Raw genomic sequence first — 57,671 nt, forward strand, 5'->3', positions numbered from 1 at the left:
TTCAACGGCTGGATGCTGGTCAGGACCGGCCTGCCCAGCTTCCTCGTCACCCTCGGCACGTTCCTGATCCTGCAGGGTGTGAACCTGGCGGTGACCAAGCTGGTCACCGGCAACGTCGCCACCGACGACATCAGCGACATGGACGGCTTCGACCAGGCCAAGGCCGTCTTCGCCTCGACGTTCGAGATCGGCGGCGTCAACGTGAAGATCACCGTCGTGTGGTGGCTGGTCTTCGCGGCGCTGGCCACCTGGGTGCTGCTGCGCACCAAGTACGGCAACTGGATCTTCGCCGTCGGCGGCAACAAGGAGTCCGCGCGGGCCGTCGGCGTCCCGGTCACCTTCACCAAGATCTCCCTGTTCATGCTGGTCGGCTTCGGCGCCTGGTTCGTCGGCATGCACCAGCTGTTCTCCTTCAACACCGTGCAGTCCGGCGAGGGCGTCGGGCAGGAGCTGATCTACATCGCCGCGGCCGTCATCGGCGGCTGCCTGCTCACCGGCGGCTACGGCTCCGCCATCGGCCCGGTCTTCGGCGCCTTCATGTTCGGCATGGTCCAGCAGGGCATCGTCTACGCCGGCTGGAACCCCGACTGGTTCAAGGCCTTCCTCGGCGTGATGCTCCTCGGCGCCGTCCTCATCAATCTGTGGGTCCAGCGCACGGCGACCCGGAGGTGACCACCCCCATGACGACCGACAACACCGGCACCCACGGCGCCATCCTCGCGGACACGCCCCCCGCGGACGGCGACCGCCCGCTCGTCGAACTGCGCAACGCGGGCAAGTCCTACGGCAACATCCGCGCTCTGCACGGCGTGAGCCTCGAAGTCCACCCCGGCAAGGTCACCTGCGTCCTCGGCGACAACGGCGCCGGCAAGTCCACCCTCATCAAAATCATCTCGGGCCTGCACCAGCACACCGAGGGCGAGTTCCGCGTCGACGGCGAACCGGTGCGCTTCTCCACCCCGCGTGAAGCCCTGGACCGCGGTATCGCCACCGTCTACCAGGACCTGGCGACCGTCCCCCTGATGCCGGTGTGGCGCAACTTCTTCCTCGGCTCCGAGATCACCAAGGGACCCTGGCCCGTCCGCCGTCTCGACATCGACACGATGAAGAAGACCGCCGACGAGGAACTGCGCAACATGGGCATCGTCCTCGACGACCTCGAGCAGCCCATCGGCACCCTCTCCGGCGGCCAGCGCCAGTGCGTCGCCATCGCCCGCGCCGTCCACTTCGGCGCCCGCGTCCTCATCCTCGACGAGCCCACCGCCGCCCTCGGCGTCAAACAGTCCGGCGTGGTCCTGAAGTACATCGCCGCCGCCCGCGACCGCGGCCTCGGCGTCATCTTCATCACCCACAACCCCCACCACGCCTACATGGTCGGCGACCACTTCAGCGTCCTGCGCCTGGGCACCATGGAACTCTCCGCCGACCGCAGCCAGGTCAGCCTCGAAGAACTCACCAACCACATGGCCGGCGGCACCGAACTCGCAGCCCTCAAACACGAACTGGCCCAGGTACGCGGCGTCGACACCGAAGAGCTCCCCGAAGAGCGGGACCTCACCGCCCCCGTCGCGACCACCGCCCCGGAAGGCACCCCGTGAGAACCGCGAGGTGCCGCGCGCGGCGGCGGTGAAGCTCGGAGGTGGCGCGGTCGGAGCCCGTGGAAGGGCGTACGGAACGAGTTCTTCCGTCCGGCGGAATTCGTATGGAGCGCCCTTTTCCGATCCCGTCGAATTCTCCCCGGCCCACCTGAACCGGCCGTCACAAAGGAGTGATCATGTCCACTGGTTCGACACCGCTGATCTTCGTTCACGGCTACTGGCACGGGTCCTGGTGCTGGAGCGAGGTCATGGCCCACGTGGCGGCCGTGGGCCGTCCGGCCGTGGCGGTGGACATGGCGGGGCACGGCCTCCGGGCCGGCAGACCGCAGTGTCTCACCAGACGCCCGCTCACCCCTGAGGCCCTGGCCACCGAGGTGTCACCGGTGGCGGGGGTGGACCTCGACCAGGCGGGCGACCTGCTCGTCTCCCAGATCGAGCAGGTCGGCCAGGGCGGCCCGGTGACGGTGGTGGCCCACAGCATGGGCGGCACCGTCCTGACGCGTGCGGCCCAGCTGGTGCCCGAGCTGGTGGCGCACGCGGTGTATCTGACCGCGTTCATGCCGGCCTCGGACGTCCCGGCCATCGCGTGTGTGCAGATGCCGGAGAACGCGGGCGAACTCGTCGCGCCGTCCGTCCGGGCCGATCCCGCCGCCGTCGGCGCCCTGCGGCTCGACCTCGCCTCCGACGACCCCGAGTACCGCCGGCAACTGCGGGACGCGTTCTTCGGCGACGTCGATCCGGCCGTCGCCGACGCCGCCCTGGGACTGCTGACCCCCGACGCTCCGGCCGGCATCGCACTCGGCGCCACGACACTGACCCGCGACGGCTGGGGCTCGGTCCCCCGCACCTACGTCACCTGCGCCCGGGACATGGCGGTCCGCCCGGCCCTCCAGCAGAAGTTCATCCGCGACGCGGACGCCGCCTTCCCGGACAACCCGACCTCCGTGGTGGCGCTCGACTCCTCGCATTCGCCGTTCCTGTCGATGCCCGGGCAGGTGGCGGACATCGTCGCGAAACTGGGCTGACCGAGCACGGCCCAGGGCTCCATCGCCGTCATCGCCCGGGTGTGGTGCACTGGGAGGAGAACGCCAACGGCACCGAGCCGGTGCGGAGGTTCGCGTGAGGCGACCTCGGGGTGACCGTTCCCAGCCGCACCATAGGAGAGGCGATGAAACCGCCTCCATTCACGTACTGCGATCCCGGATCCGTCGACGAGGCCGTCGGGCTCAAGAGCGAGTACGGCGCCGGCTCCCGCGTCCTCGCGGGAGGACAGAGCCTTCTCCCCCTGCTCAACATGCGGCTCGTCAGGCCGGAGGCACTGATCGACATCAACGGGATCGGTGAGCTGCAGAGGATCGAGCGCCGGGCCGGCGTCCTGGAGGTCGGCGCCGGGGCTCGCCAGTACGAGCTGGAGGACCAGCCGCTGGTCCGCGAACTCGTCCCGCTGCTGCCGGACGCCGCCGGCCACATCGGCCATGTCGAGACCCGCCACCGCGGCACGGTCGGCGGCAGCCTGGCGTACGCCGATCCCGCCGCCGAGCTGCCGTGCACGGCGGTGACGCTCGACGCGACGGTGGTGGTGCGAGGGCCGTCGGGCACCCGCGCCATCGACGCCCGGGACTTCTTCCGGGGCCGGCTGACCACGGCTCTGCAGCCCGACGAGGTCCTCGTCGCCGTCCGCTACCCGGTGACGCCGTGGACCGCCGGGCACGGCTTCGTGGAGGTGGCCCGGCGCGTGGGCGACCTCGCGCTCGCGGGCGCCGCCGCGGTGGTGGACCTCGACGGGGAGGGCCGCTTCACCTCCGTCTCCGTCGGCGTCCTGGGCGTCTCCGACACGCCGGTGCGCGCCCTGGCGGTGGAGAGCGCGCTGATCGGTGAGGCCGCGACCCCGGAGAACGTCGCCGGGGCCGCCGAGGCGATCGTGCCCTCGGTGACCTCGGGGGACGACCCGCACACCCCACGCGACTACCGGCGGCACCTCGCCCGCGTCGTGGTGCGGCGCGCGGTCACCGCGGCCGTGGCACGCGCCCACGAGAGGAGCGACGGGACGTGACGACCCTCAGCGCCGCCCAGCACGACACCACACGCCGGACCGTGACCGTGCGGGTCAACGGGCGGGAGGTGACCCGCGAGGTGTCGACGCGCATCACGCTCGCCGACTTCCTGCGTGACGAACTCGACCTGGTCAGCGTGCATCTCGGCTGCGAGCACGGCGAGTGCGGATGCTGCACGGTCCTCTTCGACGGCCGCTCGGTGCGCTCCTGTCTGATGCTGGCCGTGCAGGCCGACGGGCACGCGGTCGAAACCGTCGAGAGCCTGTCGGCCGACCCGGCGGAGCTGCACCCCGTCCAGGAGGCCTTCGCCGAGGAGCAGGGGCTGCAGTGCGGTTTCTGCACGCCCGCGATGGTGCTGCGCGCCAAGGAGATCATCGAAACCGGTCGTGAGCTGACCGATGCCGAGGTGCGTCATGAGATCTCGGGGATCCTGTGCCGCTGCACCGGCTACCAGAACATCGTCCGCGCGGTGCAGTCCGCCGGCGCCAAGGTGCGGGGAGGAGGTCGTGACCGATGACCTACACGTACATCGGCAAGGACCGCCGGCGCGTCGAGGATCCCCGGCTGCTGGTCGGCCGCGGCGGGTACATCGCCGACCTCCGGCTGCCGGGCATGCTGCACGCCGCGATCCTGCGCAGCCCCCTGCCGCACGCGTGGATCAGGTCGATCGACGCCGGTGAGGCGCTGAGGCTGCCGGGAGTCGTCGCCGTGCTCACCGGTGAGGACTGCAAGGCGACGATGAACCCCTGTATGAGCTTCGGCCCGGCCACCATCACGCAGTACCCGCTGGCCGTGGACAAGGTCCGCCACGTCGGCGAGGCCGTGGCGGCCGTCGTCGCGGAGAGCAGATACGTCGCCGAGGACGGCGTGGACCTGCTGAGGGTCGACTACGAGGAGCTTCCGCCGGTCACCGATCCCCTGGCGGCCATGGAGCCCGGGTCCGCGCTGCTGCACGAGGAGCACGGCAGCAACATCGGCTACGAGCGGACCTTCGAGTTCGGCGACGTGAACGCCGCGTTCGCCGCGGCCGACCTGGTCGTCGAGGACACGCTGTACTGGGGCCGCTCCGCGGGCATGCCGATGGAGACCACGGGCGCGGTGGCCCAGCCCGGCTTCAACGGCGTGCTGGAGATCTACTGCAACTCGCTCAACTTCAGCTACTTCGTCTTCCTGATCGCGGCCACACTGCGCATTCCGTCGAACAAGCTGACGATGAGGCCGGTCCCGGCGGGCGGCAGCTTCGGCAGCAAGCTCGCCGCGCACAAGGTGCCCACCCTCGCCGGCTTCCTGGCCCTGCGGGTGGGGCGCCCGGTGTCGTACATCGAGGACCGTCTCGACCACCTGACCAACTCGGACCACCACGGATGCGACCGCGTCTACGAGGCCCGCATGGGCTTTCGCGCCGACGGCACGATCGTCGGTCTCGACATCGACGTCGTCGACGACTACGGCGCCTACATGCAGTTCGGCGTCGGCCACCACGGCAACGCCTTCTCCCAGGTCGTCGGCCCGTACCGGTTCCGGGACGTGCGGTACCGGCTGCGGGCCGTGGTCACCGACAAGTGCCAGCAGGGCGCCTACCGGGGCTTCGGCTCGGAGGTGCACAACTGGGTGCTGGAGCGGCTGGTCGACCAGGGCGCGGTCCGGCTCGGGCTCGCCCCGGAGGAGATCCGCCGCCGCAACTTCATCCAGCCCGGCCAGTTCCCGTACAAGATCCCCGGCGGCAACCTGTACGACAGCGGTGACTACCCCGCCGTGCTGGACAAGGCACTGTCGATGATCGACCTGGACAGGTGGCGCGCCGAACAGAGACGGCTGCGGGAGGAGGAGGGCCGTCACATCGGCATCGGCCTGGCCACGACCCAGGAGCGCAGCGTCTTCAGCGCCACCGAGTTCTGGTTCCTGCTGGAGAAGCCCACCTTCCCTCTCACCTCCAGCCCCGAGAGCGCGACGGTGACGATCGACCCCACCGGGCAGTTCCAGCTCCTGCTGCACTGCCAGTCGATGTGGGGCAACAGCCCCGAGACGGTGGGCGCGACCGTGCTCGCCGAGGAGTTCGGGATCCCGCCGGAGAGCGTCAACGTCCGGTACGCCGACTCCGCCCACGCGCTTCCCGGGACCGGTCCGGGCGGCAGCCGCTACACCGCGATGGTGGCCGGCGCGATCCGGGGCGCGTCGCGCAAACTGCGGGAGAAACTCGTCCGCATCGCCGCGCACACCCTGGAAGTGGCCGCGGAGGACCTCGAACTGGTCGACGCGCGCGTACAGGTCCGGGGAGCTCCGGAAACGGGTCTGACCATCGCCGAGCTGGCGGGCACCGCCTACTTCTTCGCGCTCGGCCTGCCCGAGGGCATGACCAGCGGACTGGAGGAGTCCTACACCTACGACCACCCGTACACGACGCTTCCGGCCCCCGACGGCTCGGACCTCGGCGTCTTCTACCCGATCATGGGGCACGCCTGTCACATCGCGGTCGTGGAAGTCGACCCCGAGACCGGGCTCGTCTCCTTCCTCGACTACGTGGCCGTGCACGACGCCGGGACGATCGTGAACCCGAGGAGCCTGGGCGGCCATGTCACCGGCGGCGCCACACAGGGCATCGGGACCACGCTCTACGAGGAGCTGGCCTACGACGAGGACGGGCGGTTCAGGTCCTCGACGTTCCGGGACTATCTGATCCCCACCGCGGGCGAGGCACCGGCGTTCCGCATCGGGCACGTCCAGACGCCGTCGCCGTTCACCGAGTACGGCATCAAGGGCGGTGGCGAGGGCGGCCGCATGGTGGCTCCGGCGGCCGTGTCGGCGGCCGTCGACGACGCTCTGCGGGAGTACGGGATGCGGGTTCGCCGGCTCCCGGTCAAGCCCTGGACGATCGTGGCGACGGTGCGGGCGGGGCGCGCCGCGCAGGGGCCGGGCTGATGGATCAGTGGGCCGGCGGCAGGTCCTGCTCGGTCCAGATGCATTTGCCCTCGTCGAGATGGCGGGTGCCCCAGCGCTGGGAGAGCGCCGCCACGAGGTGCAGGCCCCGGCCGCCCTCGTCGGTGTACCCGGCGCGCCGGATACGCGGGCTGGTGAGGCTGCCGTCGTAGACCTCGCAGATCAGCGACCGGCTGCGCAGCAGGCGCAGACGTATCGGGCCGCTGGCGTGCCGGATCACGTTGCCGACCAGCTCGCTCACCAGGAGCTCGGTGGTCATGGCGAGATCGTCCAGGCCCCAGACGTCCAGCTGGCTGCGCACGTACTCCCTGGCCTGGCCCGCTGCCCGCGGATCGTCCGGGAGGCTGCACGAGGCGACGTCGTCCGCGGGTGTGCCCCAGGTGTGGGCCACGAGCAGGACCGCGTCGTCGTTGGTCTGCCCACGGTCGGGCAGCAGAGCCGAGACGATGACGTCGCACAGGTCGTCGAGGCGCCTGGTGTCACCGTGCCGGGTGTCGCTCGCGAAGTACGAGGTCTGCGCCACGGCCCGGCCCAGCGTCTGCCTGAGCTGAGCCAGTCCCTGATCGATGTCCCGGGTGGCGGACTCCACGAGGCCGTCCGTGCAGAACACGAGCAGGCTCTCCTCCGGCAGGTGCAGCTCGTGCCTCTCGAAGGGAGGTCCGGCGGCGCCCAGCGGCGGGTCGCCGGTCAGGTCGGGGCAGTGGACCGTCCCGTCGGGATGGACGATGGCGGGCGGGAGATGACCGGCCAGGGAGAGCGAGCAGGTACGGGTGACGGGGTCGAACACGGCGTACGCGCAGGTGGCGAACTGATCGTCGCCGAGGGCGGAGACGAGTTCGCTGAGGTGGCTGAGGAGTTCGTCGGGACCGAGTTCGAGGTCGGTGAGGGCGCGGACCGCCGTGCGCAGCTGCCCCATGATGGCGGCTTCGGCGATGCCGTGCCCCATGACGTCACCGATCACGATGGCGACCCGGTCGCCGGAGAGCGGGATCAGGTCGTACCAGTCGCCGCCCACCTCCTCGCCCCTGCCCGCGGGCATGTAGCGAGCGGCGGCGCGGGCGGCCGGCAGGGAGGGCAGTGTCCTGGGCAGCAGGCCGCGCTGGAGTTCCTGGGCGCGGGTGTGCTCCACGTCGTACAGCCGGGCCCGCTCCAGTGCCTGTGCGATCAGGCCGCTCAGGGCGATCAGCAGGGTGCGTTCCTCCTCGCTGAAGGAGCGCTGCTGGGAGAAGGAGACGACACAGCAGCCGATCGTGTACCCGGAGGCGATGAGAGGGAGGAAGACCCATGCCTTCTTGGCCGACGCGGCCACGAAGTTCCCGAACTTCGGGAAGCGCCGGACGTATTCGGCGGGCGACTCGATGAATCCGGGAGTGCGGGTGCGGAACGTCTCGGCGATCGCCATGTGGGAGGTGACCGAGATCCCGTCGATCTGGCGCAGGAACTCCTCCGTGTATCCGACCGCGCCGACCACGTGCAGCCAGCCGCCCTCGAGCGCGTTGACCACCAGCCCGTCGGCGCCGAACGGCGGCAGGACGTGCGCCGCGACGGCCTTGACCACGTCGCTCGACGTGACGGCTTCGGACAGCGCCGCGGTCAGCTCGCTCATCCGGGCGGTCCGCTCGGGTCCCCCTGGCTGCTCCTCGGTGACGTCGGCGAAGTAGATCGTCAGTCCGCCGCCCGGCAGGGGGACCAGCCGGACATGGTGGACGCGCCGATCGCCGGGCCGGCGGAGAACGAAACCGATCGGCTTGCGCTCGGCGGACGCGCGTCGGCACTGGGCTTCGAGTCCGGGGGCGCGTCCCGCGGGAATGTCCCAGAGCCTGCTGCCCAGCAGCGTCCGGCCGGGGCCCAGGAGACGCTCGGCCTCCTTGTTGACGAAGGTGATCCGCCAGTCGTCGGAGACCGCCAGGAATCCGTCGCCCATGTCGCGCAGGGCGGCGACGAGCGGATCGTACGCGGCCTGGGGGTGAGCCGGGCTCCACAGGGTGCCGACCATACGGGCGGGGGTGCCGTTCTCACCCGGCACGATGTGGCCGCGCGCCCGCACCCACTCCGATGTGCCGTCGCTGTGGCGCACGCGGTACTCGGCGTCGTACGCCCTCCCGTTGTCCAACGCCGTACGGACGTCGGCCGTGAAGGCCGGCAGATCCACGATGCCCGAGAGGTACCAGCCGAGGTCCGCGTTCTCGCCGGACGCCCGAGGCGACTCACCGGACATGTCGACGACCGGTTGGGTGAGCGTCAGGGAACCGGTCACGGCGTCGTATTCCCAGTGCCTGATCTCCACCACGCAGGGCACCTCCTCACCGGGCAGGTCGAGCCTGGGTGACCCGTCGGGCGCCGAGACGGGGCCCGACGGCGTGTGGGGACGTTGTTCCAGGTGTCCGGCCGTCCACGCGGCCACCGCGCCCAGAAGGGAGCGCTGGGCGGGATCCGGCGCGCCGGGCCCCGCCGTGAGCACGGACAGCGCTCCGACGCGCCCGCCGGTACCGGGCAGCGGCACCGCCGCGGTGCCGGAGGCCCCGATCCCCATGCTGTCCCCGGCCACCCAGACGAAGGCGGCGCTGCGCAGGGCGCGTGCCGGGGCCACGTCCGCGTCCTGGTGGAGATCCGCCCAGGCGTCGGCGATCTGCGGCGCGAGCCCGCTCGCCGCCACCAGACGCAACCGACCGGAACCAGGGTCGCGCCAGTGGACGAAGCCGCCGAGGCCCCGCAGGTCGGCGATCGCCTGCCGAAGGGCGGTGGTCAGGGTCTCGGCGACCGTCAGCCCGGGGCCGGCCGCAGGAAGGCCTCGCCGCATCGCCTCCACCTGCTCGATGCGGCGCCTGGACCTCGTGTTCCCGGCCGCCACCTCATCTCCTCGAAGGTCGCGCGTCACGCCCCGGTCGTGCGATGACCCGTCATCGGACATCCGCGCGGCGCTGCCGTCGTACGCATGGGAGATTCTGTTGTAGGCAGTACTGACACTGTATCCCTGACGTGCCCGGAGACGACGGTCGTCAGGCGTTGAAGCGGTACGACCCCGCCCGTGCCCGGTAGACCTCGTAGGCGGCGCCGCCGGAGGTGTCGTCGCGGAGGAAGGCGGCACCCGGGGGTGCGGTGACGGGCTTGTTCCGGGTGGGGACCCAGATCTCCGCCTCCGTGTTGCAGGGGACGGTGACCGTGAGGTCGATCCCGCCGTCGGGGCGGCGTCGCCATTCCGAGGCGACCGTGCCGCGCACGGTGTCGATCGAGGCGCTGACGTGGTCGAGGGTCGTGGGCGCCAGATCGAGGTCCTGGGTGTCCTTCGGGACGCGGCTGTTGACCGCGGCCGCCGGGATGTACGGGCGGACGCGCAGCGTCTCGTAGGCGGCGGAGGTCGGCTTGATCCCGGCCAGGCTCTGGTAGAACCAGGTGGCCACGTTGGAGCGGTAGTGGTGGTTGACCGATAGCCGGTCGGTCCACTGTTCCCACAGCGAGGTGGCGCCCTTGGCGATCTGGTGGACGTAGCCGGGCAGGCCGGTCCGGGTGACGGCCTCGAGGGCGATGTCCGTGTAGCCGTACTCGCTGAGGATGTTGAACTCGTAGCGGGAGCCGTACATGTCGTTCTGGATGTGCTGGTCCGCGGCCACGATGCGATCGGCGAGCAGCTTCGCGAGGGCCTTCTTGTTCTCGGCGAGCGGCTTCGTGCCGGCCAGGTGGCGCGGGTCGTCGGGGTCCAGGTCGGAGCCGGGCACCAGGTCGAAGGCGATGGCCAGGGCGTTCTCGCTGGAGATGCTGCCCTGGGTGAAGTACCCCAGGGAGGCGTCCCAGTAGTTGGCGATGAACGCCTTGCGCAGGGTGCGCGCCAGTCTCGCGTAGTGGGCGGCGCGTCCGGTGCGGCCGAGCCGGCGTCCCACCTCGTCCATGTAGTCGCAGAAGTGGATGTAGAAGGCGAGGCTGATGACGGCGTTGCTGCCGGGGCTCTCGGCGCCGGAGTAGGCGCCGAGGGAGGCTTCGAACCTGTAGTCGTTCTCGGCGGTGAACAGCGTCCCGTAGTACTTCAGGAGCGTGTCCTGGTGGTCGTACAGCTCGGCGAACAGGCTGCTGTTGCCGTAGTACGTGTACAGCTCCCTCGGCATCACGAAGTACGCCGAGTCCCAGGCCGGTACCGCCTTCCACGCGGCGTTCCAGCCGGGGGTGTGGTCGTAGCCGTATCCGCCCTTGGCGACGGGCACGAACATGGGCAGCTGGCCGGTGGAGATCTGGGCGTCGGGGAAGTGGCGCAGGTAGTTGGTGAAGACGGCGTTGACGTCCCAGGTGAGGGACTGGGACTCGGAGCTGGCCATGGCGTCGCCGGTCCAGCCGTTCTTCTCCCGGGACGGGGTGTCGGTGGGCTTCTGGACGAGGTTGTTCTGCTCGGCCCACTCCAGGTTGCGCTGGAGGCGGTTGAGCAGGGCGTTGTCCGTGGTGAAGGTGCCGGTGCGGGCGAAGCCGGTGCGGGCGACGCCGACCGTCAGCAGGTCCGTGTCCCGCTCGAGGTCGGGGGCACGCCCGAGGACGGCTTCGAGGTTCATGACTTCCAGGTAGCGGAAGCCGAAGTGGCTGAACTGCTGCTCCCAGGTCTGCGTCGATCGTCTGCCGACGGTGTAGTAGTGCGTCTGCAGGTTGGCGTCGTGCTGGAAGTTCTCCTCCTCGACGGAGAGCGGGGAGGCGGCCGTGCCGTCGCCGGCGGTGATCCGGTTGCCGCCGCGGATCCGCAGGGTGAGGCCTTCCTTGTCGGGTCGTACGCCGGTGAGCCGGAGGCGGACGAGGCCTGTGAGGATCTGGCCGTAGTCCAGGACCCAGACGCCCGAGCCGGGGGCGGTCTCGGTGAGTGAGAGCGGGCGCAGCGTCCGGTTGACCAGCACCGGTTCCGCCTCGTGGGCCCGCACGACGGCCGGCTCGAAGCCTTCGGGGATCGTCGTGGCGGGCAGCGCGCCGTGGTGCTTCGGTGCGGGGCCGGCGCAGCTGCCCGGTGGGATCAGCACGGTCGCCGGACGCCAGTCGCGGCCGGTGCGGTAGCCGGGCGAGCGCCACTCCCCCAGCTCGTCGGCGCGCCGGGCGTCGTACTTCTCGCCCGAGTAGACGGAGTCGAAGGTCGTGGGTCCGTCCGTGGCGAGCCAGTCCCCGTCGGTGACCAGGGTGGTGGCCGATCCGTCGGTGTGGGTCACGACGAGCTTGGCGCGCAGGCGGGGCTGGCCGGCGTAGGGCGCGAGCTGCCAGTACCACTCCTGCGGCGTGGTCACGCCGTACCAGCCGCGGCCGAGTTCGGCGGCCACGACGTTCTCCCGGCCGGCCCGCAGCAGCGCGGTGACGTCGAAGGTGTCGTAGAGGACCGTACGGTCGTAGGTGCTCTGGTCGGTGAGCAGGCGGGGCACGTTGGTGCGGTCCCCGGTGGCCCGCTTGCCGTCGACGGTGATCGGGTCGCCGTTGACGGTGAAGGTGACGTTGCCGGCGGCGCTCAGGTGCAGACGTGCCTGGGCGATACGGCGACCGCGCGGCAGCGTGAACGCGCGGCGCAGCACCGGTGCCGGGTTGGCGATGGGCAGCACGCTGTTCTTGGACGGGATGAAGGGGTTCTTCGGCGGGAAGGTCAGGCCGGCGAGGGTTCCGATGCCGTTCTCGAACGGGTTGGCACCGGTGGTGAGGTCGGCGGAGAAGTCGCGGGCGCCGGTGCCGGTCACCTTGACGCTGCGGACGGTGGCCGAGGTGCCGCCGGCGAAGCCGAAGCTTCCGTGGCGGCGGATCTGGTCGCCGGTGAGCGTGCGGCTGTCGACCTCGACGCCGTTGACGGTGGTGGTCACGGTGAGCCCTCGGGCCGTGACCTGCACGGTGTGGTCGCGGGTGCCCCAGGTGTCCTTGGTCAGGCCGGTCGAGGCGGGGAGGGTGACCGTGCCGACGGGGACGCCGCGGGTGCCGGCGGTGGTGGGGTTGGTCTCGCTCTGCGGGTCGTAGTGGTCGACGCCCCAGTCGGGTTCGGAGGTGCCGTCGTCCACCCAGGTGTTCCCGGCGTAGTGGCTGGTCCTCATGACCAGCTGCATGTCGTCGCCGTTCTGCCGGACGGTCCAGTTGAGGCCCTCGCCCCAGGTCTTGCCGACGGGTTCGGCGCGCAGCAGCAGGGACAGGCCGCTCGCGGGGTCGGCGCCGCCGCGGAAGACGACCGTTGCGGACAGGTCCTTCCAGTCGTGGTCCTGCGCGTCCCGGCCGCCGATCCACCGGGCGTCCGACCAGTCCTTCTCGCCCTTCAGCAGGCCGGTCTCCCACCTGGCGGGCTCGCTCCAGGGACCGGGCTTCCCGTGCTCGTCCCAGGTGCGCACCCGCCAGTGGTAGGCCCGCTCGGAGCGCAGCGCGCCGCCCTCGTAGGCCACCTCGGTGCTGTGGGAACCCGCGGGGCCCGCCACCTTGCCGCTGTGCCAGACGTCCGCCTTGCCGGGTCCGGTGCCGACCTGGATCTCGTACGCCGTCTGCCGGGCCACCGGGGGCACCCAGCTGAACGTCGGCGCGGTCTGCGTGCCCAGGGGCTCGAACCGGGAGTTGACCTGGAGGTCCGCGGGTGCGGAGCCATGTCCGCGGGAGGCCGCCACGGCGTTCGGTGCGGCGGCGAGTGGGAGGGAGGCGCCCGCTGCCGCCGCCGTCATGATGCCGAGCACGTCTCGGCGGCTCAACGCACTTCTGGGACTTCTGGGTTCCTCGGCCACGGCTCACATCCCTTGAAACGTTTCAATACCTTACAAGCGGTAAGCTTATGAACAACGCCGGCCGGAACACAATGCTCTTGCGCTCTTTCAGGCGGCCGCTGCCGCAGCGGGCATCGGAGTGCCACGAATACCGACCACTGGTAAGTTTTGCGTCCAGATGCTGTGCGGAGACCGTCCGGACCGGTTTCGCCGGGGAGAGTGAGCACACCGTGGGTCAGGCAGGAGCGCGCGGGCCGTACGCCAGGACACCGGCCCGCAGAGCGGAGATCGTGCGGGCGGCACGCGACAGTTTCGCCGAGAACGGCTACGCCAAGGCCTCCCTGCGCGACATCGCGGAGCGGGCCGGCATCACCCACGCCGGGCTCCTCCACCACTTCCGCAACAAGGACGAACTCCTCTCCGAGGTGCTCGCCCAGCGGGACGCCGAGGAGTGGCGGCAGGGTCTGGCGCAGGTCGAGAGCCTGGAGCAGCTCGCGCCCTACCTGGGCGAGCTGATCCGCCACCACCAGAAGGCCCCCGAGCTGATGCGCCTGTGGATCGAGCTCGCCGCCGCGGCCTCACGCGCGGACCACCCCGCCCACACCTACTTCGTCGAGCGTTACGAACGCGGACGGGCCCTGTTCGCCGACGGACTCCGGGAGGAGACGGCGCGCGGCAAGCTGCGCGAGGACGTCAGCCCCGAGAGCGCCGCGCTCCTCTTCCATGCCGTGCTCAACGGGCTCCAGTTGCAGTGGGTGCTCGACCAGGACCTCGACATCGTCGGACCGGTCAACGATTTCGTGCGCATGCTCCTCGACCGCGACGACCGCTGAGCCACTCGATCCGGACCAGCTCCAGGCCGGCCGCGGCTCCCCGGCGATCCTGCCGCTCGACGACTGGACGTCCGTCCGGCGCCGGCCCGGAAACCCGGAGCGGCACCTTCCGGCGTGACGGCCTCGAAGACCGCTGGGCACCACTGCCGCAGCCTCGCTCGATCGCCTCACCGGCGACACCGGTGCCCGCCGCGGCCGCGGAACACCGCGGCCCCTGGCACCACCGGGGTGCAGGGGCGGCGGCCACACGTCCGGGTCGGCCGGCTCAGGCCCAGGCGGTCACCGGCACGAACGAGCTGTCCTGCCGGAACAGGTCGCTGCCGTCCGTCTGTTCCACCCGCAACTGGTAGTTGTAGTGGCGCAGGTAGTAGCCGGGGTAGTTGTACGACTCGAAGCGGACCGAGCCGCTCGCGGTGCCCGTGCGGGCGATGAACGTGGCGTCCTTGGCGAAGGTCGGCGTGCCGTCGTTCGGGTCGAAGCGGCCGCGGAAGGAGTAGTGGCGCAGGTAGTTGCCGGCCGCGTCGCGGAAGGAGTAGCCGTTCGCGTCGGCGAGGCCCGGTACGACGGTGAAGGTGGAGGCCTGCTTCTCGGCGGTGGTGCTGGAGCCGGTCACCACGGGGAGGTTGAGCAGCGAGGACTGCTCCTGCCAGTAGCGGGTGGTGTAGTTGGCCGACCGGAAGGAGCGGGTGACGTTCTTCGCGAGGCCGACCCCGCCGGACACCGTCTCCTTGATGACGGTGAAGTGGCGTGCCGTGCCGGAGACGGCCGGGAGGGCCTTGGGCGTGCTCCAGGTGACGAAGGTGTCGTAGCTGTCGCTGTAGTAGTAGTTGCCGTCGCCGTAGCCGTCGAAGAAGATCCGCCAGGCGCCGTTGTCGAGCTGCACGAGGGCGGGGCCCTCGCGGTAGCTGCCCCAGCCGGCCCAGTTGCCGGTGCGGGAGATCGTGTACGGGCCGTTGAGGTTCGAGGCGGTGGCGTACTCGATGTACTTGGTCGTCTCGTTCTTGGTGAAGGCGTGGTAGGTCGAGCCGAGCTTCACGATGAAGGTGTCGATGTGGTTCGCGCCGATGCCGGACAGGGCGACCGGTGAACTCCAGGCGGTGAGCGCGGAGTTGGTGGCCCTCAGCCGGTACGGGGTGAAGATCCACTCGTCGTCGGTGGTGGAGCAGGACACGATGACGTTGACGCTGCCGTCGCTGTCGACGAACCACTCCGGCGCCCAGGCGCGCGAGAGGTTCGCGATCGGGACCGTGTAGTCGTACAGGAACGTCCAGTTGAGCCGGTCGGCGCTGCGGGCGAAGCCGATGGTGGTGCTGACGTCCTGCCAGGTGTGCGTGGTGTAGGTGATGTAGTAGTAGCCGTCGGTGTGCTTGAAGATGCTCGCGTCGCGGATGCGGTTGCTCGGCGGGGTGTAGGCCGAGGACTTCGCGAGCCGGAAGTCGGTGGCGTCGTCCGACTGGTAGACGTTGACGGTGCCGTCGTTGCTGTTGAGGAACGGCACGATGGTGTAGCGGGTGGCCGAGCCGCTGGGCGGGGCGGCGGCGAGCGCCGTGCCGAGCAGGCCGGGCACCTCACCGAGCACGAGCGCCGAGGCGGGCAGGGCGGCCATCGCGCGCAGCAGGGTGCGGCGGGACGGGGTGCGGGGACGGGTGGTCATGGGCGGCTCTCCCTACGGCTCAGGGTTCGAAATTCCGAACACGGTTCGGAAAGTCGATCAGAAGGTAGGGGTGAGGTCCCGGACCGTCAATGCTTTACGCAGAAACCGAAGTGCCTCGTGGGAAAGCTGTGGTGACCATGAGGGCCCGCCACGGGCCGGGGAACGTTCCGCCGACCGCCCGCCAGACGTTACCGTTCGGTAGACAACGTGCTCCCGGAGGTGTCCCGCAATGACGCTCGACCGTTCCGCAGGCCTGACGGACACCGCCCGTGCGCTGGCCGACGGGGAGGTGTCGTCCCGCACGCTGGTCGAGCAGGCCCTGGCCCGGATCGAGGCGACCCAGGGCACCCTCAACGCCTTCCGGATCGTCCGCACCGAGGCGGCGCTCGCCGAAGCCGAGGCGGCGGACCGGGAGTTGGCCACCGGGGTCCGCAGACCCCTGCTCGGCGTCCCGGTCGCCGTCAAGGACGACATGGACGTGGCGGGCGAACCGACCGCCTTCGGCTGCCAGGGCGCCCACCCGCCGGTCGCCGAGGACGGAGAGGCGGTACGGCGGCTGCGCGCGGCCGGCGCCGTGATCGTCGGCAAGACCAACACCTGCGAACTGGGGCAGTGGCCGTTCACCGAGGGCCCCGCCTTCGGCGCGACCCGCAATCCATGGAGCACCGAGCACACCCCGGGCGGCTCCTCCGGCGGCTCGGCGGCCGCGGTCGCGGCGGGTCTGGTGCCGGCCGCACTGGGCTCCGACGGGGCCGGTTCGGTCCGTATCCCCGCCTCCTGGACCCACCTCGTGGGCGTCAAGCCGCAGCGCGGCCGCATCTCGACCTGGCCGCGCGGCGAGTCCTTCCAGGGCATCACGGTCAACGGCACGCTGGCCCGGACCGTCGCCGACGCGGCCCTCCTGCTCGACGCGGCGAGCGGCAACCACGAGCACGACCCGCACCGGCCGCCCGCCGTCGACGCCTCGGCCGCCGTCGGCCGCGACCCGGGCCGGCTGCGCATCGCGCTCGCGCTGAAGCCGCCGTTCACCGCCGTGCCCGCCCGGCTGCACCCCGAGGTGCGGGCCCGGGTCGTCGAACTCGCCGAGGAACTCGCCCGGTTGGGGCACACCGTCGAGGAGGCCGACCCGCCGTACGGGCAGATCGGGCTCACCTTCGTGCCCCGGGCGACCGCGGGCATCGCCGAGTGGGTCGCCGAGGCCCCCTTCCCCGCGCTCCTCGACCGGCGCACCCACGGCGCCGCCCGGCTGGGCCGCCTCCTCGGCGGCGCCCCGCTGCGGGCGGCCCGGCGCGCGGAGGCGGTCCTGCACCGCCGTATCGGCCGGTTCTTCGCGTCGTACGACGTGGTCCTGGCGCCGACGACGGCCGCGCCCCCGCCCCGGATCGGGGCCATGCTGCACCTGAAGGGGTTCGCCACCGACCGCGCCATCATCGCCGCGTGTCCGTACGCCTGGCCCTGGAACGTCCTCGGGTGGCCCGGCGTCAACGTGCCGGCGGGCTTCACCGCGGACGGACTGCCGGTCGGGGCCCAGCTCCTCGGCCCCGCGCACAGCGAGCCGCTGCTGCTGTCGCTCGCCGCGCAGGTGGAGGCGGAGCGGCGCTGGCACGAGGTGTGGCCGCGGGAGGCGGTCACGGATTCACCGGCTCTGTAGCGGCCGTTCCGCCCGTACCCTGAGCCCATGGACGATGCGTCGATGGTCGGGCTGATGGGGCGGGTCACCGGCACGGTCGGGCCGGGGCTGGTCGGCGAGGTGATCGTCCGGGTGCGCGGCGGCGCCGAGCACTTCCTGGCGCATCCGGCGAACGGCACGGGCCGGATCGCCCCCGGGACGGTGGTGATGATCGTGGAGTACCTGCCGCCGAGAACCGTCTACGTCAGTGAGGCGTACGACAGTTGAGCCGGTCGCGGCCCAGGTGAGAGCAGTTCGGCAAGGCAGTCGTCAAAGTTGCGACAAGGATCCGCCAGCGACTTCACCCGCGGCTCGCACAGGCGCACACTCCCTTCGTTCGGTGCCGAAAGGGCACCATCCAAAGGGGGCGTATGCCGATGGTTGTCGGCGTCGTTGCGGGGGCGGCGGTTGTCGCCGTTCTCGTTCTGATCGGTCTGTTCAAGATGATGTGGCGGGTCGCGGAACCCAACGAGGCACTCGTCATCTCCGGCTCCACCCACCGTACGGAGGGGCTGGAGGAGGGCATGGGATTCCGCATCGTCACGGGGCGCGGCACGCTGGTGCTGCCCGGTGTGCAGGTGGTCCGCAAGCTCTCGCTCGACCTGAACGAGACGGAACTGCACGTGGACTGCGTGACCCACCAGGGCATTCCGCTCAAGGTGCGGGGCGTGGTCATCTTCAAGGTGGGCGACGACTTCGTGTCGATCGCCAACGCGGCACGGCGTTTCCTGGACCAGCAGAAGCTGATGTCGGAGCGGGTGCACAACGTCTTCGCCGGTCATCTGCGCTCCATCGTGGGCGGGTTGACGGTCGAGGACATGATCCGCGACCGGGAGAAGCTCACCGGGCAGACCCGGGCCGCGTGCGGTACGGAGATGGAGAAGCTGGGGCTGATCGTGGACTCGCTGCAGATCCACGAGATCGAGGACCCGACCGGGTACATCCAGAACCTGGCGATGCCGCACGCGGCGGCCGTGCAGCGGGACGCGCGCATCGCGCAGGCGGAGTCGAACCGGCTCGCCACGGAGGCGGAGCAGCAGTCGTTCGCCCGGATGGCGGAGGCCACCCGGGACAGCGAGATCCTCCAGGCCGGCTACCAGGCTGAGCGGGACAAGGCGGCCGCCAAGGCGCGCCAGGCCGGCCCGCTGGCCGAAGCGGGTGCCCGGCAGGAGGTCGTCGTCCAGGAGACGCGGGTCGCCGAGCTGGAGGCGCACCGGCGTGAGCAGCAGCTCCAGGCGGACGTCCGCAAGCCGGCGGACGCCCGGGCGTACGAGACGCGCACGCTGGCCGAGGCCGAGCGGGACGCGCGGATCTCGGCGGCCGAGGCCAGGGCGAAGGAGACGGAGCTGGCGGCCGCGGCCGAGGCGACCCGGGTCAAGACGGCCGCGGGCGCGGAGGCGGAGGCGACGAAGACCCGGGGTGCGGCCACGGCCGCGGCGACCCGGGCCACCGGTGAGGCCGAGGCGGCCGCCGCCCAGGCCAGGGGTCTCGCGGAGGCCGAGGCGACCAAGGCACAGGGCCTCGCGGAGGCGGAGGCCATCAAGGCCCGCGCCGCCGCCCTCGCCGAGAACCAGGAGGCCGTCGTCGCCCAGCAGCTCGCCGAGAACTGGCCGGAGATCGTCCGGGCCGGCGCGTCCGCCTTCGGCAACGTCGACAACATGGTGCTGCTCAACGGGGCGGACGGCATGGCCGAGTTGTTCGCGAAGGCGCTCACCATGGGCGGGACCGGACTGGGACTGGCCCGGCAGCTGCTGGCGTCCATGAACCAGAACGGCCAGAGCCCGCAGGGCCCGTCCCTCAACGGACTCGTGACGCCCCCGCCGACGGCGCAGAAGGTACCCGTCGAGGAGAAGTGAGGCTCCGCGGTCACGGGGACGGGCCTGTCGCTCGCGGCAGGCCCGTCCGCGCGCGACGGCGGGCCCCGGTCCCGGGGCGTCCGGTGCGTGTTCTCGGCGTGCCGGGTGCGCGCCGTCGTACCGGACCTATTCGGGCTTGTGCCCGGTGCGGCGCGTGGGGCCCCCTCGCCTTGGGGCGGCGGAGGCGCGGGCCGGATGCCGGCGGGGCGGGCGGGACTTCGGCAGCAGGCTCTAAGGTGCCCCCGTGACCGCGTTTACCGAAGAGAACGTTCCCGGCCGCTTCGGCCCCTGTGCCACCACCGAGGCCGACCCCCACGAGGTCGGCCGGGTGCGCACCGAGTACTCCCCCGCGCACGACGGCGACCCCGACCCCGGTGAGATCGTCTGGACCTGGGTGCCGTTCGAGGAGAACGACGGGCGGGGCAAGGACCGCCCGGTGCTCGTCGTCGCCCGTGAGGCGGCCGGGACCTTCCTGGCCGTGCAGCTGTCGAGCAAGCGGCACGACGGCGACCGGGACTGGGTGCCGATCGGGCATGGGCCCTGGGATCGTACCGGGCGGGACTCGTGGGTGGACGTGGACCGCGTGCTGCGGCTGCACGAGCAGGGCATGCGCCGGGAGGCGTGCGCGCTGGACCGGATGCGGTTCAACCTGGTGGTGCACCGGCTGCGGGAGCGGTACGGCTGGCGCTGAGGCCCTTTGCCGCGACCTGTCACGACCGGGTGTCGAACACCTTCTCGAAGGCTCCCCGGACCACGTGCCCCGGCGTCCGGTCGAGCACCCCGAACACCACGTGCGCGAAGGCCCGCTCGAACCGTCCGCCGGTCCCCAGCAGCGCGTGGAACGCCCCCGCGACCTGCGCGGGGTCGTTGCGGAACACGCCACAGCCCCATGCGCCCAGGACCAGTCGCCGGTAGCCGTGCGCCGCGGCCGTCTCCAGGACGCGCTCCGCGCGCTCGGCGAGGGCGCGCGGCAGCTCGGGCGCGCGCTCCGGCGCCGTACGCAGCACCACCCCCGCGTTCGGCGCGGCGGCCGTCAGGAATCCGGCGGTGAAGGGCTCGTCCAGAAGGCGGCCCCGGTCGTCCCGGAAGACGGGCACCGCCGGTGAGTGGATGACGCGGTGCGTGTAGAACGGGTCGCGGTGGGCCCGGTGGTGGTCGTAGAACTCCCGGGCCTCCAGCAGGCACGCGTACAGCGCTGAGGCGCGGCACAGGGCTTCCTCCTGGGCCTGGGCGCCGTTGAGGTAGCCGCCGCCGGGGATGGGGGTCCCCCCGGCTCGAGCGAAGCCGAGAGTTGGGGGAGGGCGGAGGCGAAGTTGAGGACGGCCACCGGCGCGTCCGCGAGGCGGCGGGCCGCTTCCAGGCTGCTCTCGCCGGTGACCTCGACCCGCGTGTCGGCCGGCGCGATCTCCGGCACCTCCACCGGGTCGGGTCCCAGCATCCGCGTCCCGGCGCGGGCGGCCTCGACGGCCGCCGTGAGCGGCACCTCGCGCCCGTCGGACGCGCGGTAGCCGCCCGCGGCGACGATCTCCTCCGTCTCGCGCGCGATGCCGCGCAGCCGCGCGCTCATGGCGCCACCCCCGTGGGCGTCATGACCACGTGCCGCGCGGTCTCCCGCGCCCCGTCCGTCTCCCCCGTCGTGCTCACGACCGCATCCTCAGCGATCCTGGTGGAGCGGTGCAACCGAGTTTCCCGGGTACGGGAACACCTCGGGGACGGACCGAAAACACACCGGAAACAGCATGGAATCGGAGGTTCCCGGCCCTGAAAGTACCGTTGTGCACCCTTGTGCGGATGCGGCTGAGGGTCTTGGGTGGGACGAGTGATGCCGGTCCGGCTCCACCGCTGCCGGACCGATGGCATGGTGGAATCTCAGGAGGATCCCGACATGTCCGACATATCCAGCTCCCCTTCGGTGGGTGACTGTACGAGGCCTCGTACCGCCCTCACCGAAGCCGAAGTGGAGGCCCTGGTCAGGGGCATCTGTTTCAAGACCGGCCCGCCCCGCACCCTCGGGGTGGAAGTGGAATGGCTCGTCCACGAGCTGCGCACACCGCGGCTCCCCGTGACACCCGAACGGCTCGAAGCGGCCTACGCCGCCCTGCGGAACGTGCCCCTGAGGTCGGCGCTCACCGTCGAACCCGGCGGCCAGCTGGAGCTCAGCTCGCCGCCCGCCGCCTCCCTGATGGAGTGCGTCGGCACCGTCTCCGCCGACCTGGACGCCGTCCGCGCGGTCCTGCGCGAGGCAGGACTCGCCCTCTCCGGCATCGGCACCGACCCCTGGCACCCACCCCGCAGATTCCTGCGCGAACCCCGCTACGACGCCATGGAGGCGTACCTCGACCGCACCGGCCCGGCCGGGCGGGCCATGATGTGCACCTCGGCCTCCGTGCAGGTCTGCCTGGACGCCGGGTACGAGGAGCCCGGCCCGCTGGGACACGGACGGCGCTGGTGGCTGGCGCACACACTCGGCGCGGTCCTCGTCGCCGCCTTCGCCAACTCCCCGCTGCTCCGCGGCAGGCCCACCGGCTGGCGCTCCACCCGGCAGCTGCTGTGGACGGAGATCGGCGCGGGCCGCGCGGGCGCGCCCTCGCTGGAGACGGAGCCGCGCGCCGCCTGGGCCCGGCACGTCCTGGACGCCCCGGTGATGTGCGTACGGCGCGAGAACGGGCCGTGGGACGTGCCCGACGGGCTGACGTTCCGGGAGTGGACCCGGACGGGGGCGCCCACCCGGGCGGACCTCGACTACCACCTCTCCACGCTGTTCCCGCCCGTCCGGCCGCGCGGCCACCTGGAGCTGCGCATGATCGACGCGCAGCCGGGCGACGACGGCTGGATCGTGCCGGTCGCCGTGACGACGGCGCTGTTCGACGACCCGGAGGCCGGCGAGAGCGCCTACCGCGCGGTGAAGCCGCTGGCCGAACGGTCCCTGTCCCTGCCCGCCCCGCACAACCCCCTGTGGACGGACGCGGCCCGCGCCGGGCTGACCGACCCCGAACTGCACGAGGTCGCCGTCGCCTGCTTCGCGGCGGCCCTGGAGGCCCTGCCCCGGCTCGGCGCCACGGCCGAGGTCATGGACGCCGTCACCGCCTACCGGGACCGCTACGTCCTGCCGGGCCGCTGCCCCGCCGACGACCAGCTCGACCGCCTGCGCGGCACAGACGGTCGCGCCCACGGGAAGGACATCCACCCATGACCGACCCCACCCCCGAGTCCCTCGACGCCGAAGCACTGCGGAAGCGGGCGCTGACCACCCTCACCACCGCCCGCGAACGCACCACGCTCCTGACCACCTGCGTCGAGGACCCCGACCTCACCGCCCAGCACTCCCCGCTGATGTCCCCGCTGGTCTGGGACCTCGCGCACATCGGCAACCAGGAGGAGCTGTGGCTGCTGCGCGCGGTCGCCGGCCGTGAGGCGATGCGCCCCGAGATCGACGGCCTGTACGACGCCTTCGAGCACCCGCGCTCCGAACGCCCCTCGCTGCCGCTGCTGCCGCCCGCCGAGGCCCGCCGGTACGCGGCGGAGGTGCGCGGCCGGGTGCTGGACGTGCTGGAGTCGGCCGACTTCCACGGCACACGGCTGACGGAGGCGGGCTTCGCCTTCGGGATGATCGCGCAGCACGAGCAGCAGCACGACGAGACCATGCTGATCACCCATCAGCTCCGCACGGGCCCGCAGGCCCTCACCGCCCCCGACCCGGACCCGGCCCCCGTGTTCAGCGGCCCGTCCGAAGTCCTCGTCCCCGGCGGCCCCTTCACGATGGGCACGTCCGGCGAGCCCTGGGCGCTGGACAACGAACGGCCCGCGCACCAGCGCGAGGTGGCGCCCTTCTTCATCGACACCACGCCGGTGACCAACGCCGCCTACCAGGCGTTCATCGAGGACGGCGGCTACGACGAGGAACGCTGGTGGACGAGGGAGGGCTGGGCCCACGTCCGCCGGCACTCCCTCCACGCACCGCTGTTCTGGCGGCGCGACGGAAAGCAGTGGCTGCGGCGCCGCTTCGGTGTCACCGAGGTCGTCCCGCCCGACGAGCCGGTGCTGCACGTGTGCTGGTACGAGGCCGACGCCTACGCCCGCTGGGCCGGACGCCGGCTGCCCACCGAGGCGGAGTGGGAGAAGGCGGCCCGCTTCGACCCGGCGACCGGCGGCTCGATGCGCTACCCGTGGGGCGACGCGGACCCCGCGCCCGAACACGCCAACCTGGGCCAGCGGCATCTGCGCCCCGCCCCGGCGGGAAGCTACCCGGCCGGTGCGTCCCCGCTCGGCGTACGCCAGTTGATCGGTGACGTGTGGGAGTGGACGGCGAGCGACTTCCTGCCGTACCCGGGCTTCCAGGCGTTCCCGTACAAGGAGTACTCGGAGGTGTTCTTCGGGCCCGAGTACAAGGTGCTGCGGGGCGGTTCGTTCGCGGTGGACCCGGTGGCCTGCCGGGGCACGTTCCGCAACTGGGACCATCCCATCCGGCGGCAGATCTTCTCCGGTTTCCGCACGGCCCGCTCGGGGGCTGTCTGATGTGCCGTCATGTGGCCTGCGTCGGGCCCGCGGAGCTGCTCGGCCGGATTCTCGTGGAGCCCCCGCACGCCCTGTACCGCCAGTCGTGGGCTCCCCGGCGGCAGCGCTACGGCACGGTCAACGCCGATGGTTTCGGGGTGGGTTGGTACGCCGAGGGCGACCCGGTGCCGGCGCGGTACCGCCGGGCCGGGCCCATCTGGGCGGACCTGTCCTTCGCCGACCTGGCCCGGGTCGTACGGACCCGGGCGCTGCTGGCCGCCGTACGGGACGCGACGCTGGCCGGGGCGGACGCGGAGGCGGCCGCGGCGCCGTTCGCGGCCGGGCCCTGGCTGTTCAGTCACAACGGGGCGGTCAGGGGGTGGCCCGGCTCCCTGGAGTCCCTGACCCTGACCCTGCCGGCGGCCGAGCTGCTGTCGATGGAGGCGCGCAACGACTCGGCGTTCGTGTGGGCGCTGGTCCTCGCCCGGCTGCGGGCCGGGGACGCCGAGGGGCAGGCGCTGGCCGACAGCGTGCAGGAGGTCGCCGCGGCGGCCCCCGGCTCCCGCCTCAACCTGCTGCTCACCAACGGCGACACGATCACCGCGACGGCCTGGGGCGACACCCTCTGGTACCTGACGGAGCCCGGCCGCACGGTCGTCGCCTCCGAGCCCTACGACGACGATCCGCAGTGGCGGGAGGTCCCCGACCGCACCCTGCTCGCGGCCACCCGCACCGAGGTCCTGCTCACCCCGCTCAAGGACCCGGGCACGGACACGCCGCCCTTCCCCTCTCGCGGCTCCGCTCGACCGGGGGGACCCCCATCATCCGAGGAGACCGGCACGTGAGCCCGTTCCCGTTCACCCGCAGTCCGCAGTCGACCGAAGCGAGGCACCCGTGACCGGCATCCGCACCTACGACTACACCAACACCCTGGACGCCGAGCACTACGCCAGGGCACTGCGCGCCGACATCCGCGACGGCCTGATGCGCAGTCCCAAGTCCACGGCGCCCACCTGGTTCTACGACGCCCGGGGCAGCGAGCTCTTCGAGCAGATCACCCAGCTGAAGGAATACCCCTTGTGGCGTGCGGAGCTGGGGTTGTTCCTGCTCCACGCCCGTGACATCGCCGACCGGACCAAGGCCCGCAGCCTGGTGGAACTCGGCTCGGGCAGCAGCACCAAGACCAAGTTGATCCTGGAGGCGCTCGGCCCGGCCGGCCTCCACTACGTCCCCGTCGACGTCAGCGAGGACGCCCTGCTCCAGGCCGGCGCCCAGCTCGTCCAGGAGTACCCGCAGCTCGTCCTCCACGCCCTGCGCGCCGACTTCACGGCCCCTCTGCGGCTGCCGCCCGAACTGCCGGAGGGCGAACCGAGGTTGATCGCCTTCATCGGCAGCACGCTGGGGAACTTCCGCAGGTCCGCCCGCGTCCCCTTCCTGCGCGAGCTCCGCGGCGTCATGCGCCCCGAGGACTTCCTTCTGCTCGGCGCCGACCTGGTCAAGGACACACAGGAGATGATCGCCGCCTACGACGACAGCGAAGGCGTCACGGCCGCCTTCAACAAGAACCTCCTGCACGTCCTCAACCGGGAGCTGGACGCCGACTTCGAGCCGGACGCCTTCGAGCACCGGGCCGTGTGGTGCGGCGACGAACAGCACATCGAGATGAGGCTGCGCAGTCTCACCGATCAGAGCGTGACGATCCGGCGGCTCGGTCTCACGGTGCGCTTCGACCGCGGCGAGGAATGGATCACGGAACGCAGCGCGAAGTTCACCACGGACGGACTGCGGGCGGAGCTCGCGGCCGCGGGCCTGGACACCGACCAGGTCTGGGCCGATCCCGACGCGGGCTTCGCGGTCCTCCTCGCGACTGCTCACTAGGCTCGTCCGCTGCCACGGCCCGGCACGGGATCACATGTGACCCGGCCGGGCCTCGTCAGTCCCGCCGTACCGTGACCGCAGCGGTCATGGTGCGGGCGGTTCACGAAAGCTCTTTGTGGCGCCGGAGAGGGGCCACCCCTCACGGTGCGGCGACGGCGCGGGGCGCCGCCGTTGAGGTGCGGAGCACCAGGTGCGTCGCCAGCTCGATCCGTGAGGAGGCGGGCGGCCGGCCCTCGGCCATGTGCAGCAGCATCCGGGTGGCCTCGTGGCCCAGCTCCTCGAAGGGCTGGCGTACAGCGCTGAGCGGCGGGCAGGCCATGGCCGCCACGAGCGTGTCGTCGAAGGACATGACCGCCAGGTCCTCCGGGACGCCGAGCCCGAGCTGACGGGCCGCCTCCAGGACACCGAGCGCCTGTGCGTCGCTGGCCGCGAAGACGGCCGTGGGGGGATCGTCGGCGCCCAGGATCTGCAGACTGGCGAGCAACCCCTCCTCGAAGTCGAAGTCGGTCGAGCGCACGAGCGCCGGATCGTAGGCGATCCCCGCCTCCTCGAGCGCGGCCCGGTAGCCGTGCAGCCGGGCCGCACCGGCCAGCGAGTGCGAACGGCCCGCGACCATGCCGATCCGTACGTGCCCGAGCGACAACAGGTGATGCACCGCGTCCTTGGCGCCGCTCCAGTTCGTCACCCCGATGCTCGGGATGTCCTGGCTGGGCGCGCTGAGCGGATCGACCAGCACCACCGGCAGCCGCCGCTCGACGATCCTGCGCTGGTCGTCCTCGGCCAGCATCGAGATCACGATGATCAGCCCGGCCGCATCCAGCGCGACGCACTCCTCCAGCCACTGTGCGATCGACCGATGGCCGGTCGTTCCGGTCACCACGTCGATGTCGAGCTCGTCCGCCGCGGCCACGATCCCCCGGACGACCTCCAGCGTGTACGGACCGGACAGGTCCCGGAACACCGCGACGATCTGACGCGGTGTTCCCGGGTCGCGCTCCCCCGGCCGGACGTACCCGTGCCGTGCCAGCAGTTCCTCGATCCGGGCCCGCGTGGCCGCGCCGACGTCCCGACGCCGGTGCACCACCTTGGACACGGTGCTCAGCGACACACCCGCCTCACCGGCGATGCTGCTCAGCAGACCGTACTGCGCGTCCCGGTGTGTCCCGCCCCGACCTGTCACCCGTGCGCCTCGCCTTGAACTTCCACCGACACCCACCACACTCGCCGGCCCGGACGTGTTGATCCTCGCCAAGTCCCTCACCTGGGAACTCCGCCGCAAGCTAACGGGACGGAACGCCTCGGGGCAACCCCCGAAAACCACCGGCCGTTCGACCGCGGTCCGGGCAGGATGTCCTGCTGTGAACCACATACTGTGCGGTCTCGCCGCCAACGCGGCTCTTCCCACCGAGCTGGTCGACCGGCTGATCGCGGTCGCGGACGAGGACATCGCCGTCGACCTCGCCAGTCGTGAGGACCTCAGTCATGAGCAGGCGGTCGCCCTGGCTTCACGCATCGGGGAGAGCGCTGTGCCGCTCGCGTACGGGGGCCTGCTGACCGCTGCCGACGTCGATCCGGTCGCGCAGCCGCTTGCCGCGCTCGCCCTGCTCGACGAGCGTTCCGGTGACCCGGGGTGGGCTCGGCTCTTCGCGTCGGATCCGGCTGTCGAGCGCCGGGAGAAGCTGGCAGCCTGCCCGGGCCTTCCGCCCGACGTGGTGGAGACGCTCGCCGCCGACCGCGACGTACGGGTCGTCGCCGAGCTCGCGTGGTGGGCGACGGCGGACATGGCCGCCCGGCTCGCGCGGCATCCGCACGCCGAGGTCCGCCGCGCGGTGGCCGCCAACGAGGCGACGCCCCCGGACGTGCTGGCGATGCTGGTCACCGGCGAAGGGCTGCCTCCGGCAGAGCGGTGCCTGGTCTGCGACCGCGAGGAGATGCCCTTCGTGCACGATCCGCAGTGTCCGCGGCTCGACTGCGAGCTGCGGTCCGGCGCCTCCTGCGCGGGCTCCCACGAGTCCACCGTCCTCGAGACGGCGGACCTGGCGCTGCAGAACCCCCGCACGCCGGTCGAAGCCGTCGTCCGATTCGTCGACCACCCCTCGCCGCAGCTGCGTTGCCGGCTGGCCGCCCGTGCGGACCTGCCGCCGGAGTTGTGGGGGCGGCTCGCCGCCGACCCGGTGCCCGGCGTCCGGGCCGACCTCGCCGCGAACCCGTCGATCGACGAGGCCCTGATCCGCACGCTGGCCACCGACCGTGGCCACGACGTGCGGCGCACGCTCGCGCACCACCCCCGCGTACCGCTCGACGTGCTCTCCCACCTGGCCGGCGCTGTCAAGGTCGGGCCGACCCTGCTGCCGCGGATCGCCGCCGCTTCTCCCAGCGAGGTCGAGGAGCTGGCCGTCTCGTCGCATGCGGCCCTGCGGATGCTCCTGGCCGAGCGACGCGATCTGCCGGCGGGGATCCGTGACGCGCTCGCCCAGGACCCGGACGCGAAGGTGGTCAAGTCCATCGCGCCGCACCCGGGTCTCTCGGAGGCTCAGCTGCGCACCATGGTCGAACGGCACGGAGTCCGGGTCGCCGCCAGGGTGGCGGCCAACCCGGACGCACCGCCGGCGCTGCTGGAGGACCTGAGCGGACAGGTACCGCCGGTGCACAAGGCGCTCCGCGAGATCGCCCGGCACCCCCGTGCGACGGGACCGGCGCTGCTCGCCTGCCTGGCGGACAGGCGGGCACGGCCCGCGGCCGCCGGGCACCCGGCCCTGCCGCCGGCGGTCATCGTCGAACTGCTCACCGACGACGACTGGCGAGTGGTGGAGGCGGCTGCGGCCAACCCGTCGTTCCCGTCGGCCGTGATGTGGGAGCTGGTGCCCGAGCCGAGCGGGGTTCAGGGGCGGCGTACCCGGTCCTGAGCCCCTCGGACGCGTCGGTCGGCGAACCGCGCGGCCTCTCACCGTTCTAGTTCCGGCTCCACCTCTGCGTGGCGTTGCCGAGAGCCGTCCACAGTTGCACCTTCGATCCGTTGGCGGTCGCCCAGCCGGTGACATCGACGGCGAGGCCGTTGGAGCGGTTGATGACGGATCCGTCCAGGCGGAACCACCACTTCTGGCTGGGCTTGCCGTTGCAGGTCCACAGGATCAGCTTGGTGCCCGCGGTGGTGCCGTCGCCGTCCGCGGCGAGGCACTTGCCCGTGACGCGGAGTTCGCCCGCGGTGGTCTGCGTGATCGTCTGGTTCGCGTTGCCGGAGCAGTCGTAGATCTGGACCTGCACGCCCGTCTGGCCGTTCGGCACGTCGAGGCACCGGCCCGAGTTGGCGCCCTTCAGCGTGAAGGTGCCGTCCGTCGGCAGGGGGTCCTGGACCAGTTGCCAGTCCTGGGAGCCGTCGCCGGTCGCGGTCGCGAGGGTGACGGAGCCGCTCGTGGTCGCGCCGGTCAGGTACAGGCTGGTGTTGCGGACCGAGCGGAGCTTGTAGGAGCCGTCGGTGGAGGCGACGAGGGTCCACTGCTTGTCGGTGGCGCCGTCGTCGACCCACTGGGCCAGCCTCTGTCCGGCTGTCGCGGTGCCGGTCCAGATGGCGACCGAGCGGCCGCCGGCCTTGTTGAGCAGGGTCACGTTGTCGCCCTTGGCCGTCAGATGCCAGCGCTGTGTGTCGTCCGAGGAGTTCCGGTCGGCGAGGACGAGGTCGGGGACGTCTCCTGTGAGGTTCGCGTCCTGGGTCCTGCCGCCGTCGGGGGCGAGAGCCTGGCCGGTCAGGCGGTTGACGAGGGTGTAGTACGCGCTGTCGGAGCGGCCGAGGTCCACCTCGGCGTACTTCACGGGCCCGACGCTGCCGCCGCTCCATGAGGCCTGCAGGATCAGGACGCGTCCGGTGCCTTCGACGTACTGGAGATCACGGCTGTACCCGGCGGCGATCGGCGTCTGGTACTGCTTCCAGGTTCCGGTGCTCTTGCCGGACTCGTTCACCCAGACGCTGCTGCTGCCGGACGCGTTGTAGACGATCCGTCCGTCGGGCATCGGCAGGAGCACGGGGCTGCCGCCCGTGGAGAGCGTGTTGCCGCCGGAGGGCACGGGCAGCGAGGTGATCGCGGCGTCGGTGACTCCGGATGCGTAGAACTTCAGCGGGTCGTCCGCGAGCCGGTAGCGGACGTTGCTTCCGCCGCCCCAGTACTCGTAGGTGAGCAGCCATTTGCCGTCGGTGGTCGGGGCGATCGTGGTCATGCCCGGTCTGCCGTCGCCGATCTCGGTCCTGCCGTTGTTCGTCACGGTGCCGCCCGGCACGTCGACGACCGGCCGGCTCCAGGACGAGGTGGTGGTGCCGTCCCAGGTCCGGTGCACGAGGATCTGGCCCTGCGAGTCCGTCGCCGTGTCGTTGTCCGGGGCGAGGGTGGGGGCTCCGGTGCCGGTGTCGTAGCCGGTGTAGTCGTTCTCGTCGGAGTAGTACGCGACGAGCTTGCCGCCCCGGGCGACCAGGTGCGGCTCCCACACCGGGTCCTGCTGGGCGTTGGTGTTGGCCGTCGAGATGTGCGTCCCGCCCCCGCCCTGCCATCCGCCGGCGGCGACGATGTTCTGGAAGCTCCAGGTGGCGCCGTCGTCCGTGCTGGAGTAGAGGGCGATCGCCACGTCCTTGCGGTCGCCGTCGCCGGACGGCGTCCAGCTGGAGTTGGCGGCCTTCTGCTCCCGGTAGTAGGGGTCGTCGCCCGACACCACGCTCGCGAGGAGCAGCGTGCCCGCGCTCAGGGCTCCGACGTCCTGCGGGAGCACGTAGAGGTACGGGTTCGTCCAGTTGCTGGTGTACTTGGCGTACTGGGCGTCACCGGACAGGTACGCGGGAGCTTTGACATCGGCCAGCTTCTGCCACGTCGTGCCGTCGTCGTCGCTCTTGTAGACGGGCAGCGTCTGCCCCACCGGATCGCCCTGACTGTTCTCGAACGACGCCACGATCCGGCCGCCGGGAAGCTGCGCCGACTTCGGGTAGAGAACGCAGGGTTTCTTGTTGCACGTGGACGGACTGTCCGCCACGTACACGTTCGACGGGCTCGGCTGATAGGCCCACGCACCCGCCGCGGAGGCCACGGTGAATGCCGCGCCCAAGCCTGTGGCTGTCGCCGCGACAAAAGCCTTCTGTATCAGTCTTCGTATCATTACCTTTCCTCTGAGCTCGTTATCGGCGGCCATGAGACCTGGGAAAGCCCGTTCCACCGGTCATGGTTCATTTGATGGAGTGTGAGGCCGGCGGTGCCGATTTCCTGCTCAAGGACGCACATTGCGGCTCAGTGGCACCCGATCCGGCTGGAGACAGTATTGGGACGCGCCGCCCCCGTGTCACCGGTGTGTTTCCGAAAGTGTTTCGTACGTTCACCGCCGCCGGCTGTTGACGGGACGACCGGCGGTTCCCCGCACGGGAGTGCCTGTCCGAGCCCGGCGCGCCGACGGCGGCGCCGTTCACTGCGGGCTCGGGCTGGGCATGACCGTCGGGTCGACGGGCGGCGGAGCCTCGGGCGGTAGCGGGCCGGTGGGTGATTCCTGGCCGGCGGGCGGGGCGGGCGGGGCGGGCGCCGGTGCGTCCGCGGCGTCGGCTCCGTCCAGGCAGTCGACGAAGCGGATGAAGTCGGGCCGGTCGGTGCCCTCCACGACCGCGAACTCGCTCGCCGGCCGACTGCGCAGCACGCACATGTCGTAGCGGGCGACGGTCGGGAGGTCGTCCTGCCCGCCGGTCGTCCGGTACTCGTGGCGGCCCACCAGCTGGCAGGAGTCGTAACGGATCAGCGGCCCGCGCGGACCGACCGTGTAGCGGTGCGCACGGACGTCGGCGGAGAAGTCCTTGAAGGCGATTCCGGTGTCGTCGCAGTCGCTGAAGTGGACCGTTCCGCTGTTCCAGACGCAGTCGATGATCCTGGCGTCAGGATTGCGCACCTCGAAACGGATGTCCTGGGCGTGGAACCGCTGCACCGAGTCGTGGTGCTGGGCAACGGGGAAACGGAAGAACGTACTGGTGGTGCCGTACTCCTCGGTGGGCTGCGGGCGTGTCTCGGTGATGATGTAGGAGCCGCCCCGGCAGGTGATCGAGCCGCCGTAGGGGAATTCGAGGAAATTACCCCACTCGTATTCGACCTTCATGTCGGTGAACCAGTAGTTGAGGAACTGGTCCTGGTCGTTGGGATCCCCCGGCACGCGCCGGGAGACACCCGAATACAGGAACGCCCGGCGATAACTCCCGCCGACCCGGCATGCCTCCCACCGCATCTCCGAGTTGGTGTCCGTGCCGTCCAGTGCGAGCCCGAACTCCCACTCCCCCATCCACTCGCACTCCGAGAACCGGTAGTCCTGCGCCTTCCCGTTGGAGTACGAACTGAAGAAGGAGGCGCCGGGCGTGGCCGAGCGGAACTGCATGCGCTCGAAGGTGAGGTTGGACCAGATGTCGTCGTTGCGGCACAGATAGGAGCCCGGGCCGGCGGGCGGGCGGAAGACGAGGGTGGTCATGCGTTTGCCCGCCCCGCTGAAGCGCAGACCGTTGGCCGGCCGCAGCGGAGCGACGCCGTCCAGCAGTGCGTGCGGACGGGTGATGAGGAACTCGCCGGCGGGAATCTCGACCACCGTGCGGCCGACGCCCCGGGAGACCCGGGAGGCCGCGAGCGCATAGGCCTTCTCGAACGCCGCGCTGTCGTCGGTCTGCCCGTCGCCCACCGCCCCGAGGTCGGCCACATTGATGGCGAGCGGCAGCCGGGCGGTGCCGAGGCCGTCGCCGGCGCCGGGCGGCGCCACGGGTCTGGATTCCGGTCCCCCGGCGGCGGACGCGCTGGGCGCGGTCAGAGCCGTCGCGGCCACCACCGACGCCCCGCCACGCAGAAGTTGCCGACGGCTGACACGAGACATCCCGCCTCCCCGTTCTGCCATAATTGCCTTCTTTCCAAAGATTTGTCACTAAAGGAGAGAAATGACCGAGTTTGCCGAGGCGCTCAGACAGCTGTCGGCGGCACAGAAGCCCGCGAAGGGGGTCTCGCTCTACACGCGGTTCGTCAACCGTCCGGCCGGCCGTGTCCTGGCCGCCCTGGCCTATCGAGTGGGGGCCACGCCGAATCAGCTGACCGTCCTCGGCGCCCTGTTCACGTTTCCGGCCCTGGCCGCGGTGGCCCTGCTGCCGCCCGGACCGACGATGGCGGTCTGTGTCGGGACGGCCCTGGCCATGGGATTCGCGCTGGACGCGGCGGACGGTCAGCTCGCGCGGGGGCAGCGCTCGGGAAGCCCGTCGGGCGAATGGCTCGACCACGTCCTGGACTGCGTCAAGATCGTCACCCTCCACCTGGTGGTGCTGGTGTCGTTCTACCGGTTCTTCTCCCTGCCCAGCCCGGCCTTCCTGCTGGCACCGATGGTCTTCCAGCTCGCCGCCGTGGTGATCTTCTTCGCGGGGATCCTGACGGAGAAGCTCAAGCGACGGACGCCGGGCGAGGCTCCGGCCGGGTCGCCCCCGGCACTGCGGTCCGTACTGCTGCTGCCGGTCGACTACGGCCTGACCTGCCTCAGCTTTCTATTCCTGGGGAGTCAGGACGTCTTCCTTGCGGTGTACTGCGCGCTGCTGGCGGCCCATGTCCTGTTCATGGCCGCCTTCCTGGTGAAGTGGTTCCGGGAGCTGCGCTGAGGGGATCTCCGGCGGCTGGTGCGTGGAGAGCAGTTCCAGGGCACCGCGCAGCAGCGTGCTGGAGGTGTGCATGGTGTACGGGAAGTAGACGACCTCGACGCCGACCTGTGCGAAGCGCCGCTCGAACTCCTCCCACTTGGGTGTTCCCCGCCAGTCGTCGCCCTTGAAGATGACGTGGAAGCCGATCCGCTTCCACGTCTTCAGCTTGTCGACCTCCGACTCCACGACGACCTCGTCGACGTAGCGCACGCTGCGGACGATGTCGAGACGCTCGGCGAGCGGAACGACCGGCACCCTGCCCTTCAGTTGTGCGGTCAGGTCGTCGGAGGTCACCCCCGCCACGAGGCGGTCGCAGTGCCGGCGCGCCTCGCGCAGGATGTTGAGGTGTCCGATGTGGAACAGGTCGTAGACGCCGGGCGCGAATCCGATGCGTGTCACTGCTGCTCACCCGCCAGTCTCTCGTTCTCGGGGGGCACGGTCACGGTCAGGGCGGAAGACTTGGGCGAGGTGTTCGTCCCGTCGGTCACCTCGATCGCGTAGCGGTGTCTCCCACCGGCGGGCACGGAGTCGGTGAAGCTCATCTGCGCCCGGTCCCAGAAGTTGGACGACTCGGTCTGCCGGCCCACGGGCTTCCCGTCCCGGTAGATCCTGTACGTGAGTGCCGCGTCGTCACGGTCCCAGGTGGCGCGCCAGGTCAGGGTGACCCTGCCGGGGTCGGTGTCGGACACCGAGAGGGTGGGCGCCTTCGGCGCTCCGGTGTCCTTCGGTCCGAAGCGGGTGAGGCCCTGCTGGGGCTTGTCGTTGACCTGGGTGAACTCGCCCCCGGCCCACAGGTAGCCGCGCGAGACGGTCAGCGTGCGGGGACCCACCTGCTCCCCGATACCGCCGTTGGTGTCGGGGAACCAGTGCAGGATCCTGCGGTCCGTCAGGGACTGGGCCAGCAGGTGCTGCCGGTCCCCCCGCTCCGGGAAACCGCCGGGCGTCTCGCTGCAGTCGTGCGAGTGGGAGGCGCTGAAGAGGACGCCCTTGTACGGCACGACCGACTGGGTGGCGCCGAAGCAGGTGTCCTTCCACACCACCGTGCCGTTGGTGAGACGGCCCGCGATGCGCCCGTCGAAGATGCCCGGCCCATGGCCCTCGGCACCCACGTAGAAGCGGGTGTTGTCGCGGGCGATCGTCTTCACCGACGACTGGGGCGGGAACCAGCCCGGGTAGGACAGCACCGTCTTGCCGCTGGTGGGGTTGAGGGCGACCAGCGAGCGGGCCTCCTGTCCGTTGACCGACTCGAAGTCGCCGCCGACGAAGAGCCGTCCGTGCGAGGGTGCGGCCGCCAGGGCACGCACCGGGAGGTCGACGTCCGCCTTGAAGGGCAGCAGGGCGCCCTTGGTGCTGACGGCGGCGACACGGTTCCTGGCCTGGCCGTTGACGCGGGCGAAGTCACCCCCCAGGTAGATCACGCCGTCCGTGGCGTCGATGGCCCGGACGGGCGCGGTCACCGACGGCCGGAAGGTCTTGCGCAGGGAACAGCCGGCGGTGTCCAGGGCGACCGCGTTGGCGACGCGGGTGGACCCGACCTTGCTGAAGGAGCCGCCCACGTACAGCACCCGCTCGTCCGGCGAGGCCTTCATGGCTCGCACGGTGCGGCCCAGTCCGGTGAACTTCGGGGCGCAGGGCAGCAGTTTGCCGGTGGCGGCGTCGAACGCGGCGAAGTTGTGGCGCCGTACCTGCTTCTGGCCGGGCGCGGCGCCCGGCGGGCGGACCGAGTCGAAGGTTCCTCCGACGTAGACGACACCCTTCGCGGAGGCCAGCGACCAGACGATGCCGTCCGTCTGCCAGGTGGCCAGCGGATCGGCGGAAACCTCGGGCTTGCTCTCGGCGGCCGCGGCGAGGGACGCGTCGAGCAGGGCGGTGGTGCACGCGAGGGCCGTGACGGCGGCAGCCCTGGTGACCGGTTTCGTACGGAGCTTTCTCAGGCGCAAAGGACACCCCGGTTGGCAGTGGTGTGAGTACTGGGAGGGGAGCGACGCCGACCGGGCGGGCCGGACGTGCGACCGCGACTGGGTTCATGCGGCGCGGCGGCGCAGCACTCCGACCAGCTCGCTCACTCTCAGAAATGTTCGATATCGCCACAAAGTAATACCAAATACACCCATTCCCAAAGCCATCCCCACGGCGAGTCCTGACGGGGTGTCACCTTCCGATGTACGGGAGGCCATCAGCACGAGCGAGACGACCAGACCGACGCCGAGGGCGTTCAAGTAGCCGCCGTCCACGGTCGTGAAGCCGAGGCGCAGCCGGATGAGCGCGGCCGCCGCGAGGTTCTCCACGACGATGGCCGCGCCCCAGGAGACGGCGGCGCCGAGCACCCCCCAGACCGGCACGGCGAGTACGCCGACGACCAGTTGCGCCGTGAACGCCACGGCGGTGACGGCCAGATGCCAGGAACTCCTGCCGGCCATGAGGAGCACCGTCTGGGCGTTGCCGACCGCCACGTTGACCATGGAGGCGGCGCACAGCACCACCAGAGCGGCAGCGCCGTCGGTGAACTCCGGTCCGAAGACGGACAGAACGGTCCGGGGGAAGGCGGCGACGAGGACGAACAGCGGCCAGGAGAAGAGCACGATCCAGCAGGTCGAGACGCGGTGCAGATGGTGTGCCTCGGCGTCCTTGGAGACGGCGAGCAGACGGCTGATCTCCGGTGCGACGGCGAGCCGGACGGCGAGTTGGACGAGGGTGCCCGCGGTGACGACGCGGCCGATGGCCGTGTACACCCCCGCCTCGCCGGCCGTGCCCAGGGCCGACAGCAGGATGACGCCGGCCCAGACCGCGCTGATGTCGAAGACGGAGGAGACCGCGCGGGGTGCGGCGAAGCCCCAGAAGTCCCGCCAGTGGACGGGCACGCTCGCCGTGGAGTCCGGGGTGGGGCGGCCGGCGCGGCAGCGGCGCAGGGCGACCCAGGCCACGACGGAGCCGGCCAGCGCGGGCAGCAGCCAGGCCGCTGCCAGGGACAGCAGCCCGGGCGCGTAGTAGGCCACGGGGACGGCGATCAGCACGCGCAGCATCGGCTTGCCGATCTGCTCCACGCCGACGAACGGCACCACCGTGCCGTATCCCCGGGTGGCGCCGAGCAGGACCATGCCCACGGTGGCGGCGGGCAGGAAGAGCCCGAAGAGGCGGACCAGCGCGACGGCGTCCGCGGCGGGCAGGTTCGGCAGGAGCGCCGTGGCCACCGCGGGGAACATCAGCAGGGGCACGGCGGCCGCGGTGCCGGCCACGGCCGCCGGCAGGACGGCCGTGCGCAGCAGCGCGCCCACCGCGCGGCCGTCGTTGACGGCGAGGTCGCGCGGGACGAAGCGGACGAGCCCGGTGTCGGCGCCGAGCTTGCAGGTGTTGCTGAGGATGGTGAACAGGGCGACCCCCGTGAAGATCGCCCCGGCCCCCTGCGCTCCGACGGCCCGGGTGATCAGGCCGACCAGGAGAAAGGAGAAGACGGCGTTCACTCCGGAACCCGCCATCCCCCACCACCCGCCCCGCGCGGCCGCGGCCACCCCGCTCGGGGCGGTGGCTCGGGCGCGGGGGCGGGCGGTCGCTCCGGGGGCGGTCATCGGCGGGAGATGGTGAACGTGCTGTCCTGCGCGGGGAGTTCCATGGCCGCCCGGTCGGCGTGCGACGCGGGAGCGTACTTCGGGCGGCGGCGCAGCGCGCGCAGGCGCCGGCGCGGGCGCCCTGCGTCGAGCACGGCCCCGAGGAGGCGACCGCCGGAGCAGCCGATCAGCTCCTGCATCCGCCGGAGGTCGTCCCGCCGGGTGCCGTCGAGGCCGGCGACCACGAGGACGCCGTCGACGCGCTGAGCGACCGCCAGTGCGTCGGCGTGGGTGAGGAAGGGGCCCGTGACGACGACGGTGGACGAGCCGGGCTCGGACAGGCCCCGGTCGGCCCCGGTGACCCCGGCCACCGGGTGGTGCGAACCGGTGCCGCCCGCGGCGAACGCGAGCCGGCCGGCGACGTCGGCGTCGACGAGGACGCTCCCGGGGGGAAGGAAGGCCTCCTCCAAGGTGGGCGCCTCGTACGGCATCAGCGGCAGTTGCGCGGCCAGGCCGGAGGTGTCGGGGGCGGTGTCCACCAGCAGCACCTCGCCCCCGTCCTCGGCGAGGGCGGCCGCCAGGTTGGTGGCGACCTCCTCGGCGGCGCCGGCGCGCCGGGGGGCCACGACGAGGACCTGGCCGGGGCCGGCGGGGCCGGAGATCTGCCGTACGCGGAAGGCCAGGGCCCGGTAGGCCTCGGTGCGCGGGGCGTCGGTGCGGCCGACGGTCAGCAGGGCGTCGTCCCCGCCGTCGTCGGAGGGCAGGATGCCGAGCACCGGCGCGCGCAGGGCGGCCTGCGCCTCGCCGACCGAGCGGACCCGGGTGTCCAGGGCGGAGCGCACCCAGGCCAGCACGATGCCGAGGAGGAGACCGCACACCAGCCCGACCCCGAGCAGGGTCCGCAGACCGGGGCCCACGGGCAGGTCGGGCGCGGTGGCCTTGCGGACGATGTCGCCGCCGTCGGTGTCGCGGGACCTGATGTCGAGGACGCGCTTCTGCAGGTTGTAGAGCTGGTTCTGCACGGCGGGCTTGGCGGCCACCCGGTCCAGCTTGTCGCGGGCCAGCCGCTGGTTCAGCACGTCGATCTGCTCGTCCAGGGCACGGGTGGCCCGCTCCACCGCCTCGTCGTTGCGGCTCTTGCGGTCGTCGAGGTAGGCCTCGGCGAAGGCGTTGGCGCCGCGCGCCGCGCGCTGGGGCGTGTGGGCGGTGAACTCGAAGCGGAGCACCTGGGACTTCTGCGGGTTGGTGACCCGCACCCGGGCGCCGAGCGTGCTGGCCTGGCTGCCGGAGTGGCCCAGGATGTGCGCCGCGCGCAGGGCGACGTCCGCGCTGGAGGCGATCCGCTGCTCCGTGCTCATGCTGACCTGGTTGTCGGCGGCGACGCCCACCGTGCCGAAGGGGTCGGTGGTGGAGCGCACGAGGACTTCACTGGTGGCCGCGTAGGTGTGGGCGCGCTGCAGCGACAGGGCCAGCCCGCCGAGGACTCCCAGGAGGATTCCGAGCGCGATCAGGAAACGGTGCCGCAGGATCCGGCGCAGTTGGTCGCGTAGCTGGTCCGGCTCGTCGTACCGGTCGTCGAATGGAGTGGGGCCGGTCACGGGTGCCCTCCTGTTCCGGGGATCGATGCATGACGAATGGGTGCGGTCGGCACCGCCGATGAGGGGGACCGGGATGCCCGGGCCGTGGGGGTGCTGATGAGCAGCGGGATGGTCATCAGCAGGGTCAGCGGGCCGGCGATGCCGAGCAGGCTGCCGCGCAGGAAGACCATCTGGTAGAAGGCGAAGGCCGGGACCAGGAGCGCCGCGAGGGTGCCCGGCCGGTCGCGCAGCCGGTGGCGTACGTCGTCCACCCGCCGTCCGGCCGCGCCGAGCAGACAGAACACGACGATCACCGCGGCGGGGCCGGCCCACAGGTAACTCTCGATCCACAGGGGCGCGGAGAGGTTGAGGAAGTCGTATCCCGCGTACTCGGCCAGCGCGATGCCGGTGTCCTGGGGTTTCCCCGGCCACATCGAGCGCGGCACCATGAACAGCGGCGGGCCGAGCACGGCCTCCGGGGAGAACCCGTTCTCCCGCGCGTAGTCGAGACCGGTCTGCACCTGCTGGAAGGCGTCGTAGTCGCCGTTGACGGTGAACTGCTCGGCGAGGGAGACGACGGTGATGTCCTCCCGGTCGCTGTAGCGGAAGTAGTCGCTGTAGGGGAAGAGGACCAGCAGCACCGCGATGAGGCCGGCCGCCGCCACCCGGAAGGGGCGGGGCCGGTACAGCCGGGGCACGGTGAACACCAGAGTCAGAAGGATGGTGCCGACCCAGAACCGCGGCTTGCTGATGGGGTTGTTGACGACGGCGTTCAGTGCGAGCAGCAGCGGCAGCAGCAGCCAGCGGGCCCCGCGCAGCCAGCGGTCGCCGCCGGGCAGGCGCGGGACGCGCAGCAGGCCCAGCAGCGCCCAGAACGCGGGCACGGACAGGGACCAGCTGAGCAGCGAGTGCAGGAAGGCCTCCTGCCCGTTGTTCATGGTGCCGATCTCGGTGATGGCCTGGCGACTGGTGAAGTAGGCGCTCAGTCGGCCGGGTTGGCGCGAGATCAGCACCACGGCGAACGTGAACGCGAGCCCGCACAGGGCGAGCAGGCGCCAGGGCGCGATACGGCGGGCCAGCAGTCGTTCCAGGATCCCCGGCCGGGCGGCGGTCGCGCGGGCGGCGTGGGCGCGCTCCCGACGGGCGGCGATGGCCGTTCCGACGCTGTAGGCGACGAGTCCGAGCTCGACGACGACCACCGCCTGCAGCGCGGTCTCCTCCCCGGTCCGGTAGGGCCAGGGGTAGGCGTCGGCGGCGAGCATCGCCAGGGGCGCCAGGCCGAGCCAGATGTAGGCGAAGACCCAGAAGCCGAAGGCGACGAACCGCACCGTGGGAGCGGTGAGCACCCGGGCGAGCGCGCCACCGGTGTGCGCCACGACGATGCCCTGCAGGGCGAGTGCGAGCGACACGTGCTCCGCGTGCGACTGGAGGATCAGCCCCGGCAGCAGGACTGTCAGCACCACGGCCCAGATGAAGACCGCAGCCACACTGCGGACGCGAGCGTCCTGCATCCCGACCTCTCTGCCGAGCGAGTATTCAGGCTGAAACATCACCGAAAGATATATAGCGCCCATAGGGCGTAAATCGCTCCAGGCGCGCACGAAACATCGACTTCAGAGCGGGTGAGGTGCCCGAACAGAGCCATCGGGTGATCCGGAAAATCGGCGGCGCGCCATTTGTCGCAAATCATGACAAATATGCCTAACTTATCGCGCAGGTCTCCGCGCGGCCCGGTGTGTGCCGACCCGGCGTCACAAGCAGCGGTGGACCGGCTGACCGCACATCAGATCTCCGGATTCCCAGAGGAGTTGCGCCCATGAGCAAGCAGGTCGACGTCGTCGTCGCCGGAGGCGGGGGGTTCATCGGTGGTCATCTCGTGGGCGACCTTCTTGCCCAGGGACTGACCGTCCGCTCCATCGACATCAAGCCCCGGCACGAGTGGTACCAGCTCCACCAGGACGCCGAGAACCTGGTCGCCGACCTGTCGCTCCTGGACAGTGCGCGCGCGGGTGTCGCGGGCGCCCGGCAGGTGTACATGCTGGCCGCCGACATGGGCGGCATGGGCTTCATCGAGAACAACAAGGCCGCCTGCATGATGTCGGTGCTCACCAGCACCCACATGCTCCAGGCGGCGCACGAGGCTGGCGTGGAGCGCTACTTCTACTCCTCCTCCGCCTGCGTGTACGCCGCCGGCAAGCAGACCGACCCGAACGTCACCGCGCTCAAGGAGGAGGACGCCTACCCGGCGCAGCCCGAGGACGGCTACGGCTGGGAGAAGCTCTTCTCCGAGCGCATGTGCCGCCACTACGCCGAGGACTACGGGTTCGTCGCCCGCGTCGCCCGGTACCACAACGTGTACGGCCCGCACGGCACTTGGACCGGCGGCCGGGAGAAGGCGCCGGCCGCGGTGTGCCGGAAGGTGGCCGAGGCGGTCGTCTCCGGCGACCACCGGCTGGAGATCTGGGGCGACGGACTGCAGAGCCGCTCCTTCATGTACATCGACGACTGCCTCCACGGCAGCCAGATGATCATGAAGGGCGACAGCGGCGTCCCGGTCAATCTCGGTTCGTCGGAGCTGGTCACCATCAACCGACTCGTCGACCTCGTCGAGCAGATCGCCGGCGTCCGCTGCGAGCGCACCTACCGGCTCGACGCCCCCCAGGGCGTACGCGGCCGCAACTCCGACAACACCCTGATCCGCGAGATCTACGGCTGGGAGCCGTCCATCACCCTGCTCGACGGCCTGGAGAAGACGTACGCCTGGGTCTACGACCAGGTCAAGCGCGCCCACCAGTGACGTCCGCCCGAGTACCAGGACACAGAGCACCGATGAGGATCCTCGTCCACGACTACAGCGGCCACCCGTTCCAGGCCCAGCTGAGCCGGGAACTGGCGCGCCGTGGACACGACGTCGTCCACTCGACGTGTACGGCCTACGTCTCCGGCAAGGGCAACCTCGCCGGGGGCACGGCCGGCCTGCGCTTCGTCACCATCGGGGACGGCACCGCGCTGAACAAGGAGGCCTACTTCCGCCGGCTGCGCCAGGAGACCCTGCTCGGCCTCGAACTGGCCCGCCAGGTACGGCGCGAGAGGCCGGACGTGGCGCTGCTGTCCAACCTCCCCATTCCGGTGCTGGTCGTGACGGCGGCCGTGCTGAGGCGGCTGCGCATCCCCTGGGTGCTGTGGCACCAGGACGTGACCGCCGTCGCCCTGAAGAGCTTCGCCGCCGCCGACGTCGCGAAGTCCATGGGCGTGGCCGCCGCGGTCTTCGGGGCGGGCGAGCGGTGGTCGGCGCGCCGGGCCGCGGCCATCGTGGTGATCGCCGAGTCCTTCGTCCGTGTCCACAAGCAGTGGGGCACCGCAGGCAAGGTCACCGTCATTCCCAACTGGGCGCCGCTGGACGAGATCGTCCCGGTGGCCCGGGACAACGCCTGGTCGGCCGAGCACGGCCTGAGCGGTGTGCGGACCGTGCTGTACTCCGGCACCCTCGGCCTGAAGCACAACCCGGTGTTGCTCGTGCAGTTGGCCGAGCGCTTGCGCGACCGCGGCACTCCGGTCCGTCTCGTCGTCGTCAACGACGGCCCGGCCGTGCCCGTGCTCCGGCAGGCCGCGGCCGCCCGCGGCGTCGAGCTGACCCTGCTGCCCTTCCAGCCCTACGAGCGGCTGCCCGAGGTGCTGGGCAGCGGCGATCTCCTCGTCGTCCTCCTGGCGGCGGACGCCGGGGAGTTCTCGGTTCCGTCCAAGACGCTGTCGTATCTGTGTGCGGGGCGTCCCGTGCTCGGCCTGATGCCCGCCGACAACCTGGCCGCGCACCTGCTCCGTCAGGCGGGGGCGGCGGTCTTCCCGCCGCAGGAGTCCTCCCTCGACGACGCCGCCGCCTGGGCCCGGAAGATCCTGTCCGATCCGGCGCGCGCCGAGTCGCTGGGCAAGGAGAGCCGCGCCCTGGCCGAGCGGGAGTTCGCCCTGGAGGACTGCGCCTCCCGCTTCGAGGACATCCTCCGGAGGGTGAGCCGCGCCCCGGCGCGCTGAGACCGGAGGTCATGGAGCCGCTGTTCCGTCGGGAACAGCGGCTCCCTTTCGTCTTCACCCCTGTACGGTCCGGCCCCGGTAGACGTCCTCGAGCCGGTCGACGACCGCGCGGATGGAGAAGACCTCGTCGATCGCGCGGCGTCCGGCCTCGGCCAGGCCGCGGCGCAGTTCCTCGTCGACGAGCAGGGCGGCCACCGCGTCGGCCAGCGCCTCGGGACTGCCGTCGGTGACCAGTGCGGCCTGTCGGCGCGCCAGTTCGGCCGCGATGCCGCTGCTGTCCGTGCACACGACCGGCGTGCCCTCGGCCAGCGCCTCCAGGACCGTCATCGGGAACGGCTCGTGCACGCTCGGCAGGACGTACACGGTGGCCTTCCGGTAGGCCTCCAGCGCCGCGGAGTGCTCCAGCGCGCCGCCGTAGGAGACCACCTCGGTCAGTCCGCGGTCCGCGACGAGCCGGTTCACCGCCGCCAGGGAGCCCTCGTCCGCCCCGTAGAGCGTGAACCGCGCTTCGGGGGTCTCCTTGTGGACCAGGGCGGCCATCTCGACGAACGCCTCGGGGCGTTTGCGGGGGTGCAGCCGGGCGAGGAAGATCACCTCGTGGTCGCCGCGCGGCCGCGTGCCCGCCTCGACGGGGGCCGGGCGCAGGCCGTTGGGCAGGGAGACCAGCGGTGGCCCGTCCGGGCCCAGCACCTCGGTCAGGGCCCGCCGCTCCCGCTCGGTGAGCACGAGGCAGCAGCGGGCCCGGCGCAGCAGGGGCACGTACACGCGGTCGAAGACACGGGCGACGACGCCGGTGCGGGGCTCGACCATGCCGTGCGTCTGGGTGACGAAGGCCGTGCGCCGCAACCGGGCGACGGCGAGCGCGGCGAGGGAGACCAGGTCCCGTCCCGCGTGCAGGTGTACGGCGTCGGCGCGCCCCATGGCCCGCCACAGGTCCCTCAGCAGCAGCGGATGCATGAGTCCGAGGCATCCCCGGCCGGGGACGAGGCGCCGTGCCGGGCGGGAGACGAACCGGACGGCGCCGATGCGTTCCGCGGCCCGTGCCCTGCCCCGCCACAGCGACACCAGCGTCACGTCGTGCCCGCGGGCGGCGCACTCCTCGAGCTGGGCGACGGCCACGCTCGTCGGGCCGCCGAAGGCCCCGTCGTCGCTGACGAGCGTGACCACATGGACCAGTCTCATGCCGTGACCTCCTTCCCGGATCCGGCGGACGGGGCGGGTACGGCGGCTGCGGCCGGGGCCGTCCCGGGTGTTCCGGCCGTCGTCAGGACCGAGCCGGGCGGGAGGTCCCGGTGGGCGACGGCGCCGGCGCCCACCACCGCGCCCCGGCCGACGGTGACGCCGCGCAGCACCACCGCACGGGCGGCGACCCAGCTGCCCGGCTCCAGCCGGATGGGGCCGTTGTCGAACTCGAAGGTGGCGGAACGACGGCGATGGCTGCCCGTGCACAGCAGCGCGCTCTGGGAGACACAGCAGTCGCTGCCGATCGTGACCGGTTCGAGGTTGAGGATCCAGGCGTCCTCGCCGATCCACACGTCGTCGCCGACGTCCAGTTTCCACGGCCAGTGGACCCGCACCCCGCGCCGGATCAGCACCCGCTGTCCGACGTGGGCACCGAAGGCGCGCAGCAACGCCGGCCGCCAGCGGGCCGGGAACCACCACTTGACGAAGAGCAGATGCTGGGCGGCGAACCAGGCGGCCTGGACCGGCAGGGGGCGCCCCTTGTCATATCCGGCGCCGCTGAAGCCGCGCAGGGATCGCGCTGTGGTCTGTACCATGACGCGATCCTTCACGGCCCCGAGGGCGGATCACCCGCGATCCCCGCGTGTTGGCGGCAGACTTGCCCGGATGGAGGATGCGGCCCGGGGGACGGCGGGCCGCCCGTCCTCAGTAGGCGCCCTGGCCGTTCAGCACCGCGCGCACGGTGCGGGCCATGACGGTCATGTCCCCGGCCAGCGACCAGTTGTCGACATAGCGCAGATCGAGCGCGACCGTCTCGCGCCAGGACAGGTCCGACCGTCCGCTCACCTGCCACAACCCGGTCAGGCCCGGTTTGATGCTGAGCCGGCGCATCTCGACCCCGTTGTACTTGGCGACCTCCTCGGGCAGCGGAGGGCGCGGACCGACCAGCGACATGTGGCCGAAGAGGATGTTGAACAGCTGGGGCAGTTCGTCCAGCGAGTAGCGGCGCAGGACGCGGCCCACGGGGGTGACCCGCGGGTCCTGGCGCATCTTGAACATGTGGCCGTCGTTCTCGTTCTCCGTCTCCAGCCCGCTCTTGAGCCGGTCCGCGCCGACCACCATCGTGCGGAACTTCCACATGGGGAACGGCGTCACGTTCCGGCCGACCCGGGTCTGGCGGTAGAGGACCGGGCCGGGTGAGCCGAGCCGGACGGCCAGCGCGAGCAGGAGCAGCAGCGGCGAGAGCAGGACGATCAGCACCAGGGCGCCCAGCCGGTCCAGGACCGCCTTCGTCGCGGTGTGCGGACCGCGCTGGAGCGGCGGTGCGATGTGCAGCAGGGTGAGGCCGGCCGCCGAGGTCAGCCGTACGCGGCGGCGTGCCACGTCGACGACGCCGGGCAGCACCATGAGCGAGCGGCCCTGGTCGTAGAGCATCCAGGACAGCCGGCGCACGCGCTCGCCGGACATGTGACAGCTCGGCGCCACGAAGACCAGGTCGGCCGCGAGTTCGTCCGCCGCCGTGAGGACGGCCACGGCGTCCGCCTCGGGCTTCTCGGGCGCCTCGCGGGGCAGCCGTACGCACACCGGCACCCCGGAGTGGACCTCGCCGTCGCCCACCGGGCAGGCTCCGACGATCACGTACTCGTGGTCGGTGCGCTGGGCGAGCTGTTCGACCACGGCGTCGACCGTCGGGGCCTCGCCGACGACCAGCACATGGCGCAGGGCGCGGGCGTCCCGGCGGGCGGCCAGCAGATGACGGTGGATCACCTTCTGGCACAGACCCGTGAGCAGCAGCGCGGGGATCAGCGCGGTGAACGCCTCGGCGGGCAGGCTGTCCAGTCCGCAGACCACACAGAGCGTCGCCAGGGCGCCGACCAGGACCAGCCAGTCCCGCATGACGGCCCGCAGGCCACCGCGGTCGCCCCAGGTCGCCGGGGTGTATCGCTTGCTCACCAGCCCGATCAGGGGCCACAGCAGGGCCGCGCCGGCCGCCAGCCGCAGCGGGTCGGGCCGGCCGATCTCGACGAACGTCGCCGCGACCGGCACGGCCGCGGCGAGAACGTCCACACACACCGAGAAGGGGGCGTACCAGCGCGCCCGCGCCTCCGCACGGTGGACGGGGGGCCGCGCCACGGGGATCGGCGCCTGTCGGGACGTCGCGCTTCTGAACCGCCGCATGGTCTCCTTCAAACCCCCAATCGCAGATCGCGGGCGCAGCGGCAGGGACCGTCCCGCGCGCGCCCGCATTCCAGATAAAGATCCTTATACCATCTGATAAGTAGCAATATCGGTCTTTCAGGCTTCACCATGCGGGGTCGACACGAAGAGCCGCCGACCGACGCCTCGCGCGGGGCCCCGGCTTGGGGCACGGTGGAGTCACGCGTGACACACGTGGCACCGCCGTCACGGCGCCGTCTCGGCCGAGAGGAGCACCCGCATGTCGAACCACACCTACCGGGTCACGGAGATCGTCGGCACCTCGCCGGAGGGCGTCGACCAGGCGATTCGCAACGGCATCACCCGCGCCCACCAGACCCTGCGCAACCTGGACTGGTTCGAGGTGACCCAGGTGCGCGGACAGCTCGAGAACGGCGAGATCGCCCACTGGCAGGTCGGCCTCAAGGTCGGTTTCCGCCTGGAGGACTCCGAGTGACACGCGCCCCTCAGGCACCCGGGCTCAGGTGCGGCCCTCCTGCTCCTGCGCCACCCGCAGGGCGACCGAGGGAAGCGTCCAGCGCGCCCGGACGACGGTGAAGCCGGCCGCTTCCGCGTCGTCGCACACCAGCTCGTCGTCGTCCACCAGGAACAGCACCTCCCGGTCACGGGCGAGGCGGCGCAGGATCTCCAGCTTGGTGCGGCGGGCGGGCCGGCGATCGCCGTCGCGCCGCATGTACACGCGCCCGTCGGGCAGCCCGTACCGCTCGAGCCACTCCCGCGTGTCCCGCCGGCAGCGCTCGGGCCGCCCGGTGAGGTAGACGACCTCGCACTCCCGCGCGCTCTCCACGGCCATCGCCACGCCCTCGGAGATCGGCGGGTCCTGCGGCGCCGCCGCGAAGAAGGCGTCCCAGTCCCGCGGCCTGCGCTCCAGGAACCGCTGCCGGTGGGTGGTGTCGGCGAGCGTGTTGTCCAGGTCGAACACGGCGAGCGGGCGCCTGCTGGTCTCGGTCACACGCCCACCCTAAAGACCTCCCCCACCCCGGCAACCTCCGCGCCCCGGGCGGCCACTGCTGTGCGACACGACAGGCACGGCAAGCACAGCGGACACGGCAGGCAAGACGGAGGCGGGAGACCCCATGCGCAACACGTCGATCTGGACGTCGGCACTGGTGAGCGCGGCGCTGGTGACGTTATCGGGCCCGACGGCGGAGGCGTCCGCGGCCCCGGCCGCGACGACCCTGGTCGTGGCGACCACCGGCGACGACTCAGCGGCGGGGACGTTCACCCAGCCCCTGCGGACCATCCAGCGGGCCGTGGACCTGGCGAGGCCCGGCGACACCATCGCCGTACGCGGCGGCACGTACACCCTCACCGACAACATCACGATCAGCACCTCGGGCACCGCGTCCCAGCCGATCACCCTCGGGGCCTACCAGGGCGAACACGTGGTCGTGGACGGCGAGCGGCTGCCCGCGAGCCACACCCCCGTCGGCGGCAGCATCCCCCGGGCCGAGCGCGGGGCGATCCACCAGGAGGCCTCGTACTGGCGGATCTCGGACCTGGAGATCGTCAACGGTCCCTACGGCGTGTACTGCGACGGCTGCAACAACAACGTCTTCGCGCGACTGAGGACGCACGACAACTACGAGTCCGGCTTCCAGCTCCAGGGCGCCTCCGGCAACAACCAGATCCTGAACCTGGACAGCTACGGCAACCGCGACCCGCGCAAGAACGGCGAGAGCGCCGACGGCCTGGCCGTCAAGGAGGGCAGCGGCACCGGCAACGTGGTGCGCGGCGCCCGCCTGTGGAACAACGTCGACGACGGCTTCGACAACTGGAAGTTCACCTCCCCGATCCTGATCGAGAACACGGTCGCGTACGGCAACGGCTTCAACCGCTGGGGCTTCCCCGACTTCGCGGGCGACGGCAACGGCTTCAAGCTGGGCGGAGGCAGCCCGGCGCCCGCGGTGGCGCACACCCTGCGCAACTCCGTCGCCTTCAAGAACGCGGCGCACGGCGTCACGGACAACGGCAACACGGGCGCACTCGCTCTGACCCGCACCAGCACGTACGCCAACGCCGGCACGGGCTTCGACGTCGACACCTCCGGCGGCAGGGCCGTCCTCACCGGCAACCTGTCCGTCGCCGACGCGCGCGCCGTGGCCCTCGGTGCGGGCACCGTCTCCAGCGGCAACTCCTGGGATCTCGGCGGCACGTGGAACGCCGCCTCGGTGCTGAGCACGGACCCCGCACCCCTCACGGGCGCCCGCCGCTCCGACGGCTCACTGCCGTCCGCCCCGTCGTTCCTGGTGCCCCGCAACGGGGCGGGCGTCGGCGCACGCTTCTGACGACCCGCGGCGCCCGTCGAAGGTTCCGGAGGAATCCTGCGGGCTCCCGGGTGTTGAACCCTGTATGAGTTCCGTGATCGCCTCGGCCCGTTTCTCCGTCCTCGACCGCTCCCGCGTCCGCGAGGGCCACACCGGCGCCGAGGCGCTGCGGGACACGGTGGGGCTGGCGCAGGAGGTGGAGCGGCTCGGCTACCACCGGTTCTGGGTGGCCGAGCACCACGGGGTGCCCGGCGTGGCCGGGTCCGCGCCGACCGTGCTGGCGGCCGCCGTGGCCGGCGCGACGCGCACGATCCGGGTCGGCACCGGCGGAGTGATGCTGCCCAACCACCGGCCGCTGGTCGTGGCGGAGCAGTTCGGCGTCCTGGAGTCCCTGTACCCGGGGCGGATCGACATGGGCCTCGGCCGCTCGGTGGGCTTCACCGACGGGGTCCGCAAGGCGCTGGGGCGGGACAAGGGCGACGCCGAGGACTTCGCCGGCCAGCTTCAGGAGCTGCTCGGCTGGTTCCGGGGCACCTCCCCGACGGGCGTGCACGCGCGGCCCGCCGAGGGCCTGACCGTGCCGCCGTTCGTGCTGGCCATGGGCGAGGGCGCGACGATCGCGGCCCGCGCCGGCCTGCCGATGGTCATCGGCGACCTGCGCGACCGGGAGCGGATGCGGCGCGGCATCGACCACTACCGCGCCCACTTCCGGCCCTCCCCCTGGGCCGCCGAACCCTACGTCGTCGTCTCGGGCACGGTCGCGGTCGCCGCGACGCCCGAGGCCGCCCGGCGGCTCCTGGTCCCCGAGGCCTGGTCGATGGCGTACTCCCGCACGCACGGCACCTTTCCGCCGCTGCTCCCCGCCGAGCGCGTCGAGGCGCTCCCGATGACCGCGAAAGAGCGCGGGTTCTACGAGTCCGGGCTGACCGGCCAGATCGCCGGCACCGAGGAACAGGTCGCCCACGAGCTGGAGAAGCTGGTGAAGGAGACGAACGCGGAGGAGATCCTGGTCACGACCAGCACCCATGACCGTCGGGCACTGCTGGACTCCTACCGGCGTCTCGCCGGGATCGCGAACCTCGGAAGGGCCACTGGCTGACGGCTGCCCCCGCGCAACCGCTGTCGGCGGACGAGAACGAGTTGCGGGGACCGCTCCCCCAGGGCACGCCCTGCGCCGTGGGGGTGTACGGCGAGCAGGACGGCACCTCTGTTCAGTCGTCCGAGTCGCCGCCCGAGTCGCCGCTCGACTTGCGGCGCCCGCTCCCGGACCGGCTCACCAGCTCGCCCGCGAACCGGGTCACGGCGGCCACCGCGCGCACCCAGCGCGGGCCGCCCCGTTCCGCCCACACCACACAGACGCACCCGCCGACGACGAGCACCAGGACACCCACCAGAACGAGCAGCTCCACGCTCGGCCCCCTTCGTTTTCCCTCGGTCCGCGCCATCCTCTCAACGTGATCGACCGCGGACTCACCCGCCCCGTCCCCGCCGCAGCTCCCGCCAGGCCCGGTAGTGGTCGAGCAGCGTCTCCTCGATCGGGCGGTAGGTGAGGCCCAGTTCCTCGACGCTCCGGCGGTTGTCGACGCGGAAGCGGATGCCGAGGTGGTTGCGGATGTAGGCCTGGCTCAGGCCGAAGGCCGGGCCGAGAAGGCGGACGGGCCAGTGCGGGAGGGCGGTGCGCGGGAGACGGAGGTTCCCGGGGTGGTGAGCGCGCAGGATCGCCGACATCCGGTGGAACGACGTCATCTCCTGGGCCGCGACGATGTAACGGCCGTGCGCCCCGGGGCGTTCCGCCGCCGCGATGTGGGCCGCCGCCACGTCCCGTACGTCGGCCGTCGTGAAGCTGAAGTCCGGGGCGCCGTAGAAGAAGTAGCCCTTGAACAGCTCGTCGAGGAGGAACAGGCTGCCGGAGTCCGAGGCCGGGGTGAGGGAGGGGCCCAGGATCAGGCCGGGGTTGACGGAGACCATGTCCCAGCGGTCCTGCGCGGCCGCGGCGTCCCAGGCGGCCCGCTCCGCCACCGTCTTGGCGTAGTGGTACGGATTGTCGTCCACCGTGCTGGTGGTGTTGAAGTACTTCTCCGACAGGGTCCGGTCGTCCATCTCCAGGACGTCGGCGTAGTCACCGAAGATCGCCCCCACGGTGGAGGTGAGGACCAGCCGCTCGACCGTCTCCGTGCGGTCGATGCCTCCCAGCACGTTGTGCGTGCCCCGCAGGGCCGGTTCCACCACGTCCCGCCGGCCGTCCTTGATCTTCTCCGGCATCAGGAAGGGGGAGGCCACGTGGAAGACCACGGAGCAGCCCTTCATCGCCTCGTCGAAGGAGCCGTCCACGAGCAGGTCGGCCTCGAAGAGGTCGAGGCGGCCGGGGTGGGAGTCCCGCAGCGCTCGCAGCGGCCGCGTCTTCGCCGCGTTCGCCGTGCTGCGCACGGTGGTGCGCACCCGGTGGCCGCGTTCCAGCAACTGCCGTACGAGATGGGCGGCGACGAAGCCGCTGCCACCCGTCACCAGGACGGTTCTGCCGACCGGACTTCCACTCACGCCTGTTCTCCTCGGGAGGTGGGTCGAGATCTGTCATGATCGCACCATGACCCCCCAACCGCCCTTCACCTACAAGGAATTCGTCGAACACATGGCCGCCGACCCGGCCGTCGTCGGCCTCGTGCTCAAGGGTTCGCAGGCCCACGAGGGCATGGCGACCGAGCACTCCGACCACGACCTGTACGTCGTCCTCGCGGACGGCGCACCGGCCGGGGACCTCGGTCGCCGCACCCCCGACCTCGACGTGGTGGTCGTGTCGCTCGCGGAGTTGCGGGCCGCGGGCAGGCCGGGCTTCGAGCGGTACGCGCTCGCCCGGGGCCGGGTCGTCCTCGACCGGCTCGACGGGGAGATCGGCCGAATCCTCGCCGCGAAGGCGCGGTTGGGGAGGGAAGAGGCCTTCCGGGCGGCGGGCGGGTCGCTGGACGCGTACGCCAACTCCCTGTACCGGTCGGTCAAGAACGCCCGCGACGGCGAGTCGCTGGCCGCCCGCCTCGACGCGGCCGACAGCCTGGGCTCCCTGCTGGAGTTCCTGTTCGCCCTCGACCGCCGGCCCCGCCCCTACAACAAGTACCTGCGCTGGGAACTGGCCCACCACCCGCTCCCGGGCTGGGACACCACGGCCCTCCTCGACGCCGTGGAGCACATCGCGGCGACCGCCGACGTCCCGGCCCAACGGGCGCTCTTCGCACGGGTCGAGACAGCGGCCCGCGCGGCCGGGCACGGCGACGTGCTCGACGACTGGGGCGAGGATCTGCTGCTCATGCGGCCGGGTGGGTAGGACGACGGGCGCCGCCCGCGGCGCGGGCCCGACCGGACCGCTCACGGGACGCCCGGCCCCGGGTGGTACCCGCCCCGGCGGCCCGGTCTCCGTCCGCCGTGCGACGCGATCGGCGAAGGACGCCCACGCCACCCACGCGAGCGGCCGGCCAGGCGGGCGCACGCCCGGGTCTCCCCTGCGTACCCGCGCCCGGACGGTTGCGGTGCCGGGGCTCCTCCGTCGATCACCCCGCCGCGTGTCCTGCCGGTGGTGCCCACGCCCCGCGGAGGTCCACGGGGCCGCGGCCGGTGTGCGCGCCGGCTGTTCCCCGTGCGGTGCGTCCGCGGGCCTTGAGCGTCATCTGCCCGCTCGCCGGCTCGCCGAGGACCCATGTCCCGGCGGTGGCCGCCAGCGTCCTGCGGTCGAGGTGGGTCTCGGGTGCGATCGCCGGTCCGACCTCCACCTCGGCCACGAGGCTCCGGGCGGTCGCCACCCGCCACAGGGAGGCGAGCAGGCAGTCGTCGCCGACGAAGGCGGGTGCCGTGCTGGCCGCGCCCCCTTCGGCCCGGTAGCGGATGCGCACCGGCTGCACGGGCACGCGCGCGTCCACGGCGGCCTGGAACACGGCCCGCCGGAAGTGGCCCTGGGCGCGGCCGCACCAGGTGCTCCCCTCCGGGAACACCGCGACGGCCTGCCCGGCGCGCAGGGCATCGGCGACACGGGCGACCGTGCCGGGCAGGGCGCGCAGCCGGTCACGGTCGATGAACAGGACGCCGCCGCGCGCGGCGAGCGCTCCCGCGACCGGCCACTGCCGTATCTCGGTCTTGGCGAGCATCCGGGCCGGGCGCACCGCGGCCAGCAGCGGGATGTCCAGCCAGGAGATGTGGTTGGCGACCAGCAGCAGCCCGCCGGCGGGTGCGGCGGCCCCCGTCGTGCGGACGCGGACTCCCGCCGCCCGCACGACCGCGCGACTCCACCGCCGTACCGCCCCGGCCGGGATCCTCCCGCCGAGCGGCGACAGGAGGACCCCGGTGAGGACGAGCAGCAGCACCGCCGCGAGCCGCAGCACGGCCCGCGGTACGGCGGCGCAGGACGACTCCGTCTCCTCCACGCACGCCCGCGGGGTGCACGGCGCGCTGGGCAGCCAGACGCTCATCAGGCCGGGACGAGGGAGAGGAAGTGCCGCAGATAGCGCTGGTTGACCCGGCGCATCGACAGCAGCACGTACAGGTCGGCGACCCCGAAGTCGGCGTCGTGGGCGGGCTCGCCGCACACCCAGGCGCCGAGGCGCAGGTAGCCGCGCAGCAGGGCGGGCAGCTCGGTGCGCGCGGGCAGTGCCACGTCAGCCGGGGGCACCCACGGCAGCAGCGGGCGTACCCGGAACTCCTCCGGCGCCAGGTACTTCTCCCGCACCCGGTCCCAGGCGCCGGCCGCGAGGGCGCCGCCGTCGGCGAGCGGGACGGAGCAGCAGCCGGCCAGCCACTCGTGGCCGCGGTCCACCATGTAGCGGGCGATCCCGGCCCAGATGAGCCCGATGACGGCGCCGTCGCGGTGGTCGGGGTGCACACAGGACCGGCCGACCTCGACCAGCCCGGGCCGGATCCCGTCCAGCCGCGCCAGGTCGAACTCGCCCTCCGAGTACAGCCGCCCGGCGACCGCGGCGCGCTCCGGCGGCAGCAGCCGGTACGTGCCGACGACCTGCCCGGTGTCGGCGTCGCTCACCAGCAGGTGGTCGCAGTACGCGTCGAAGGGGTCGACGTCCAGGCCGGGCTGTGAGGACGTGAGCAGGGCGCCCATCTCCCCGGCGAAGACGTCGTGCCGCAGCCGCTGCGCGGCCCGCACGTCGTCCTCGTCGCGGGCGAGGGTGACGGTGTAGCGGGCGGGTGCCGTGGACCGCGGGGGACGGTCGAGGGTGGAAACACCGGTCATGGCTCTCTCCTGAGCACGCACGAAGGGGGACGGAGCGGTACCCCCTGTTTCTTCCGATTCCGGTTGGCGTGTACGTGACCTGTGCCAGGAGCGCGGGTGTGGGAATGCTGAATGCCAGGCGCGGGGAGCGCCGCGGCGGAAAGCCAGACGGGGCCGGGGATGAGCACCACTCCCGGCCCCGCCCGTCCACCGTCTCGGCGAACGTCTCTCGTTACGCGGGTTCCGCTATCGCTTCGCCACCTTGCGGGTGGCCCGCAGCCACTCCTTGTTCATGCTGGTGATGGACATCAGGGGGATCCCCTTCGGGCAGGCCGTCGCGCACTCCCCCGTGAGGGTGCAGCCGCCGAAGCCCTCCTCGTCCATCTGCGCCACCATGTCCAGCACCCGCGTCTCCCGCTCGGGCGCCCCTTGGGGCAGGACGTTCAGGTGGTTGACCTTGGCGGAGGTGAACAGCATCGCCGCGCCGTTGGGGCACGCGGCCACACACGCCCCGCAGCCGATGCACTCGGCGTGCTCGAAGGCGGAGTCGGCGTCCGGCTTCGGCACCGGTGTGGCGTGGGCCTCCGGCGCGGCGCCGGTCGGGGCGGTGATGTAGCCGCCGGCCTGGATGATCCGGTCGAAGGCGGACCGGTCGACGACCAGGTCCTTGATCACGGGGAACGCCGAGGCCCGCCACGGTTCGACGTCGATCGTGTCGCCGTCCCGGAAGGAGCGCATGTGCAGCTGGCAGGTGGTGGTGCGCTCGGGTCCGTGCGCGTCGCCGTTGATGACGAGCGAGCACGCGCCGCAGATGCCCTCACGGCAGTCGTGGTCGAAGGCGACCGGGTCCTCGCCCTTGAGGATGAGCTCCTCGTTGAGCGTGTCGAGCATCTCCAGGAAGGACATGTCGGGGGAGACGCCGTCCACCTCGTACGTGGACATGGCGCCGTCGGCGTCGGCGTTCTTCTGCCGCCAGACGCGCAGGGTGAGCTTCATGCGTAGCTCCGCTGGGTGGGGTGGACGTACTCGAAGACCAGGTCTTCCTTGTGCAGGGTCGGGGCCTCGCCCGTTCCCGTGAACTCCCAGGCGGCCGCGTAGGCGAACTCGTCGTCCTTGCGGGCGGCCTCGCCGTCCGGGGTCTGCGACTCCTCGCGGAAGTGGCCGCCGCAGGACTCGGAGCGGTGCAGGGCGTCGAGGCACATCAGCTCGGCCAGCTCCAGGTAGTCGACGACCCGGTTCGCCTTCTCCAGGGACTGGTTGAACTCCTCGCCGGTGCCGGGCACCTTGATCCGCCGCCAGAACTCCTCGCGGATCTGCGGGATGCGCTCGAGTGCCTTGCGCAGTCCGGAGTCCGTGCGGGCCATGCCGCAGAACTCCCACATCAGCTCGCCGACTTCGCGGTGGAAGGAGTCGGGGGTCCGGTCGCCGTCGACGGACAGCAGCAGGTTGAGCCGGTCGTGGGTCTCGGCCAACACTTCCTGTACGACGGGGTGTTCGTCGGTCACCTCGTCCTGGTGCGGGTTGCGGGCGAGGTAGTCGTTGATGGTCGCCGGCAGCACGAAGTAGCCGTCGGCCAGGCCCTGCATGAGGGCGGACGCGCCGAGCCGGTTGGCGCCGTGGTCGGAGAAGTTGGCCTCGCCGATCGCGAACAGTCCGGGGACGGTGGTCTGGAGGTCGTAGTCGACCCACAGTCCGCCCATCGTGTAGTGGACGGCCGGATAGATCCGCATCGGCACCTCGTACGGATCCTCGTCGGTGATCCGCTGGTACATGTCGAAGAGGTTGCCGTACCTGGCCTCGACCGCCTTGCGGCCCATCCGCTGGATGGCGTCGGCGAAGTCCAGGTAGACGCCCTGGCCGCCGGGGCCCACTCCCCTGCCCTCGTCGCAGACGTTCTTCGCGGCGCGGGAAGCGATGTCACGCGGGACCAGGTTGCCGAAGGACGGGTAGATGCGCTCCAGGTAGTAGTCGCGCTCGTCCTCGGGGATCCTGTTCGGCGGTCGGGTGTCGCCCTGGGCCTTCGGGACCCAGATCCGGCCGTCGTTGCGCAGCGACTCGCTCATCAGCGTCAGCTTCGACTGGTGGTCGCCGGTGCGCGGGATGCAGGTGGGGTGGATCTGGGTGAAGCACGGGTTGGCGAACCAGGCGCCGCGCCGGTGCGCCCGCCAGATCGCGGTGGCGTTGGAGTTCATGGCGTTCGTCGACAGGTAGAAGACGTTGCCGTAGCCGCCGCTCGCCAGTACGACGGCGTCCGCGAAGTAGGTGTCGATCCGGCCGGTGATCAGGTCCCGCGCGACGATTCCGCGCGCCCGTCCGTCGATGACGATCAGGTCGAGCATCTCGGTGCGCGGGTGCATCTCGACGTTCCCGGCGGCGATCTGCCGGGACAGGGCCTGGTACGCGCCGAGCAGCAGCTGCTGGCCCGTCTGGCCGCGGGCGTAGAAGGTGCGGGACACCTGGACGCCGCCGAAGGAGCGGGTGTCGAGCAGGCCGCCGTACTCGCGGGCGAAGGGCACGCCCTGGGCCACGCACTGGTCGATGATCTCGACGGAGATCTGGGCGAGCCGGTGGACGTTGGACTCGCGCGCCCTGAAGTCGCCGCCCTTGACCGTGTCGTAGAACAGCCGGTGGATGGAGTCGCCGTCGTTGCGGTAGTTCTTCGCCGCGTTGATGCCGCCCTGCGCGGCGATCGAGTGGGCGCGACGCGGGGAGTCCTGATAGCAGAACTGGACGACGTGGTAGCCCTGTTCGGCGAGGGTGGCGCCGGCGGAGCCGCCGGCGAGGCCGGTGCCGACGACGATGACGGTGTGCTTGCGCCGGTTGGCCGGGTTGACCAGCTTGGCCTCGAAACGGCGCTTGTCCCAGCGCTCGTCGATCGGGCCGGAGGGCACCTTGGTGTCGACGGCGGGTTCGCCGGTCGCGTAGTCGGTGTAGGTCATCTTCAGCTCACCACTCCGGTCATGACGCCCACGGGTACGGCGACGAAGCCGGCCGTGAGCAGCAGCGCGAGGACGTCGGCGACGGTCTTCAGGGCGCGGTCGCGGGTGCGGCTGCCGACGCCGAGGGTCTGGGCGGCGCTCCAGAAGCCGTGCCGGACGTGCAGGCCGAGGGCGAGCATCGCGACGATGTAGACGACGTTGCCGTACCAGGTGGAGAAGGTGTCCACGACGTTCTGGTACGGGTGGCCCTCCTGGAAGCCGCCGGGGTGCACGGTGCCGGTCGTCAGGTCCAGGACGTGCCAGACGATGAACAGGCCGAGGATGATCCCGCCCCAGCGCATGGTGCGGGTCGCGTAGCTCGCCCGTGGCTTCTTGTGGACGTACTTGCTCGGGCGCGCCCGGATGTCACGGCGGCTGAGCTGGTACGCGGAGACGGCATGGGCGACGACCGCGACGACCAGCACGACGCGGATCAGCCACAGCGTCCACTCGTAGTGCATGAACGGCTCGCCGACCGTGCGCAGCCAGTGGCCGTAGTGGTTGAACTCCTGCGGGCCGAAGAAGATCTTCAGGTTGCCGATCACGTGGGCGACCAGGTACAGCAGCATGATCACGCCGCTGACTGCCATCACTGTCTTCTTGCCGACGGAGGAGTCCCACACGGTGCGCGCCATGGACGGCCGTCGGTCCGTCCGCGTTGCCAGAGCCATGGAACAGGACGCTAGGGCCGGACGACCTCATCAGTCCAAGACATGGTCCGGCTCGTTTCGATAGCCGCTGCCTATCATGGCTGGATGCAGTTCCAGCAGCTCCAGTACTTCGTCGCGGTGGCCGAGACGCGGCACTTCACCCGGGCCGCCGAGCTCGTGCATGTCGCACAGCCGTCGCTGTCGCAGCAGATCAGGGCGCTGGAGCGGGAGTTGGGGGCCGATCTGTTCCTGCGGGCGCGCGGCAACATCACGCTCACGGACGCGGGTGAGGCGCTGCTGCCGCTGGCTCGGCGGATCCTGGCGGACACGGAGACGGCCCGGTACGAGGTGCAGGAGCTGGTGCAGCTGCGCAGCGGCCGGGTCCGCCTGGGCGCCACGCCCAGCCTGTGCACGGGTCTGCTGCCGGACGTGCTGCGCGCCTTCCACGACCGCTACCCCGGCATCCGGCTGCTGATCGAGGAGAGCGGCTCGCACGACCTCGTCCGCGAGCTGGCCCGCGGCGCCCTGGACCTCGCCCTGGTGGTGCTGCCCCTGCCGACCCCCTCCCCCGCCCTGACGACGGTGGAGCTGCTCCGCGAGGACCTGGTGGTCGTTTCCTCCCCGGAGGCCCCGCGCCCGGGGCACGGCCGGCGCACGGTCCGCGTAGCCGATCTGGAGGGCGAACGTCTGGTGATGTTCCGGCA

46 protein-coding genes and 1 pseudogene (1 of these 47 running past the window's edge) are annotated in these 57,671 nt (G+C 71.7%); 24 read left to right on the forward strand and 23 right to left on the reverse strand.

The genetic code is table 11. The annotated features are described in order from the left end of the window. The 6 genes from ACPT94_RS38460 to ACPT94_RS38485 all read left to right on the forward strand — a co-directional run. On the forward strand, window positions 1-672 hold a 672-nt coding region (locus ACPT94_RS38460; protein WP_425247773.1), incomplete at its 5' end, for an ABC transporter permease. Window positions 673-680: 8 nt separating this feature from the next. Further along, a complete protein-coding gene (locus ACPT94_RS38465; RefSeq protein ID WP_425247926.1) occupies window positions 681-1,598 on the forward strand; it encodes an ATP-binding cassette domain-containing protein in 918 nt (305 codons plus the stop codon). A gap of 176 nt (window positions 1,599-1,774) precedes the next feature. Beyond that, window positions 1,775-2,623 (forward strand): alpha/beta fold hydrolase, encoded by an 849-nt coding sequence (locus ACPT94_RS38470; RefSeq protein ID WP_425247927.1) that lies wholly within the window; start codon window positions 1,775-1,777, stop codon window positions 2,621-2,623. 143 nt (window positions 2,624-2,766) lie between these two features. Then, complete coding sequence (locus tag ACPT94_RS38475; protein ID WP_425247928.1) at window positions 2,767-3,651, forward strand: FAD binding domain-containing protein; 885 nt, start codon at window positions 2,767-2,769, stop codon at window positions 3,649-3,651. Further along, on the forward strand, window positions 3,648-4,169 hold the full coding sequence (locus ACPT94_RS38480; protein ID WP_425247929.1) for a (2Fe-2S)-binding protein: 522 nt from the start codon (window positions 3,648-3,650) through the stop codon (window positions 4,167-4,169). Before ACPT94_RS38475 ends, ACPT94_RS38480 begins: the two co-directional genes overlap by 4 nt. After that, a complete protein-coding gene (locus ACPT94_RS38485) occupies window positions 4,166-6,571 on the forward strand; it encodes a xanthine dehydrogenase family protein molybdopterin-binding subunit (protein WP_425247930.1) in 2,406 nt (801 codons plus the stop codon). The genes ACPT94_RS38480 and ACPT94_RS38485 overlap by 4 nt, the downstream gene beginning before the upstream one ends. 4 nt (window positions 6,572-6,575) lie before the next feature. Here the strand turns inward: ACPT94_RS38485 and ACPT94_RS38490 are convergent, their stop codons facing one another. Together ACPT94_RS38490 and ACPT94_RS38495 are read right to left on the reverse strand one after the other, a co-directional pair. Further along, the gene (locus tag ACPT94_RS38490) at window positions 6,576-9,440 is read right to left on the reverse strand and encodes a SpoIIE family protein phosphatase (protein ID WP_425247931.1); all 2,865 of its coding nucleotides are present in this window, start codon (window positions 9,438-9,440) and stop codon (window positions 6,576-6,578) included. 148 nt (window positions 9,441-9,588) lie between these two features. Further along, a complete protein-coding gene (locus ACPT94_RS38495; protein ID WP_425247932.1) occupies window positions 9,589-13,254 on the reverse strand; it encodes a family 78 glycoside hydrolase catalytic domain in 3,666 nt (1,221 codons plus the stop codon). 242 nt (window positions 13,255-13,496) lie between these two features. On the opposite strand from ACPT94_RS38495, the gene ACPT94_RS38500 reads away from it, so the two are divergent. Beyond that, window positions 13,497-14,099 carry a TetR/AcrR family transcriptional regulator gene (locus ACPT94_RS38500; protein WP_360345140.1) on the forward strand — a complete coding sequence of 201 codons (603 nt, stop codon included), beginning with the start codon at window positions 13,497-13,499 and terminating at the stop codon, window positions 14,097-14,099. A gap of 265 nt (window positions 14,100-14,364) precedes the next feature. On the opposite strand, the gene ACPT94_RS38505 is transcribed toward ACPT94_RS38500, so the two are convergent. Further along, a complete protein-coding gene (locus tag ACPT94_RS38505) occupies window positions 14,365-15,753 on the reverse strand; it encodes a glycoside hydrolase family 43 protein (protein WP_360345142.1) in 1,389 nt (462 codons plus the stop codon). Between the two features lie 229 nt (window positions 15,754-15,982). Here ACPT94_RS38505 and ACPT94_RS38510 point away from each other — a divergent pair, with 229 nt between their 5' ends. The 4 genes from ACPT94_RS38510 (at window position 15,983) to ACPT94_RS38525 (ending at window position 19,969) form a co-directional block, all read left to right on the forward strand. Next, window positions 15,983-17,404 carry an amidase gene (locus ACPT94_RS38510; RefSeq protein WP_425247933.1) on the forward strand — a complete coding sequence of 474 codons (1,422 nt, stop codon included), beginning with the start codon at window positions 15,983-15,985 and terminating at the stop codon, window positions 17,402-17,404. Between the two features lie 27 nt (window positions 17,405-17,431). Then, window positions 17,432-17,650 carry a hypothetical protein gene (locus tag ACPT94_RS38515; RefSeq protein ID WP_360345146.1) on the forward strand — a complete coding sequence of 73 codons (219 nt, stop codon included), beginning with the start codon at window positions 17,432-17,434 and terminating at the stop codon, window positions 17,648-17,650. Between the two features lie 143 nt (window positions 17,651-17,793). Then, window positions 17,794-19,278 (forward strand): SPFH domain-containing protein, encoded by a 1,485-nt coding sequence (locus tag ACPT94_RS38520; protein ID WP_360345148.1) that lies wholly within the window; start codon window positions 17,794-17,796, stop codon window positions 19,276-19,278. A gap of 244 nt (window positions 19,279-19,522) precedes the next feature. Continuing rightward, a complete protein-coding gene (locus ACPT94_RS38525) occupies window positions 19,523-19,969 on the forward strand; it encodes a type II toxin-antitoxin system PemK/MazF family toxin (RefSeq protein WP_360345150.1) in 447 nt (148 codons plus the stop codon). A 19-nt stretch (window positions 19,970-19,988) separates the two neighbouring features. Here ACPT94_RS38525 and ACPT94_RS38530 read toward each other — a convergent pair. Beyond that, window positions 19,989-20,845 (reverse strand): annotated as a pseudogene (locus tag ACPT94_RS38530) (TIGR02452 family protein). Window positions 20,846-21,163: 318 nt separating this feature from the next. On the opposite strand from ACPT94_RS38530, the gene egtA reads away from it, so the two are divergent. From egtA to egtD, 4 genes are read left to right on the forward strand one after another with little or no spacing between them, the layout of a single operon-like run. Further along, the gene (gene egtA / locus ACPT94_RS38535) at window positions 21,164-22,471 is read left to right on the forward strand and encodes an ergothioneine biosynthesis glutamate--cysteine ligase EgtA (protein WP_360345152.1); all 1,308 of its coding nucleotides are present in this window, start codon (window positions 21,164-21,166) and stop codon (window positions 22,469-22,471) included. Beyond that, a complete protein-coding gene (gene egtB / locus ACPT94_RS38540) occupies window positions 22,468-23,793 on the forward strand; it encodes an ergothioneine biosynthesis protein EgtB (protein WP_360345154.1) in 1,326 nt (441 codons plus the stop codon). The genes egtA and egtB overlap by 4 nt, the downstream gene beginning before the upstream one ends. Beyond that, entirely contained in the window at window positions 23,793-24,617 is an 825-nt protein-coding gene (gene egtC, locus ACPT94_RS38545; protein WP_425247934.1) for an ergothioneine biosynthesis protein EgtC, read from the forward strand. Before egtB ends, egtC begins: the two co-directional genes overlap by 1 nt. 58 nt (window positions 24,618-24,675) lie before the next feature. Then, window positions 24,676-25,650, forward strand: coding sequence for an L-histidine N(alpha)-methyltransferase (gene egtD / locus ACPT94_RS38550; protein ID WP_425247948.1), 975 nt, complete (start codon window positions 24,676-24,678; stop codon window positions 25,648-25,650). Between the two features lie 139 nt (window positions 25,651-25,789). On the opposite strand, the gene ACPT94_RS38555 is transcribed toward egtD, so the two are convergent. Beyond that, a complete protein-coding gene (locus ACPT94_RS38555; protein WP_360345160.1) occupies window positions 25,790-26,830 on the reverse strand; it encodes a LacI family DNA-binding transcriptional regulator in 1,041 nt (346 codons plus the stop codon). 178 nt (window positions 26,831-27,008) lie between these two features. On the opposite strand from ACPT94_RS38555, the gene ACPT94_RS38560 reads away from it, so the two are divergent. After that, complete coding sequence (locus ACPT94_RS38560; protein ID WP_425247935.1) at window positions 27,009-28,556, forward strand: hypothetical protein; 1,548 nt, start codon at window positions 27,009-27,011, stop codon at window positions 28,554-28,556. Window positions 28,557-28,602: 46 nt separating this feature from the next. On the opposite strand, the gene ACPT94_RS38565 is transcribed toward ACPT94_RS38560, so the two are convergent. After that, the gene (locus ACPT94_RS38565; protein ID WP_425247936.1) at window positions 28,603-30,786 is read right to left on the reverse strand and encodes an RICIN domain-containing protein; all 2,184 of its coding nucleotides are present in this window, start codon (window positions 30,784-30,786) and stop codon (window positions 28,603-28,605) included. A 300-nt stretch (window positions 30,787-31,086) separates the two neighbouring features. Beyond that, a complete protein-coding gene (locus ACPT94_RS38570; protein ID WP_360345166.1) occupies window positions 31,087-32,517 on the reverse strand; it encodes a glycosyl hydrolase family 28-related protein in 1,431 nt (476 codons plus the stop codon). Window positions 32,518-32,578: 61 nt separating this feature from the next. On the opposite strand from ACPT94_RS38570, the gene ACPT94_RS38575 reads away from it, so the two are divergent. Beyond that, window positions 32,579-33,280, forward strand: coding sequence for a CDP-alcohol phosphatidyltransferase family protein (locus ACPT94_RS38575; protein ID WP_360345168.1), 702 nt, complete (start codon window positions 32,579-32,581; stop codon window positions 33,278-33,280). Here the strand turns inward: ACPT94_RS38575 and ACPT94_RS38580 are convergent. From ACPT94_RS38580 to ACPT94_RS38600, 5 genes are all read right to left on the reverse strand, one after another. After that, a complete protein-coding gene (locus ACPT94_RS38580) occupies window positions 33,170-33,718 on the reverse strand; it encodes an FAD synthase family protein (RefSeq protein WP_425247937.1) in 549 nt (182 codons plus the stop codon). The genes ACPT94_RS38575 and ACPT94_RS38580 overlap by 111 nt on opposite strands. Beyond that, on the reverse strand, window positions 33,715-35,259 hold the full coding sequence (locus ACPT94_RS38585) for a fibronectin type III domain-containing protein (RefSeq protein ID WP_360345170.1): 1,545 nt from the start codon (window positions 35,257-35,259) through the stop codon (window positions 33,715-33,717). Before ACPT94_RS38585 ends, ACPT94_RS38580 begins: the two co-directional genes overlap by 4 nt. An 84-nt stretch (window positions 35,260-35,343) precedes the next feature. Continuing rightward, entirely contained in the window at window positions 35,344-36,885 is a 1,542-nt protein-coding gene (locus ACPT94_RS38590; protein ID WP_360345172.1) for a lipopolysaccharide biosynthesis protein, read from the reverse strand. Continuing rightward, window positions 36,882-38,462 carry a hypothetical protein gene (locus ACPT94_RS38595; RefSeq protein WP_360345174.1) on the reverse strand — a complete coding sequence of 527 codons (1,581 nt, stop codon included), beginning with the start codon at window positions 38,460-38,462 and terminating at the stop codon, window positions 36,882-36,884. Before ACPT94_RS38595 ends, ACPT94_RS38590 begins: the two co-directional genes overlap by 4 nt. Next, window positions 38,459-39,991: a hypothetical protein gene (locus ACPT94_RS38600; protein ID WP_360345176.1), complete on the reverse strand. Its 1,533-nt coding sequence runs from the start codon at window positions 39,989-39,991 to the stop codon at window positions 38,459-38,461. Before ACPT94_RS38600 ends, ACPT94_RS38595 begins: the two co-directional genes overlap by 4 nt. A gap of 266 nt (window positions 39,992-40,257) precedes the next feature. Between ACPT94_RS38600 and ACPT94_RS38605 the strand changes: the two genes are divergently transcribed. Together ACPT94_RS38605 and ACPT94_RS38610 are read left to right on the forward strand one after the other, a co-directional pair. Further along, entirely contained in the window at window positions 40,258-41,238 is a 981-nt protein-coding gene (locus ACPT94_RS38605; RefSeq protein ID WP_360345178.1) for an NAD-dependent epimerase/dehydratase family protein, read from the forward strand. 32 nt (window positions 41,239-41,270) lie between these two features. Continuing rightward, a complete protein-coding gene (locus ACPT94_RS38610; RefSeq protein WP_425247939.1) occupies window positions 41,271-42,470 on the forward strand; it encodes a glycosyltransferase family 4 protein in 1,200 nt (399 codons plus the stop codon). Between the two features lie 54 nt (window positions 42,471-42,524). On the opposite strand, the gene ACPT94_RS38615 is transcribed toward ACPT94_RS38610, so the two are convergent. From ACPT94_RS38615 to ACPT94_RS38625, 3 genes are all read right to left on the reverse strand, one after another. Then, window positions 42,525-43,652: a glycosyltransferase gene (locus tag ACPT94_RS38615; RefSeq protein ID WP_360345182.1), complete on the reverse strand. Its 1,128-nt coding sequence runs from the start codon at window positions 43,650-43,652 to the stop codon at window positions 42,525-42,527. After that, window positions 43,649-44,248 (reverse strand): DapH/DapD/GlmU-related protein, encoded by a 600-nt coding sequence (locus tag ACPT94_RS38620; RefSeq protein WP_425247940.1) that lies wholly within the window; start codon window positions 44,246-44,248, stop codon window positions 43,649-43,651. The genes ACPT94_RS38615 and ACPT94_RS38620 overlap by 4 nt, the downstream gene beginning before the upstream one ends. 109 nt (window positions 44,249-44,357) lie before the next feature. Beyond that, the gene (locus ACPT94_RS38625; RefSeq protein WP_360345186.1) at window positions 44,358-45,830 is read right to left on the reverse strand and encodes a sugar transferase; all 1,473 of its coding nucleotides are present in this window, start codon (window positions 45,828-45,830) and stop codon (window positions 44,358-44,360) included. 259 nt (window positions 45,831-46,089) lie between these two features. Here ACPT94_RS38625 and ACPT94_RS38630 point away from each other — a divergent pair, with 259 nt between their 5' ends. Beyond that, window positions 46,090-46,305, forward strand: a complete 216-nt coding sequence (locus ACPT94_RS38630) for a dodecin (protein WP_360345188.1) — start codon at window positions 46,090-46,092, stop codon at window positions 46,303-46,305. A 24-nt stretch (window positions 46,306-46,329) separates the two neighbouring features. Here ACPT94_RS38630 and ACPT94_RS38635 read toward each other — a convergent pair whose 3' ends face one another. Further along, window positions 46,330-46,821, reverse strand: coding sequence for a phosphatase domain-containing protein (locus tag ACPT94_RS38635; protein WP_360345190.1), 492 nt, complete (start codon window positions 46,819-46,821; stop codon window positions 46,330-46,332). A 124-nt stretch (window positions 46,822-46,945) separates the two neighbouring features. Between ACPT94_RS38635 and ACPT94_RS38640 the strand changes: the two genes are divergently transcribed. Beyond that, window positions 46,946-48,157, forward strand: a complete 1,212-nt coding sequence (locus ACPT94_RS38640; protein WP_425247941.1) for a right-handed parallel beta-helix repeat-containing protein — start codon at window positions 46,946-46,948, stop codon at window positions 48,155-48,157. A gap of 64 nt (window positions 48,158-48,221) precedes the next feature. Continuing rightward, entirely contained in the window at window positions 48,222-49,235 is a 1,014-nt protein-coding gene (locus tag ACPT94_RS38645) for an LLM class flavin-dependent oxidoreductase (protein WP_360345194.1), read from the forward strand. Window positions 49,236-49,347: 112 nt separating this feature from the next. On the opposite strand, the gene ACPT94_RS38650 is transcribed toward ACPT94_RS38645, so the two are convergent. Beyond that, window positions 49,348-49,581, reverse strand: a complete 234-nt coding sequence (locus ACPT94_RS38650; protein WP_425247942.1) for a hypothetical protein — start codon at window positions 49,579-49,581, stop codon at window positions 49,348-49,350. 25 nt (window positions 49,582-49,606) lie between these two features. Continuing rightward, on the reverse strand, window positions 49,607-50,674 hold the full coding sequence (locus tag ACPT94_RS38655) for an NAD-dependent epimerase/dehydratase family protein (protein WP_425247943.1): 1,068 nt from the start codon (window positions 50,672-50,674) through the stop codon (window positions 49,607-49,609). A 46-nt stretch (window positions 50,675-50,720) separates the two neighbouring features. Between ACPT94_RS38655 and ACPT94_RS38660 the strand changes: the two genes are divergently transcribed. Continuing rightward, complete coding sequence (locus ACPT94_RS38660; protein WP_360345200.1) at window positions 50,721-51,452, forward strand: hypothetical protein; 732 nt, start codon at window positions 50,721-50,723, stop codon at window positions 51,450-51,452. A 223-nt stretch (window positions 51,453-51,675) separates the two neighbouring features. Here ACPT94_RS38660 and ACPT94_RS38665 read toward each other — a convergent pair whose 3' ends face one another. From ACPT94_RS38665 to ACPT94_RS38685, 5 genes are all read right to left on the reverse strand, one after another. After that, window positions 51,676-52,587, reverse strand: coding sequence for a lysophospholipid acyltransferase family protein (locus ACPT94_RS38665; RefSeq protein WP_425247944.1), 912 nt, complete (start codon window positions 52,585-52,587; stop codon window positions 51,676-51,678). After that, the gene (locus ACPT94_RS38670; protein ID WP_360345204.1) at window positions 52,587-53,360 is read right to left on the reverse strand and encodes a GNAT family N-acetyltransferase; all 774 of its coding nucleotides are present in this window, start codon (window positions 53,358-53,360) and stop codon (window positions 52,587-52,589) included. The genes ACPT94_RS38665 and ACPT94_RS38670 overlap by 1 nt, the downstream gene beginning before the upstream one ends. A gap of 225 nt (window positions 53,361-53,585) precedes the next feature. Beyond that, a complete protein-coding gene (locus ACPT94_RS38675) occupies window positions 53,586-54,335 on the reverse strand; it encodes a succinate dehydrogenase/fumarate reductase iron-sulfur subunit (RefSeq protein WP_360345206.1) in 750 nt (249 codons plus the stop codon). Continuing rightward, on the reverse strand, window positions 54,332-56,278 hold the full coding sequence (locus ACPT94_RS38680; protein ID WP_425247945.1) for a fumarate reductase/succinate dehydrogenase flavoprotein subunit: 1,947 nt from the start codon (window positions 56,276-56,278) through the stop codon (window positions 54,332-54,334). The genes ACPT94_RS38675 and ACPT94_RS38680 overlap by 4 nt, the downstream gene beginning before the upstream one ends. A gap of 2 nt (window positions 56,279-56,280) precedes the next feature. Continuing rightward, window positions 56,281-56,952, reverse strand: coding sequence for a succinate dehydrogenase (locus tag ACPT94_RS38685; protein WP_360345283.1), 672 nt, complete (start codon window positions 56,950-56,952; stop codon window positions 56,281-56,283). A gap of 120 nt (window positions 56,953-57,072) precedes the next feature. Here ACPT94_RS38685 and ACPT94_RS38690 point away from each other — a divergent pair, with 120 nt between their 5' ends. Continuing rightward, window positions 57,073-57,671, forward strand: the 5' portion of a protein-coding gene (locus ACPT94_RS38690) for a LysR family transcriptional regulator (RefSeq protein ID WP_425247946.1). The gene runs 286 nt beyond the window's last position; only the first 599 of its 885 coding nucleotides appear in the window; the start codon lies at window positions 57,073-57,075; its stop codon lies beyond the right edge, outside the window.

The sequence above is a fragment of the Streptomyces aurantiaciflavus genome (assembly GCF_049808595.1).
Taxonomy (GTDB): Bacteria; Actinomycetota; Actinomycetes; order Streptomycetales; family Streptomycetaceae; genus Streptomyces.

Coding starts and splice junctions, on each gene's coding strand:
- ACPT94_RS38465 (WP_425247926.1), top strand. CDS start 681: ATGACGACCGACAACACCGGCACCCACGGCGCCATCCTCGCGGACACG.
- ACPT94_RS38470 (WP_425247927.1), top strand. CDS start 1,775: ATGTCCACTGGTTCGACACCGCTGATCTTCGTTCACGGCTACTGGCAC.
- ACPT94_RS38475 (WP_425247928.1), top strand. CDS start 2,767: ATGAAACCGCCTCCATTCACGTACTGCGATCCCGGATCCGTCGACGAG.
- ACPT94_RS38485 (WP_425247930.1), top strand. CDS start 4,166: ATGACCTACACGTACATCGGCAAGGACCGCCGGCGCGTCGAGGATCCC.
- ACPT94_RS38505 (WP_360345142.1), bottom strand. CDS start 15,753: ATGACCACCCGTCCCCGCACCCCGTCCCGCCGCACCCTGCTGCGCGCG.
- ACPT94_RS38510 (WP_425247933.1), top strand. CDS start 15,983: ATGACGCTCGACCGTTCCGCAGGCCTGACGGACACCGCCCGTGCGCTG.
- ACPT94_RS38515 (WP_360345146.1), top strand. CDS start 17,432: ATGGACGATGCGTCGATGGTCGGGCTGATGGGGCGGGTCACCGGCACG.
- ACPT94_RS38520 (WP_360345148.1), top strand. CDS start 17,794: ATGCCGATGGTTGTCGGCGTCGTTGCGGGGGCGGCGGTTGTCGCCGTT.
- egtA (WP_360345152.1), top strand. CDS start 21,164: ATGTCCGACATATCCAGCTCCCCTTCGGTGGGTGACTGTACGAGGCCT.
- egtB (WP_360345154.1), top strand. CDS start 22,468: ATGACCGACCCCACCCCCGAGTCCCTCGACGCCGAAGCACTGCGGAAG.
- egtC (WP_425247934.1), top strand. CDS start 23,793: ATGTGCCGTCATGTGGCCTGCGTCGGGCCCGCGGAGCTGCTCGGCCGG.
- ACPT94_RS38565 (WP_425247936.1), bottom strand. CDS start 30,786: ATGATACGAAGACTGATACAGAAGGCTTTTGTCGCGGCGACAGCCACA.
- ACPT94_RS38570 (WP_360345166.1), bottom strand. CDS start 32,517: ATGTCTCGTGTCAGCCGTCGGCAACTTCTGCGTGGCGGGGCGTCGGTG.
- ACPT94_RS38575 (WP_360345168.1), top strand. CDS start 32,579: ATGACCGAGTTTGCCGAGGCGCTCAGACAGCTGTCGGCGGCACAGAAG.
- ACPT94_RS38590 (WP_360345172.1), bottom strand. CDS start 36,885: ATGACCGCCCCCGGAGCGACCGCCCGCCCCCGCGCCCGAGCCACCGCC.
- ACPT94_RS38600 (WP_360345176.1), bottom strand. CDS start 39,991: ATGTTTCAGCCTGAATACTCGCTCGGCAGAGAGGTCGGGATGCAGGAC.
- ACPT94_RS38605 (WP_360345178.1), top strand. CDS start 40,258: ATGAGCAAGCAGGTCGACGTCGTCGTCGCCGGAGGCGGGGGGTTCATC.
- ACPT94_RS38610 (WP_425247939.1), top strand. CDS start 41,271: ATGAGGATCCTCGTCCACGACTACAGCGGCCACCCGTTCCAGGCCCAG.
- ACPT94_RS38615 (WP_360345182.1), bottom strand. CDS start 43,652: ATGAGACTGGTCCATGTGGTCACGCTCGTCAGCGACGACGGGGCCTTC.
- ACPT94_RS38620 (WP_425247940.1), bottom strand. CDS start 44,248: ATGGTACAGACCACAGCGCGATCCCTGCGCGGCTTCAGCGGCGCCGGA.
- ACPT94_RS38625 (WP_360345186.1), bottom strand. CDS start 45,830: ATGCGGCGGTTCAGAAGCGCGACGTCCCGACAGGCGCCGATCCCCGTG.
- ACPT94_RS38630 (WP_360345188.1), top strand. CDS start 46,090: ATGTCGAACCACACCTACCGGGTCACGGAGATCGTCGGCACCTCGCCG.
- ACPT94_RS38640 (WP_425247941.1), top strand. CDS start 46,946: ATGCGCAACACGTCGATCTGGACGTCGGCACTGGTGAGCGCGGCGCTG.
- ACPT94_RS38645 (WP_360345194.1), top strand. CDS start 48,222: ATGAGTTCCGTGATCGCCTCGGCCCGTTTCTCCGTCCTCGACCGCTCC.
- ACPT94_RS38650 (WP_425247942.1), bottom strand. CDS start 49,581: ATGGCGCGGACCGAGGGAAAACGAAGGGGGCCGAGCGTGGAGCTGCTC.
- ACPT94_RS38660 (WP_360345200.1), top strand. CDS start 50,721: ATGACCCCCCAACCGCCCTTCACCTACAAGGAATTCGTCGAACACATG.
- ACPT94_RS38665 (WP_425247944.1), bottom strand. CDS start 52,587: ATGAGCGTCTGGCTGCCCAGCGCGCCGTGCACCCCGCGGGCGTGCGTG.
- ACPT94_RS38670 (WP_360345204.1), bottom strand. CDS start 53,360: ATGACCGGTGTTTCCACCCTCGACCGTCCCCCGCGGTCCACGGCACCC.
- ACPT94_RS38675 (WP_360345206.1), bottom strand. CDS start 54,335: ATGAAGCTCACCCTGCGCGTCTGGCGGCAGAAGAACGCCGACGCCGAC.
- ACPT94_RS38680 (WP_425247945.1), bottom strand. CDS start 56,278: ATGACCTACACCGACTACGCGACCGGCGAACCCGCCGTCGACACCAAG.
- ACPT94_RS38685 (WP_360345283.1), bottom strand. CDS start 56,952: ATGGCGCGCACCGTGTGGGACTCCTCCGTCGGCAAGAAGACAGTGATG.